The 55,322-nt window shown below is 57.1% G+C and carries 58 protein-coding genes, 1 tRNA gene and 1 riboswitch (1 of these 60 running past the window's edge); of the genes, 30 read left to right on the top strand and 29 right to left on the bottom strand.

Annotated features, from left to right (window positions below):
• On the top strand, positions 1-473 hold the 3' portion of the coding sequence (locus ACTYEO_RS05520; protein WP_449322718.1) for an LOG family protein. 370 nt of this gene lie to the left of the window's left edge; 473 of the gene's 843 nt are visible here — the last part of the coding sequence; its start codon lies beyond the left edge, outside the window; the stop codon is at positions 471-473.
• 81 nt (positions 474-554) lie between these two features.
• Here the strand turns inward: ACTYEO_RS05520 and mepA are convergent, their stop codons facing one another.
• Both mepA and ACTYEO_RS05510 read right to left on the bottom strand, forming a co-directional pair.
• On the bottom strand, positions 555-1,481 hold the full coding sequence (gene mepA / locus ACTYEO_RS05515) for a penicillin-insensitive murein endopeptidase (protein WP_449322717.1): 927 nt from the start codon (positions 1,479-1,481) through the stop codon (positions 555-557).
• Positions 1,471-2,823 carry an MFS transporter gene (locus tag ACTYEO_RS05510; protein ID WP_449322716.1) on the bottom strand — a complete coding sequence of 451 codons (1,353 nt, stop codon included), beginning with the start codon at positions 2,821-2,823 and terminating at the stop codon, positions 1,471-1,473. The genes mepA and ACTYEO_RS05510 overlap by 11 nt, the downstream gene beginning before the upstream one ends.
• Positions 2,824-3,022: 199 nt before the next feature.
• Between ACTYEO_RS05510 and ACTYEO_RS05505 the strand changes: the two genes are divergently transcribed.
• Positions 3,023-3,310: a YggT family protein gene (locus ACTYEO_RS05505; RefSeq protein WP_449322715.1), complete on the top strand. Its 288-nt coding sequence runs from the start codon at positions 3,023-3,025 to the stop codon at positions 3,308-3,310.
• 15 nt (positions 3,311-3,325) lie between these two features.
• Here the strand turns inward: ACTYEO_RS05505 and msrA are convergent, their stop codons facing one another.
• The gene (msrA, locus tag ACTYEO_RS05500) at positions 3,326-3,994 is read right to left on the bottom strand and encodes a peptide-methionine (S)-S-oxide reductase MsrA (protein WP_449322714.1); all 669 of its coding nucleotides are present in this window, start codon (positions 3,992-3,994) and stop codon (positions 3,326-3,328) included.
• A 102-nt stretch (positions 3,995-4,096) separates the two neighbouring features.
• Here msrA and ACTYEO_RS05495 point away from each other — a divergent pair, with 102 nt between their 5' ends.
• The 7 genes from ACTYEO_RS05495 to ACTYEO_RS05465 all read left to right on the top strand — a co-directional run bounded on the left by ACTYEO_RS05495 (position 4,097) and on the right by ACTYEO_RS05465 (position 9,857).
• Complete coding sequence (locus ACTYEO_RS05495; RefSeq protein WP_449322713.1) at positions 4,097-4,990, top strand: D-amino acid aminotransferase; 894 nt, start codon at positions 4,097-4,099, stop codon at positions 4,988-4,990.
• Entirely contained in the window at positions 4,987-5,694 is a 708-nt protein-coding gene (locus tag ACTYEO_RS05490) for a sulfotransferase-like domain-containing protein (RefSeq protein WP_449322712.1), read from the top strand. Before ACTYEO_RS05495 ends, ACTYEO_RS05490 begins: the two co-directional genes overlap by 4 nt.
• A 131-nt stretch (positions 5,695-5,825) precedes the next feature.
• Positions 5,826-7,310, top strand: coding sequence for an AMP nucleosidase (locus ACTYEO_RS05485; RefSeq protein WP_449322711.1), 1,485 nt, complete (start codon positions 5,826-5,828; stop codon positions 7,308-7,310).
• Between the two features lie 129 nt (positions 7,311-7,439).
• Positions 7,440-7,730, top strand: a complete 291-nt coding sequence (locus ACTYEO_RS05480; RefSeq protein WP_449322710.1) for an HU family DNA-binding protein — start codon at positions 7,440-7,442, stop codon at positions 7,728-7,730.
• 73 nt (positions 7,731-7,803) lie between these two features.
• Positions 7,804-8,673: a DMT family transporter gene (locus ACTYEO_RS05475; protein WP_449322709.1), complete on the top strand. Its 870-nt coding sequence runs from the start codon at positions 7,804-7,806 to the stop codon at positions 8,671-8,673.
• A 57-nt stretch (positions 8,674-8,730) separates the two neighbouring features.
• A complete protein-coding gene (locus ACTYEO_RS05470) occupies positions 8,731-9,447 on the top strand; it encodes a cytochrome c biogenesis CcdA family protein (protein WP_449322708.1) in 717 nt (238 codons plus the stop codon).
• 11 nt (positions 9,448-9,458) lie between these two features.
• Positions 9,459-9,857: a thioredoxin family protein gene (locus ACTYEO_RS05465; RefSeq protein ID WP_449322707.1), complete on the top strand. Its 399-nt coding sequence runs from the start codon at positions 9,459-9,461 to the stop codon at positions 9,855-9,857.
• Positions 9,858-9,862: 5 nt separating this feature from the next.
• On the opposite strand, the gene ACTYEO_RS05460 is transcribed toward ACTYEO_RS05465, so the two are convergent.
• Both ACTYEO_RS05460 and aroC read right to left on the bottom strand, forming a co-directional pair.
• A complete protein-coding gene (locus ACTYEO_RS05460; RefSeq protein ID WP_449322706.1) occupies positions 9,863-10,576 on the bottom strand; it encodes a hypothetical protein in 714 nt (237 codons plus the stop codon).
• 239 nt (positions 10,577-10,815) lie between these two features.
• Positions 10,816-11,916, bottom strand: a complete 1,101-nt coding sequence (gene aroC / locus ACTYEO_RS05455; RefSeq protein WP_449322705.1) for a chorismate synthase — start codon at positions 11,914-11,916, stop codon at positions 10,816-10,818.
• Positions 11,917-12,065: 149 nt separating this feature from the next.
• Positions 12,066-12,174: riboswitch (TPP riboswitch) on the top strand.
• 45 nt (positions 12,175-12,219) lie between these two features.
• Between aroC and thiB the strand changes: the two genes are divergently transcribed.
• From thiB to ACTYEO_RS05440, 3 genes are read left to right on the top strand one after another with little or no spacing between them, the layout of a single operon-like run.
• Positions 12,220-13,206 carry a thiamine ABC transporter substrate binding subunit gene (thiB, locus tag ACTYEO_RS05450; RefSeq protein ID WP_449322704.1) on the top strand — a complete coding sequence of 329 codons (987 nt, stop codon included), beginning with the start codon at positions 12,220-12,222 and terminating at the stop codon, positions 13,204-13,206.
• The gene (locus ACTYEO_RS05445) at positions 13,182-14,747 is read left to right on the top strand and encodes a thiamine/thiamine pyrophosphate ABC transporter permease ThiP (RefSeq protein ID WP_449322703.1); all 1,566 of its coding nucleotides are present in this window, start codon (positions 13,182-13,184) and stop codon (positions 14,745-14,747) included. Before thiB ends, ACTYEO_RS05445 begins: the two co-directional genes overlap by 25 nt.
• Positions 14,734-15,423, top strand: coding sequence for a thiamine ABC transporter ATP-binding protein (locus ACTYEO_RS05440; RefSeq protein ID WP_449322702.1), 690 nt, complete (start codon positions 14,734-14,736; stop codon positions 15,421-15,423). The genes ACTYEO_RS05445 and ACTYEO_RS05440 overlap by 14 nt, the downstream gene beginning before the upstream one ends.
• Before the next feature lie 60 nt (positions 15,424-15,483).
• Here ACTYEO_RS05440 and ACTYEO_RS05435 read toward each other — a convergent pair whose 3' ends face one another.
• From ACTYEO_RS05435 to petA, 3 genes are read right to left on the bottom strand one after another with little or no spacing between them, the layout of a single operon-like run.
• Entirely contained in the window at positions 15,484-16,281 is a 798-nt protein-coding gene (locus ACTYEO_RS05435; protein WP_449322701.1) for a cytochrome c1, read from the bottom strand.
• Between the two features lie 19 nt (positions 16,282-16,300).
• The gene (gene petB / locus ACTYEO_RS05430) at positions 16,301-17,653 is read right to left on the bottom strand and encodes a cytochrome b (RefSeq protein ID WP_449322700.1); all 1,353 of its coding nucleotides are present in this window, start codon (positions 17,651-17,653) and stop codon (positions 16,301-16,303) included.
• Positions 17,654-17,667: 14 nt separating this feature from the next.
• Positions 17,668-18,246, bottom strand: coding sequence for a ubiquinol-cytochrome c reductase iron-sulfur subunit (petA, locus tag ACTYEO_RS05425; RefSeq protein WP_449322699.1), 579 nt, complete (start codon positions 18,244-18,246; stop codon positions 17,668-17,670).
• Between the two features lie 238 nt (positions 18,247-18,484).
• On the opposite strand from petA, the gene ACTYEO_RS05420 reads away from it, so the two are divergent.
• The gene (locus ACTYEO_RS05420) at positions 18,485-20,002 is read left to right on the top strand and encodes a malonate--CoA ligase (RefSeq protein ID WP_449322698.1); all 1,518 of its coding nucleotides are present in this window, start codon (positions 18,485-18,487) and stop codon (positions 20,000-20,002) included.
• Here the strand turns inward: ACTYEO_RS05420 and ACTYEO_RS05415 are convergent.
• The 4 genes from ACTYEO_RS05415 to ACTYEO_RS05400 are packed head-to-tail and all read right to left on the bottom strand — an operon-like array spanning position 19,978 to position 21,988.
• On the bottom strand, positions 19,978-20,424 hold the full coding sequence (locus ACTYEO_RS05415) for a GNAT family N-acetyltransferase (protein ID WP_449322697.1): 447 nt from the start codon (positions 20,422-20,424) through the stop codon (positions 19,978-19,980). The genes ACTYEO_RS05420 and ACTYEO_RS05415 overlap by 25 nt on opposite strands.
• Entirely contained in the window at positions 20,421-21,026 is a 606-nt protein-coding gene (locus ACTYEO_RS05410; RefSeq protein ID WP_449322999.1) for a glutathione S-transferase, read from the bottom strand. Before ACTYEO_RS05410 ends, ACTYEO_RS05415 begins: the two co-directional genes overlap by 4 nt.
• Positions 21,026-21,307, bottom strand: a complete 282-nt coding sequence (locus tag ACTYEO_RS05405; protein WP_449322696.1) for a hypothetical protein — start codon at positions 21,305-21,307, stop codon at positions 21,026-21,028. The genes ACTYEO_RS05410 and ACTYEO_RS05405 overlap by 1 nt, the downstream gene beginning before the upstream one ends.
• A gap of 51 nt (positions 21,308-21,358) precedes the next feature.
• Complete coding sequence (locus ACTYEO_RS05400; protein WP_449322695.1) at positions 21,359-21,988, bottom strand: FMN-binding negative transcriptional regulator; 630 nt, start codon at positions 21,986-21,988, stop codon at positions 21,359-21,361.
• 348 nt (positions 21,989-22,336) lie between these two features.
• Here ACTYEO_RS05400 and ACTYEO_RS05395 point away from each other — a divergent pair, with 348 nt between their 5' ends.
• Positions 22,337-22,591: a hypothetical protein gene (locus ACTYEO_RS05395; RefSeq protein WP_449322694.1), complete on the top strand. Its 255-nt coding sequence runs from the start codon at positions 22,337-22,339 to the stop codon at positions 22,589-22,591.
• A gap of 41 nt (positions 22,592-22,632) precedes the next feature.
• On the opposite strand, the gene mtaB is transcribed toward ACTYEO_RS05395, so the two are convergent.
• The 3 genes from mtaB to ACTYEO_RS05380 all read right to left on the bottom strand — a co-directional run bounded on the left by mtaB (position 22,633) and on the right by ACTYEO_RS05380 (position 25,855).
• The gene (gene mtaB / locus ACTYEO_RS05390; protein WP_449322693.1) at positions 22,633-23,886 is read right to left on the bottom strand and encodes a tRNA (N(6)-L-threonylcarbamoyladenosine(37)-C(2))-methylthiotransferase MtaB; all 1,254 of its coding nucleotides are present in this window, start codon (positions 23,884-23,886) and stop codon (positions 22,633-22,635) included.
• On the bottom strand, positions 23,886-24,722 hold the full coding sequence (gene dapF / locus ACTYEO_RS05385) for a diaminopimelate epimerase (protein ID WP_449322692.1): 837 nt from the start codon (positions 24,720-24,722) through the stop codon (positions 23,886-23,888). The genes mtaB and dapF overlap by 1 nt, the downstream gene beginning before the upstream one ends.
• A gap of 278 nt (positions 24,723-25,000) precedes the next feature.
• Positions 25,001-25,855: a porin gene (locus ACTYEO_RS05380; protein ID WP_449322691.1), complete on the bottom strand. Its 855-nt coding sequence runs from the start codon at positions 25,853-25,855 to the stop codon at positions 25,001-25,003.
• A gap of 343 nt (positions 25,856-26,198) precedes the next feature.
• On the opposite strand from ACTYEO_RS05380, the gene ACTYEO_RS05375 reads away from it, so the two are divergent.
• The 3 genes from ACTYEO_RS05375 to holA all read left to right on the top strand — a co-directional run bounded on the left by ACTYEO_RS05375 (position 26,199) and on the right by holA (position 30,296).
• Entirely contained in the window at positions 26,199-26,600 is a 402-nt protein-coding gene (locus ACTYEO_RS05375; protein WP_449322998.1) for a DUF3576 domain-containing protein, read from the top strand.
• Positions 26,601-26,684: 84 nt separating this feature from the next.
• Positions 26,685-29,258, top strand: coding sequence for a leucine--tRNA ligase (gene leuS, locus ACTYEO_RS05370; RefSeq protein WP_449322690.1), 2,574 nt, complete (start codon positions 26,685-26,687; stop codon positions 29,256-29,258).
• Between the two features lie 12 nt (positions 29,259-29,270).
• A complete protein-coding gene (holA, locus tag ACTYEO_RS05365) occupies positions 29,271-30,296 on the top strand; it encodes a DNA polymerase III subunit delta (RefSeq protein WP_449322689.1) in 1,026 nt (341 codons plus the stop codon).
• A gap of 56 nt (positions 30,297-30,352) precedes the next feature.
• Here the strand turns inward: holA and ACTYEO_RS05360 are convergent, their stop codons facing one another.
• A complete protein-coding gene (locus ACTYEO_RS05360; protein WP_449322997.1) occupies positions 30,353-31,516 on the bottom strand; it encodes a TIGR03862 family flavoprotein in 1,164 nt (387 codons plus the stop codon).
• 86 nt (positions 31,517-31,602) lie between these two features.
• Here ACTYEO_RS05360 and ACTYEO_RS05355 point away from each other — a divergent pair, with 86 nt between their 5' ends.
• Positions 31,603-31,914: an HNH endonuclease gene (locus tag ACTYEO_RS05355; protein WP_449322688.1), complete on the top strand. Its 312-nt coding sequence runs from the start codon at positions 31,603-31,605 to the stop codon at positions 31,912-31,914.
• Here ACTYEO_RS05355 and ACTYEO_RS05350 read toward each other — a convergent pair.
• Positions 31,911-32,531, bottom strand: a complete 621-nt coding sequence (locus tag ACTYEO_RS05350) for an enoyl-CoA hydratase/isomerase family protein (RefSeq protein WP_449322687.1) — start codon at positions 32,529-32,531, stop codon at positions 31,911-31,913. The genes ACTYEO_RS05355 and ACTYEO_RS05350 overlap by 4 nt on opposite strands.
• Entirely contained in the window at positions 32,528-33,280 is a 753-nt protein-coding gene (locus tag ACTYEO_RS05345; protein ID WP_449322996.1) for an SDR family oxidoreductase, read from the bottom strand. The genes ACTYEO_RS05350 and ACTYEO_RS05345 overlap by 4 nt, the downstream gene beginning before the upstream one ends.
• A gap of 138 nt (positions 33,281-33,418) precedes the next feature.
• Here ACTYEO_RS05345 and ACTYEO_RS05340 point away from each other — a divergent pair, with 138 nt between their 5' ends.
• From ACTYEO_RS05340 to lpxK, 6 genes are all read left to right on the top strand, one after another.
• The gene (locus tag ACTYEO_RS05340; RefSeq protein WP_449322686.1) at positions 33,419-34,966 is read left to right on the top strand and encodes a DUF2125 domain-containing protein; all 1,548 of its coding nucleotides are present in this window, start codon (positions 33,419-33,421) and stop codon (positions 34,964-34,966) included.
• Between the two features lie 78 nt (positions 34,967-35,044).
• Entirely contained in the window at positions 35,045-36,391 is a 1,347-nt protein-coding gene (locus ACTYEO_RS05335; RefSeq protein ID WP_449322685.1) for a TldD/PmbA family protein, read from the top strand.
• The gene (locus tag ACTYEO_RS05330; protein ID WP_449322684.1) at positions 36,378-37,166 is read left to right on the top strand and encodes an inositol monophosphatase family protein; all 789 of its coding nucleotides are present in this window, start codon (positions 36,378-36,380) and stop codon (positions 37,164-37,166) included. Before ACTYEO_RS05335 ends, ACTYEO_RS05330 begins: the two co-directional genes overlap by 14 nt.
• 57 nt (positions 37,167-37,223) lie before the next feature.
• On the top strand, positions 37,224-37,466 hold the full coding sequence (locus tag ACTYEO_RS05325; RefSeq protein WP_449322683.1) for a DUF4170 domain-containing protein: 243 nt from the start codon (positions 37,224-37,226) through the stop codon (positions 37,464-37,466).
• Between the two features lie 9 nt (positions 37,467-37,475).
• Positions 37,476-38,765 (top strand): 3-deoxy-D-manno-octulosonic acid transferase, encoded by a 1,290-nt coding sequence (locus ACTYEO_RS05320; RefSeq protein ID WP_449322682.1) that lies wholly within the window; start codon positions 37,476-37,478, stop codon positions 38,763-38,765.
• Positions 38,765-39,751 (top strand): tetraacyldisaccharide 4'-kinase, encoded by a 987-nt coding sequence (gene lpxK, locus ACTYEO_RS05315; protein ID WP_449322995.1) that lies wholly within the window; start codon positions 38,765-38,767, stop codon positions 39,749-39,751. The genes ACTYEO_RS05320 and lpxK overlap by 1 nt, the downstream gene beginning before the upstream one ends.
• Before the next feature lie 41 nt (positions 39,752-39,792).
• Here lpxK and ACTYEO_RS05310 read toward each other — a convergent pair whose 3' ends face one another.
• From ACTYEO_RS05310 to ACTYEO_RS05300, 3 genes are read right to left on the bottom strand one after another with little or no spacing between them, the layout of a single operon-like run.
• Positions 39,793-40,929: a CaiB/BaiF CoA transferase family protein gene (locus tag ACTYEO_RS05310; RefSeq protein ID WP_449322681.1), complete on the bottom strand. Its 1,137-nt coding sequence runs from the start codon at positions 40,927-40,929 to the stop codon at positions 39,793-39,795.
• Positions 40,926-41,582: a DsbA family protein gene (locus tag ACTYEO_RS05305; RefSeq protein ID WP_449322680.1), complete on the bottom strand. Its 657-nt coding sequence runs from the start codon at positions 41,580-41,582 to the stop codon at positions 40,926-40,928. Before ACTYEO_RS05305 ends, ACTYEO_RS05310 begins: the two co-directional genes overlap by 4 nt.
• Positions 41,583-41,592: 10 nt before the next feature.
• Positions 41,593-42,120 carry a DUF721 domain-containing protein gene (locus ACTYEO_RS05300; protein ID WP_449322679.1) on the bottom strand — a complete coding sequence of 176 codons (528 nt, stop codon included), beginning with the start codon at positions 42,118-42,120 and terminating at the stop codon, positions 41,593-41,595.
• Between the two features lie 76 nt (positions 42,121-42,196).
• On the opposite strand from ACTYEO_RS05300, the gene mutY reads away from it, so the two are divergent.
• Both mutY and ACTYEO_RS05290 read left to right on the top strand, forming a co-directional pair.
• Positions 42,197-43,249 (top strand): A/G-specific adenine glycosylase, encoded by a 1,053-nt coding sequence (gene mutY, locus ACTYEO_RS05295; protein WP_449322678.1) that lies wholly within the window; start codon positions 42,197-42,199, stop codon positions 43,247-43,249.
• Between the two features lie 50 nt (positions 43,250-43,299).
• Entirely contained in the window at positions 43,300-44,433 is a 1,134-nt protein-coding gene (locus ACTYEO_RS05290) for an alkane 1-monooxygenase (protein WP_449322677.1), read from the top strand.
• Between the two features lie 123 nt (positions 44,434-44,556).
• Here the strand turns inward: ACTYEO_RS05290 and ACTYEO_RS05285 are convergent, their stop codons facing one another.
• From ACTYEO_RS05285 to ACTYEO_RS05275, 3 genes are all read right to left on the bottom strand, one after another.
• Positions 44,557-45,663, bottom strand: a complete 1,107-nt coding sequence (locus tag ACTYEO_RS05285) for a DNA methyltransferase (protein WP_449322676.1) — start codon at positions 45,661-45,663, stop codon at positions 44,557-44,559.
• A gap of 99 nt (positions 45,664-45,762) precedes the next feature.
• Positions 45,763-46,374: a ribonuclease HII gene (locus ACTYEO_RS05280; RefSeq protein ID WP_449322675.1), complete on the bottom strand. Its 612-nt coding sequence runs from the start codon at positions 46,372-46,374 to the stop codon at positions 45,763-45,765.
• 102 nt (positions 46,375-46,476) lie between these two features.
• The gene (locus tag ACTYEO_RS05275) at positions 46,477-46,974 is read right to left on the bottom strand and encodes a hypothetical protein (RefSeq protein WP_449322674.1); all 498 of its coding nucleotides are present in this window, start codon (positions 46,972-46,974) and stop codon (positions 46,477-46,479) included.
• Positions 46,975-47,158: 184 nt separating this feature from the next.
• Here ACTYEO_RS05275 and ACTYEO_RS05270 point away from each other — a divergent pair, with 184 nt between their 5' ends.
• Together ACTYEO_RS05270 and ACTYEO_RS05265 are read left to right on the top strand one after the other, a co-directional pair.
• Entirely contained in the window at positions 47,159-47,452 is a 294-nt protein-coding gene (locus tag ACTYEO_RS05270; RefSeq protein WP_449322673.1) for a hypothetical protein, read from the top strand.
• Positions 47,424-48,128, top strand: a complete 705-nt coding sequence (locus ACTYEO_RS05265; RefSeq protein WP_449322672.1) for a winged helix-turn-helix domain-containing protein — start codon at positions 47,424-47,426, stop codon at positions 48,126-48,128. Before ACTYEO_RS05270 ends, ACTYEO_RS05265 begins: the two co-directional genes overlap by 29 nt.
• 84 nt (positions 48,129-48,212) lie before the next feature.
• Here ACTYEO_RS05265 and ACTYEO_RS05260 read toward each other — a convergent pair whose 3' ends face one another.
• Positions 48,213-48,521, bottom strand: coding sequence for a hypothetical protein (locus ACTYEO_RS05260; protein WP_449322671.1), 309 nt, complete (start codon positions 48,519-48,521; stop codon positions 48,213-48,215).
• Positions 48,522-48,691: 170 nt separating this feature from the next.
• Between ACTYEO_RS05260 and ACTYEO_RS05255 the strand changes: the two genes are divergently transcribed.
• Positions 48,692-49,891, top strand: a complete 1,200-nt coding sequence (locus ACTYEO_RS05255; RefSeq protein ID WP_449322670.1) for a cupin domain-containing protein — start codon at positions 48,692-48,694, stop codon at positions 49,889-49,891.
• On the opposite strand, the gene ACTYEO_RS05250 is transcribed toward ACTYEO_RS05255, so the two are convergent.
• Both ACTYEO_RS05250 and ACTYEO_RS05245 read right to left on the bottom strand, forming a co-directional pair.
• A complete protein-coding gene (locus ACTYEO_RS05250) occupies positions 49,892-51,154 on the bottom strand; it encodes a Coenzyme F420 hydrogenase/dehydrogenase, beta subunit C-terminal domain (RefSeq protein ID WP_449322669.1) in 1,263 nt (420 codons plus the stop codon).
• A 117-nt stretch (positions 51,155-51,271) separates the two neighbouring features.
• A tRNA-Arg gene (locus tag ACTYEO_RS05245) sits at positions 51,272-51,348 on the bottom strand.
• Positions 51,349-51,466: 118 nt separating this feature from the next.
• Here ACTYEO_RS05245 and ACTYEO_RS05240 point away from each other — a divergent pair.
• Entirely contained in the window at positions 51,467-52,489 is a 1,023-nt protein-coding gene (locus ACTYEO_RS05240; protein WP_449322668.1) for a LacI family DNA-binding transcriptional regulator, read from the top strand.
• Here the strand turns inward: ACTYEO_RS05240 and ACTYEO_RS05235 are convergent.
• Positions 52,486-53,898, bottom strand: a complete 1,413-nt coding sequence (locus tag ACTYEO_RS05235) for an L-serine ammonia-lyase (protein WP_449322667.1) — start codon at positions 53,896-53,898, stop codon at positions 52,486-52,488. The two genes, ACTYEO_RS05240 and ACTYEO_RS05235, sit on opposite strands and share 4 nt — an antisense overlap.
• 138 nt (positions 53,899-54,036) lie before the next feature.
• Complete coding sequence (locus ACTYEO_RS05230; RefSeq protein WP_449322666.1) at positions 54,037-55,179, bottom strand: hypothetical protein; 1,143 nt, start codon at positions 55,177-55,179, stop codon at positions 54,037-54,039.
• Positions 55,180-55,322: the final 143 nt, after the last annotated feature.

Genomic DNA, 55,322 nt, shown 5'->3' with positions numbered 1-55,322 from the left:
TCGTCACCACGGGCGGTGGTCCGGGTGTGATGGAAGCCGGCAATCGTGGTGCTGCCGAGGCGGGGGGCCGTTCAATCGGGTTGTCGATAGTGCTGCCGCATGAGCAAGCGCCGAATTCCTATGTGACGCCCGAGCTTTGTTTCAATTTTCACTATTTCGCCATTCGCAAAATGCATTTCCTGATGCGCGCCCGCGCTATCGCGGTATTTCCGGGCGGGTTCGGCACATTTGATGAGACTTTTGAGGCGCTGACCCTGATCCAGACAGGACGTATGGAGCAGGTGCCCTTCCTTCTGTTCGGCGAAAGCTTCTGGCGCAAGATCATAAATTTCGAGGCATTGGTCGAGGCAGGCACAATTGCGCAGGATGACCTCAAACTGTTCAAATTCGTGGAGACCGCCGAGGAGGCCTTGGCCGCAATGGATGCTTGGGAAGGCGCGGGTTCAAAGCGCGGGAAAATTCCGGGCAGATAGGTCTCCACCAGTGCTTGAACTATAAGCGGCTGAAGTCTTGAACTTCAAAAGGCCGCCCTCATGCAACCTATATCCTGAAAATCAGCCTTCCACCAGAGCGGCGCATTGGCGGGGCAAATCTCCCAAGGTCAATTCGCGGCGCGGTGTGGGGGGCGGTGCGTTTGGATCAGGGGGGGGCGGATTGAGGATGTTGGATACCCATTGCCGCGCCTCGTCACAGCCATCGCCTGCAGGCGGTCTATCCTGATTTTCACAACCCGGTGATCCCGCAGGGCAGCTTAGGCGCACATGGAAATGGTAGTGATGCCCGTACCAAGGGCGGATATTGCGCAGATAGGAGCGGTCGCCCGTTTCATTATCGCACATCCAGACCTTCGCGCCTGGAAAGATGAAAATCCGCGCAACACGTGGGTCGCGGGCGGCAGCGCGGACAACGCGCCAATGATCTTCCGTCCACTCGCTATTCACATAAGCGCCACTTGCGCGGCGCATGGAGATGGAGGAGATATTCTCGCGCTCTGTCTCGCTCAGTGTCAGGTCACGGGCGGGACGCAGCCAGATATCGGCATCAAGACCCGATTGATGGCTTCTATGGCCCGTCAACATCGGGCCGCCCCGAGGCTGGCTCATATCGCCGACATAGATGCCAGACCATGAGGTGCTGCGCGCAACCTCGCGCGAGAGGTCTTGCACGAAATCAATCGTTTCGGGATGGGCCCAGTTGCGGTTGCGCGACAGTCGCATGGCCTGCCATGTCGGGCCCGTTTCAGGCAGCTCAGTGGCCCCTGCAACACAGCCACGGGCATATCCGCCATAGGCGGCGGGGGCATCTTGGCTTGGGCCGTCAATATAGCCAAAGACTTGGCGGGCTTGCTGGCTGGATTGGGTTACCGTGAGCGGTGGCAGGTTGGCGCTGCTGGATGAACCTGAAGTCCCAGACGGGGTTCCGCATGCAGCAAGTGTTACCACTGCCAAAGAGGTTAAGATTGTCCGCAGGTTAAACCGCATGGTCAGCTTGTCCCTTTTGCGTGCCTTGAGGGTCTGGATGCACAAAGAGTAGCAGAACAAGGCCAATAAGGAAGAGGGCGATCAGAGGGCTGACGCCAAGCTGCTGACTGCCAGTGATTTGCGTTGTCACCCCGATCAGCAGTGGCGCCACAAAAGAGGTGGCTTTGCCTGCCAATGCATAAAGGCCAAAGCTTTCGGTCATTTTGGCAGGGTCGGCCTGCCGCACCAACATATGCCGAGAGGAGCTTTGCAGCATTCCGCCGCCCGCACCGATCAATGCTCCCAAGACATAGAAGGTGAGATCGGGAATATTGGAGCCTTCTGCCACGGCAATTCCAAAAACGCTCTCGCGGGAGGTGAAGACGATCCCGATGGCGACACATGTCAGGAGAAGGACATTGAAGGTGATCATTGGCTTGGGGCCGAAGCGGTCATCGGCCTTGCCACCGAGCCACGCAAAAACGGCCCCCGTCAAAACGGCGAGGATGGCGAAGGTGCCAACATCCACAACGCTCCACCCCAGAACGCCCGCGGCGTAAATGCCGCCAAAGGTATACATGCCGTTCAAAGCGTCACGGTAAAACATCGAGGAGCCCAGATAGGCAAAAAGGCTGCGGTTCTTGGGCAGGGCTTTGAGAGAGACGCTGAGATTCGGCAATGCGGTTTTGATCGCGCGGCTGATCGGCATGGCATCTGGCTTGCGTGGCTCCTTCACCCAGAGGAAAAAGGGGATGATGAAGATGATGAACCAGATCGCGGTCAGCGGCCCTACGGCGCGCGTGCCTTCACGAGCGCTCGGGTCCAGCCCGAAAATTGGGTCTATTCCAATCAGCGTCAGGCCCGTCTCAGCGTTCTCGGCAAAGAACGCGAGCATCAAAAGCAGGGACACCAAACCACCCAAATAGCCGACCGCCCATCCTGACCCTGAGATGCGTCCGATCTGGATCGCGGGGCCGAGGCTTGGCAGTAGTGCATTGGTGAAGATCGTGGCAAATTCCATCCCGATCAAACCGATCGCAAAGAGGCAGAGCACCAGCACGATGTTGAAACTGTCGGGCGCTGCCAGCCAAAGACCTGCCGAGCCGATCACATACATGGCCGAGAATACCCAGATGAACGGCATGCGTCGGCCTGAATGATCGGCGATGGCCCCAAGGATCGGCGCGCATAGCGCGATCAGCAATCCCGCTCCGCCTACGCCATAGCCCCATGCCGTTTGCGCGGCCGAACCATCCGCCAGTATTTCTGTGACATAGGGTGCAAAGATGAAGGTCAGGAGGAGTGTGTTATAGGGTTGGCTGGCACAATCAAATGCCCACCAGCCCCAAATGCGTTTGCGCATATTGCGTTCCAAGATATCACGTCCCCCTTAGGCCCGCCTTGAGGCCTTTGAGCGCTACACTCCTCAGTTCAGCGACATTTTGCAATCATTTCTCGGGGTTAAAGCGCGCGTCACGTCATCACGGTGCTTGCAGCTTGGCCTTTGCGCCCTTACCTCTGCGCTGAACAAAGATAGAATTGAACAAAGGACTGCACATAAGATGACTTCGATTTTCATGATCCTCATGCTGCTGATCGACGTGGCGTTCTTCATTATTCTTGCCCATATCATCATGAGCTGGCTGATCAATTTCGGTGTTTTGAATATGGGGCAGCCTATTGTGGCCCAGATCTGGAACGGCCTGTCGCAATTGCTTGAGCCGATCTATGGCCCGATCCGCCGCCGCCTGCCTGCAATGGGTGGGCTGGATCTGGCACCGCTGATCGTGATCCTCGGCCTCTATGTGATCGAGATTGTTCTGCGCAACAATGCTGGCGCGTTTCTCTAAAACAGGGCGCTGCCCCTAGTTAAGGAAGGCGGCGTCATTTCCCCAAAGCTCGGCCACGCGCTGGTCGCGCCCGCAGGCATCGCGGTAGAGTTCATAGGCCACAGATTTGCGGCGCGGACCAAAGCGGGTCAGGATCAGCTCATTGCCACGGTAATAATTCTGATGGGCATCCTCGGCCGGATAAAAGGGCGCGGCATCGCGGATGGGCGTAACGATTCTTTGGCCAAGATCGGCCTGTGCCTGCGCAATCGCGCGCTCGGCGCTGGCCCGCTCCTGCGGCGTTTGTGCGAAGATTGCCGTGGTATAGCTAAAGCCGCGATCGCAGAACTGGCCGCCCGAATCCGTTGGATCGACCGAGCGCAGGAACAAAGATAAGAGAGTTTCATAACTGACTTGATCGGCATCATAGGTAATCTCGACCACTTCCAGATGACCTGTGTCACCGCCAACCACCTCGCGGTAGCTGGGATTGGGCACCGTGCCGCCTGCGAAGCCCGAGACAACCTCGATCACCCCATCGACCTTTTCGAAATCGGCCTCGATACACCAGAAACAGCCACCCGCCAGAACGGTTGTCTGAATATCACGCGCATGGGCCGCGCCGTGTTGAAGCATGGCTCCAACTGCGATTGCCATTGCCAAGGCAATGGTCTTGAATTTCGGTTGTCCAGGCAGACGGGTCATCGGATGTCTCCTCATAACGGAATATGCACATGACATGCGGAAGGGCATTGAAATACAAGCCACGTCCGTGTGAGGTCACGATTGAGTGAAGAGGAGTTTACGATGGTGACCACCCATCAGGCCGAAGATGATGCCCGAAACGAGACTATTCTGATCTGGGTCAATGGCGCGCTTAAACCCAAAGCCGAGGCTTTGGTCAGCGTCTATGATAGCGGCTTCATGCTTGGCGATGGTGTCTGGGAAGGGATGCGCCTTTACGATGGCAAATGGGCCTTTCTGGACGAGCATATCGACCGCCTGTTCGAAGCCGCCAAAGCCATCGATCTGGATATCGGGATGGATAGGGCAGGCATCAAAGAGGCGCTGGAGCAGACCCGTGCCGCCAATGAGATGCACTCGGATGCCCATGCCCGTTTGATGGTGACCCGCGGTGTGAAGATGCGGCCTTTCCAGCATCCGTCGCTATCGCGTTCAGGGCCCACTGTGGTGATCATCATGGAGCATTCCTGCCCCTCGATCCCGCGCCCGATCCGATTGGCCACTGTTCCGCATCTGCGCGGCCTGCCAATGACGCAGGACCCGAAATTGAACTCGCATTCCAAGCTGAATTGCATCCTTGCCTGTATCGCGGCGGAAAAGGCGGGCGCGGATGAGGCCTTGATGCTGGATATCCATGGCTTTGTGAACACAACCAATGCCTGCAATTTTTTCATTATTCGCAAAGGTGAGGTTTGGACCAGCACAGGAGATTACTGCATGAACGGGATCACCCGCCAAAAGGTGATTGATGTCTGCCGCGCTGATGGCATTCCTGTGTTTGAAAAGAATTTCAGCCTTGTTGAAACCTATTCCGCTGAAGAGGCTTTTTTGACAGGCACATTTGGTGCCCAGACCCCTGTCAGCGAGATCGACGGGCGTATGATCGGTGAGGGGGAGATGGGCCCGATGACCAAACGCATTCGCGATTTGTACAAAGCATTGGTGGCCCGATCATGACAAAGATCGCCATGTGGTCAGGCCCGCGAAACCTGTCGACTGCGATGATGTATAGTTTTGCGGCCCGTGGGGATTGCGCGGTCTGGGATGAGCCGTTTTATGCCCCCTATCTGGCGGCAACAGGCCAAGATCACCCGATGACGTCCGAGATTTTGGCGGCCCATGAAACCGACCCCGATAAAATTGCCAAGCGTTGCGCAGGCCCCGTGCCTGATCAGAAAACGCATTGGTATATGAAGCATATGCCCCATCACATGATCGACGGGTTCGCGCTGGATTGGGCGAGTGAGTGCGTGAATGTGCATCTGCTGCGCCATCCTGCCCGTGTCATCGCAAGCTATGCCGCAAAGCGCGATCTGGTCACCATGGAAGATATCGGTTTTGCGCAGCAACATGCGCTATGGAAACAGCTGCCGGGCCCTGTGATCGACAGCTTCGATATTCGTCAAAACCCCGAAAAGATGCTCCGCTCGCTTTGCGGTGAGATCGGCATTTCCTTCGAGCCTCAGATGCTGCACTGGCCCTCGGGTGGTTTGGCGGAGGATGGTGTTTGGGCAGCGCATTGGTATGGGGCGGTGCATCGCTCATCGGGGTTTGCGGGGCCTGAAGGGCCAACGCCGGAATTGCCCGAAGCCTACCGCCCTTTACTGGATCAAGCGCTCCCCTTCTATGAGGAGATGCGCAAGGCAGCGCTGCACGGATAGCGCATTTGAATTCTGTCTTGCGGAGGGGCGTGGCCAGTGAAAGACTTGGGTAAAGCGCAAATCTCACCACGGTCTTGATACACAAACCTGATAATTGCGACTTTGTGCATGTCATAAAACGGGCAGGATGAATGACAGTCTTTTCGAAATACAACGCCGTAGAAATGCCGCCTGAGCAATCTGTGCGCAGTTTCACAGATGCAAAAGAGGCCGTGCTCTATCTTCAGGATTTGTATCAAGACGCGACAGGCTTTCTGCGCCAGAAATTCAGTGAGGTCGTCCAAGGCGACGCCCCAGAGAAAAGGTTCCGCGCCTTTTATCCTGAAATCCGCATCACCACGACAAGCTATGGCCAGATCGATTCACGCCTGTCCTTCGGACATGTGGCTGAACCCGGAACCTATGCCACGACAGTCACGCGGCCTGATTTGTTCAAATATTATTTGCGCCAGCAGATCGCGCTTTTGATCGAAAACCACGGCGTTGCCGTTCAGATCGGCCCATCAATGACGCCGATCCCCGTGCATTTTGCCGTGCTCAATGATGATGCGGTGCAAATCCCGCAGGATGGGGCGATGTCCTTTCCCTTGCGCGATGCTTTTGATGTTCCCGATCTCGGGACGACGAATGATGACATCGTCAATGGCATGAGTATTTCGCATGAGGATGGCTCGGGCGCGCTGGCACCGTTCACGGCGCAAAGGATCGACTATTCGCTTGCGCGGCTGTCCCATTACACCGCGACCCAGCCCGAGCATTTCCAGAACCATGTCCTCTTCACCAATTACCAATTCTATGTGGAAGAATTCATCGCCTTCGCGCGTGAAGCTTTGAAAGATAAGTCGAGCGGGTATGTCTCGCTGGTGGGGCCTGGAAACCACGAGATCACCGAGACGGATCAGGAGCTTCCTACACCGCTGAAAATGCCCCAGATGCCGACCTATCACCTGACGCGGGAGGGCGGTGCTGGCATTACTTTGGTCAATATCGGCGTGGGTCCGTCAAACGCGAAAACCGCGACTGATCATATTGCGGTGCTGCGCCCTCATGTCTGGCTGATGGTCGGGCATTGCGCAGGCCTTCGCAACACGCAGCGGCTTGGGGATTATGTTCTGGCACATGCCTATCTGCGGGAAGATCACGTGCTGGATGCCGATCTTCCGGTTTGGGTGCCGATCCCTGCATTGGCCGAGGTTCAAATTGCCTTGGAAGAGGCCGTGGCCGATGTCAGTGATGTTTCGGGCTACGAGTTGAAGCGGATTATGCGCACAGGCACTGTTGCCACGATCGATAATCGCAACTGGGAATTGCGCGATCATTCGGGGCCAGTGCAACGGCTCAGCCAAAGCCGCGCGATTGCGCTTGATATGGAAAGTGCGACCATCGCCGCGAACGGGTTCAGGTTCCGCGTGCCCTATGGAACGCTGTTATGCGTCTCGGATAAGCCGCTCCATGGGGAATTGAAGCTGCCTGGCATGGCGTCGGCCTTCTACAAGGACCAAGTTGCGCGGCATCTTTCGATAGGTATTCGGGCTATGGAAAAGTTGCGCGAGATGCCTTTAGAGCGGTTGCACAGCCGAAAACTCCGTAGTTTTGAGGAAACGGCCTTTCTTTGAGCGGAAAAATTCGCAAAAAGACATAGATTTGCATAATATTAACACACTAATCGTTGTGTTGATCCACAATATGAGGCTATTTTCTTGCCAACGAACCCTAGGGTTCGGGCAGAACAGAGGAATAAGTAAATGGCACAGAAACCAATGACAAAGACCCAACTCGTTGCAGCTTTGGCTGACAAGATGGGTAGCGACAAGAAAACAGCAACCGCAGCACTCGACGCAGTGACCGCCGTGATCAGCGACGAAGTTTCGGGCGGCGGCGCCGTTACCATTCCAGGTGTTGGCAAAATCTACTGCCGTGAGCGTCCTGAGCGCATGGTACGTAACCCTGCGACTGGCGAGCAGATCAAGAAGGACGCTGACAAAGTGGTCAAAATGACCATTGCGAAGGCTCTCAAGGACAGCGTGAACGGCTAATTGCCTTTCCGTATGCTATTGCGAAGGGTCGCCACGGGCGGCCCTTTTGCTTTTGGAACAAAAGGACGCTGACATGGATCTTCGCGCAATCGGTATCGGGCTGCTTTTCGCGCTGATCTGGTCATCAGCCTTTACATCCGCGCGGGTCATCGTTGAGGCCGCTCCTCCGCTGATGGCGCTTGCGCTGCGCTTTGCAATCTCAGGCGGTCTTGCGCTGGCAGTGGGTGCAATGCTGGGGCAGAGCTTTCGCCTCACACGCTCGCAATGGATCTCTGTCATCGTTTTCGGGATTTGCCAGAACTCGCTCTATCTGGGGCTGAACTTCGTGGCGATGCAAACGGTCGAGGCCTCGCTTGCTGCGATCATCGCCTCGACCATGCCGCTTATTGTGGGCGCTGCAAACTGGCTGATCTTTCGTGAAAAGCTGCCCTTGCTTGGGCTGGTGGGGCTTGTGGCAGGTTTTGCAGGGGTAGCTGTTATTATGGCACAGCGCTTTGGTGGCGGCACGGACCCTGTTGGCATCATGCTTTGTATGATTGCCGCTGTCGCCTTGGCTGTTGCGACCCTGACCATGCGCGGCGCGTCTTCGAATGGTGGCAATCTGTGGGTCGTTATCGGATTGCAGATGCTGGTGGGCAGTGTTGCCTTGATCCCGCCTGCCGCTGTTTTTGAGACATGGGTTGTTACATGGTCATGGCCGCTGGTGATCGCGTTTATTTATACCACCCTCGCACCGGGCTTGTTTGCCACTTGGATATGGTTTGTCCTTGTCGGGCAGATCGGGGCGACCCGTGCTGCGACCTTCCACTTTCTGAACCCGTTTTTCGGTGTTGTGATTGCAGCGGTGCTTTTGAGCGAGGCATTGACCTTCGCGGATATCATCGGGGTGATCATCATCGCGGGTGGTATTCTGGCCGTGCAGCTTTCGCGGGTGCGGTCGTAACATTTTCTCACGCAAAGGTTTGATGACTTTTATGCGCTGTCGCTGCAGATGGGTTTCATGGAATTTATTCTTGCATATGGCGCTGGACTGCTAACGCTGATCAACCCTTGTGTATTGCCGATCTTGCCGATTGTTCTGGCCTCGGCATTGCAGGCCAGCCGTTGGGGACCGATTGCGCTGGCCGCAGGGCTTGGCCTGTCCTTTGTGACGCTTGGCGTTTCCGTCACTGCCTTCGGGCATCTGGTTGGGATTACCGAAGAAACGATATCCAAGGCGGGCGCGATCTTGATGATCGGCTTTGGCTTTGTGCTGCTGGTGCCGCAATTCTCTGAGCGGTTCGCCTATGCGACGGCGGGTCTTGCTGAAGGGGCTGATCGGCAGATCGGGACGCTTGCGGGGAATTCGGGTTGGCAGGGGCAGTTCATCGGCGGGCTTCTCCTTGGCGCAGTTTGGACCCCTTGTGTCGGCCCGACCCTTGGCGGTGCGATATCGCTTGCCAGCCAAAGGCAGGATTTGCTGTCGGTAAGCTTTACGATGCTGGCCTTCGCTTTGGGGATCGGCACGGTGATGATGGGCCTTGCCTATGGCGCGCGGACTGCGCTGCAGCGCCGCCAAGCCGCCCTGCGTCGCATCGCCGAAAAGGCAAAACCGATCCTTGGTGTGAGTTTCATTTTGGTGGGCGTCGCGATCCTGACGCGCTTTGTCTATGTCATTGAAGCTTGGTTATTGGATGTATTGCCCATCTGGCTTCAGGACCTATCCGTTATTCTTTGAGGAGGCTTGTTATGAACAGACGACATATGATGCTTTTGGCTGGTTCAGCTCTGGTTCTGCCGCGCATGGGGCTTGCCAGCATGATCGATTACACCCCCGGTCTGGTGGATGAACATCTTGCCCGTGGTGAGACCGTTTTCGTAGATTTCTTTGCGCCATGGTGTTCGACCTGCCGCGCGCAGGATCGTGTTGTCGAAGAATTGCGCGGAGCCAATTCAGCCTATGACAGCGCCATGACCTTTATTCGTGTTGATTGGGATACTTACGGGACGGGTGAGCTTGCCCAAAGGCTGCAAATCCCGCGCAGATCGACCTTGGTGGTCTTGCGCGGCGACGAGGAATTGGGCCGCATTGTTGCAGGCACTTCGCAGGGCGATATTCAGGCCTTGATGGATTTGGGCCTTAGCTGACGCGGTCAATCAGCCTCTTGGTCGGTGACGGTGATACGCAAGTTATCGACCGCCCAAAAGGCATTGGCATTGTCAGGAAGAAGATTTGACCCGAAGCCAACTGTCAGAGTTGGGCTTGGGTCTCTGACCATAATCCGAACGGCCATGGTCTGGTCCTGCGCATCGCCAAACCCGCGATTACGTGGTGGGGGATTGCGCGGTGTTATTGTGGTGATGAAGCGCGGATCCTCGCTCAGATGCGTGGATTGGCGCATTGCCAGATCAGGGGCCGTTGCAAAGCTTTGCGTGGCGACGGGCTCTCCATCGATGAAGACATTCAATTCTTCCAACTGCCAATCATCAATGGCGTGCAGATCGAACTCGACGATTGCAAAGGCGTGATCTTGCGGCAGTTCGAAGGTTTTTGTGATCGCTTCAAGGCCCCCTGTGCCACCAAAGCGCCCCAACACACCGCCAAACCCATGGGCGGAGTTGTCAACCTGCCCGCCTTCCCAACCTGTGGAGGCCAGCTCGAATGTCTCGAAAGCAACCAGTTCATCCCCGTCATGCAATGCGAGGACACCTTTTGAGGCCAGCGGCGAATTTTCGGGAGAGGTTGAAACATCTGTCCTGATGAAAACACCCGCCAAAAGAAACGCAGCCAAAAGCGCCGCCCCGATGACCGACCAATCGATCGTCAGCGCGCCGTGCTTCCGCTTAAAAGCTGCCGTGATACTCATTTAACAACCTCAACTTTAATCGAGTTTGAGCAATCGACGGGAAATATGCGCAAAAAAAGGCGGGATAGGGGTGGTTTGATATCACTGTCGCGCTGACGGAAACCAATTGGTTTGCATCGCGCAAACTGTATCCTGACCCTGATCAAACCTGACCATCATGCTATCGCGCCCAGTGAAGATTTTCACGGGTTCAATCCAGCAAGACACAAATTGATTATGCCGAAACGACCCTAGGCGTTTCAGCCGATATGGCCGCGGTTTTCACCAATCTGGCCACGGTGCAGCAACAGGTGGTCAAGGATCACGCAGGCGGCCATCGCTTCGCCGACGGGGACTGCACGGATGCCCACGCAAGGGTCATGGCGACCTTTGGTGATGATCTCGGTATTCTCACCAGATTTCGTGATCGTTTTGCGTGTGCTCAGGATCGAAGAGGTCGGCTTGACCGAGAAGCGCAGCACAATGTCCTGACCTGTCGAGATACCACCCAAGATGCCACCTGCATGGTTTGAGGAATAGATCGGTCCATCAGGACCCATGGTGATCTCATCGGCATTCTCGGTGCCTGTCAGCATCGCAGCCGCCATACCATCGCCAATCTCGACGCCTTTGACCGCATTGATCGACATCATCGCAGCCGCAAGATCGGTATCAAGCTTGCCATAGATCGGCGCGCCAAGGCCCGCTGGAACACCACGAACCGTAACCTCGATCACTGCGCCCACGCTTTCGCCCGATTTGCGCAAACCGTCGAGGTAGCCTGCCCATTCCTCAGCGGCTTTGGGGTCGGGCGTCCAGAAGGGGTTTTGATCGATTTCTGCCCAATCCATATTCGCAGGAACGATCCGATGCGGACCCATCTGGACCATATAGCCTTTGATCTCGATCTGCGGGGCAAGTGTGGCCAAAGCCGCGCGCGCCAGACCGCCTGCGGCCACACGTGCCGCCGTTTCGCGCGCCGAAGACCGCCCGCCGCCGCGATAGTCGCGGATGCCGTATTTCTGGAAATAGGTAATATCAGCATGCCCGGGGCGAAACTTTTCGGAAATCTCGCTGTAATCCTTCGAGCGCTGATCGGTATTGCGGATCATCAACTGAACAGGCGTGCCTGTTGTCTGGCCCTCAAACACCCCTGAGAGGATTTCAACCTCATCGGCTTCACGGCGCTGCGTGGTGTATTTGTTTTGCCCGGGCTTGCGCTTATCCAGCCAAGTCTGGATCGCCGCTTCATCGATTTGCACACCGGGAGGGCAGCCATCAACAGTTGCTCCCAAAGCGGGTCCGTGGCTTTCACCCCATGTGGTGACGCGGAACAAATGGCCAAAACTGTTCATAGACATGCGCAAGCGCCTTTCATTTCTTAGGCGATGGGTTAGCCCTAGCCGCGCCAAAAGCCAAGCAGGATTGCAGGTTTAGCCCGTAGTTTGCTGCGTCGCGGGCTTGGCGCTGCGGTCAGCCCTTGTGCATATCCAAAGCCTTCACTAACTATAGCCGCACCTCGGGGGGGCTCTGATGAGCCTGAGATGCATGATCTGACATGCGGACCCGTTGAACCTGAACCGGTTAAGACCGGCGGAGGGAAGGGACCATCTGCAAGGTGCAGACTCCAGCTTCACTTCGCCCGTCGCAATGGAGGAGTGAATATGAAACACACCATCATAGCTGCGGGGTTGATTTGTCTTTCGGGGGCCGCCTTTGCGCAGCAACCCGTATTGACGGTCTATACCTATGACAGCTTTGCATCTGATTGGGGCCCTGGCCCTCAAATTGAAACAGCATTCGAGGCTGAATGTGCCTGCGATTTGCAATTCGTGACAGCAGGGGATGGCGCGGCGCTTTTGGCGCGTATCCGTTTGGAAGGCGAACGCAGCGATGCGGATATCGTCTTGGGGCTGGATACAAACCTGACCCATGCCGCAGCCGAGACGGGCCTTTTCGCGCCACATGGTGTTGAGCCTGAGGGCCTGACCCTTCCCATCGATTGGGATGATCAGACCTTCCTTCCCTTTGATTGGGGCTATTTCGCCTTTGTCCATAGCGCGGATCTTGCGGGCGTTCCCGCCAATTTCACCGATCTGGCCGAAAGCGATCTTCGCATTGTCATTCAGGACCCGCGCAGCTCAACCCCCGGTCTGGGTTTGTTGATGTGGGTGGAGGCAGCCTATGGCGCGGATGCCGCGACCATCTGGGACGGGCTTGCCGATAATATCGTCACCGTGACGCCCGGTTGGTCCGAGGCCTATGGCCTGTTCCTTGAGGGTGAAGCGGATATGGTTTTGTCCTACACGACTTCGCCCGCCTATCACCTGATCGCCGAGGAAGACGCCAGCAAAGCCGCTGCCGCCTTTGATGAGGGGCATTATATACAGGTCGAGGTTGCAGGTGTTCTTGCAGGCTCTGATCAGCCTGATCTGGCCGCCAGCTTCATGGAGTTCATGATCAGCGATGCCTTCCAGTCGGTTATTCCGACAACCAACTGGATGTATCCTGCGGCATTGTCAGCTGAAGCCCTGCCTGAGGGGTTTGAGACCCTGATCCAGCCTCAGGAGGCTTTGTTGCTTTCGCCTCAGGATGCGGCTGCGCGCCGTGATGCGGCATTGGAGACATGGCAAACCGCCCTCAGCCAATAAGTGCTCTTGCAGGGATCGGCGCGGCGGTTGCCGCGTTGGTCCTTGCAGCGATGCTTGTGCCGCTTGGCACGGTTTTCCTGCATGCTGAGGGGGCGTCGAGCCTCCGCGCGGCTGACTGGGCGGCTCTGCGCTTTACGCTGCTACAGGCGCTGCTTTCGGCGCTGGTGAGTGTCCTGTTGGCCATCCCCGTTGCACGCGCTTTGGCGCGGCGCAGTTTCATGGGCCGCCGCGCTGTGATTACGCTGATGGGTGCCCCTTTTGTGCTGCCTGTGATCGTGGCGGTGATGGGCTTGCTGGCCGTTTTCGGGCGTAGTGGCTGGGTCAGCCAAGGGTTGGAGATATTCGACCTGCCACAGATCGAAATCTATGGATTGCATGGCGTGGTTCTGGCCCATGTCTTCTTTAATCTGCCGCTGGCCGTGCGCCTTGTGTTGCATGGTTGGCTTGCCATCCCGTCCGAGCGGTTTCGCTTGGCCCGTTCACTCGGCTTTTCCGCCTCTGACATGCAACGCCATTTCGAATGGCCGATGCTGCGCGCCACCCTTCCCGGGGCTTTTCTGGTGATCTTCCTGCTTTGCACCACCAGTTTTGCGGTTGCCCTGATCCTTGGCGGGGGGCCGCGTGCCACAACTGTTGAACTGGCGATCTATCAGGCCTTCCGATTCGAGTTTGACCTGACCCGTGCCGCCCTTCTGGCCATGATTCAGGTTTGTATCTGTGCGGGCGCAGGCCTGTTCCTTCTATGGAGAGCTGCGCCGCAAAGGCTTGGGGTGGGGCTGGACCGCCCGTTGGAGTTCAAAGCCCCCCAAGGCGCGGTTTTGCGGGTGCAAGATACGCTTGCGATAGGGGCGGCGGGGTTGTTTCTTGTGATGCCCTTGGCGGCGCTTTTGCTTGGCGGGATCGGCGATGTCTTGTCTTTGCCCCAAAGCGTTTGGCAGGCGGCGATCCGATCTGTGATCATGGCTGTCCTTTCAGCGGGGCTGGCCGTTGGTTTTGCCTTGCCCATGGCGGCACTGATGGCCCGCCAAGGCTGGCGGCTTGGGGTTGATGTGGTGGGGGCCTTGTCAATCGCGGTCTCGCCTTTGGTGATCGGAACGGGGGTGTTCCTTCTGGTCTTTCCATTCACCAACCCAACGCAATTGGCCCTTCCCGTGACGGTTTTTGTGAATGCATTGATGAGCCTTCCTTTTCTGCTGCGTGCCTTGGCCCCTGCCTATCTTCAGGCCGAGCGCGCCCAAGGCCGATTGGCCGATACTTTGGGGCTGCGCGGTTGGAACCGTTTGCGCCACGCGATCCTGCCGCGACTGATGCGCCCGCTTGGGTTTGGCGCGGGCCTTGCGGCGGCTTTGTCGATGGGTGATTTGGGCGTGATCGCCTTGTTTTCGTCCCCCTCGCAATCAACTCTGCCCTTGGAGATGTATCGCCTCATGGGGTCCTACCGTACCAATGATGCGCAAGGGGCGGCCGTTTTGCTTTTGTTTTTAAGCCTTGGCCTGTTCTGGCTGTTTGACCGTGGAGGACGTGTGAATGCTAAAGCTTGACGCGGTGGAGATCAGCCAAGGCAGTTTTACCCTGCGCGCTGATCTGGAGCTGGCCAAGGGCGGGCGATTGGCCGTCATGGGGGCATCTGGCAGCGGGAAGTCGACCTTGCTCAACCTGATTGCGGGCTTTTTGATCCCCGATCAAGGCCGTATTTTGCTTGATGGTCAGGAGGCAACTCAAAGGGATGTCGCGGAGCGTCCGCTGTCTATTCTGTTCCAAGACGGCAATGTCTTTCCGCATCTGAATGTCTTCGACAATGTGGCGCTTGGTGTCTCCCCCTCGCTGAAGCTGGATGCGGCTGCGCGGGCGCGTATCCCCATGGCGCTTGCGCAAACGGGTTTGGAGGGGATGGAGGAGCGCATGCCAGCGGATTTGTCAGGCGGGCAGCAATCGCGCATCGCGCTTGCGCGAGTCTTGGTGCGCGACAGGCCTTTGGTGCTGCTGGACGAGCCGTTTGCAGCGCTTGATCCGGGTTTGAAACGCGAGATGGCCGTGCTGCTGGATGCGCTTTGCAAGAAGGCGGGCCTGACCCTTGTGATGGTGACCCATGACCTGCGCGATGCCGAGATGCTCTGCGAGGATGTCATTGTGCTGGAGAAGGGCGAGATCGCTTTGAACCGCCCCTTGGCAGGGATCAGGGAAAATACGCCCGCTGCCCTTCGCCCTTGGCTTTGAGCCCCCAATAAAAAACGCGCCCCAAATTGGAGCGCGTTCTTTTTTGTCTATGTCGCTGGCTTACTCAGCAGGCTGCTGACCTTTGGCGCGGGCCTTAACAGGGGCCCAAAGCCGCTTATTGGTCAGATAGAGGAGTGCCGCCAGAAGGCCGAGCAGGATAAAGGCGGTGAAGCCCATCCGCTTGCGGTCCATCAGGTTTGGCTCAGCCGCCCACATCAGGAAGGCCGATACGTCCAGAGCCATGCTCTCGATGTCATTTGGCGACCCATCCGCATATTCAACCTGACCGTCCCAAAGCGGTGGGGCCATCGCGATCAAACCATAGGTGTCATTCTCGTAGAAATAGCTGCCGAACTGCTCGACTTCTTCACCTGTGTAATGGGTGAGAAGCGATGCAATATATTCGGGGCCGCCCATTCCGCGAAGGAATTGGTTGATCCCGAGGCCATAGGGGCCGCTGAAGCCCGCACGTGCCTTTGCCATCAGGCTCAGGTCAGGTGCGTTTTCCAAGTTCGAGCCACCGAAATGGTCATTCGGTGTAGCTGTGCGCCAATCGTCGATCGTTGGATCGAAGACTTCGAACTGTGCGGCATAGGCACGAACCTGATCCTCGGAATAGCCAAGGCCATCCTCGTCGGTCATCGCGCGGTAAGGCACATATTGGAGACCGTGACAGGCCGAGCAGACCTCGGTGAAGACCTGAAGGCCGCGCTGCAGCTGCGCCTGATCATAGGCACCAAACGGACCTTGGAAGGAGAAGCTGTAGTCTTCTACATAACCTTCTGCGCCCGCCGCCATTACAGCACCCGAGGAAAGGGTCAGAGCAGCCAGCGTGCTGATTGCAAGTTTCCTGAACATGTCAGTTACGTCCTTTCTCTCACTCTGCCGGAACTTTGGCACCCGATGGCGCGGAGCCAGCTTCGGATTTGCCAGAGTAATGGGCATTGAAGTCTTCTTCGATGGTCGCGGGTGGTGTGTTCGGCTTCTCGAGAACGCCAAGCAGTGGCAGGATCACGAGGAAGTAAGCGAACCAGTAGGTCGACCCGATCAATGCGATATAGGGGTAGATACCTTCGGCTGGCATCGCGCCTGCCCACATCAACACGAAGAAGTTGATAACGAAGACCCAGAACCATGCTTTGAACATCGGACGGTAGCGGCCCGAACGTACGCTGGATGTATCCAGCCATGGCACCAGAGCCATCACGATGATCGCGCCGAACATTGCAAGCACGCCAAAGAACTTCGCGTCGACAATGCCGCCTGTCAGGAAGTCAGCCGCGATAACGACCCATACTTCCGTGTCGAAGGCCCGCAGGATCGCGTAGAATGGCAAGAAGTACCATTCAGGAACGATATGCGCGGGCGTGACCAGCGGGTCGGCCTCGATATAGTTATCGGGGTGGCCCAGATAGTTCGGCATGAAGCCGACAAGGGCGAAGAACACCGCAAGGATCACCGCCAGAGCGAAGAGATCCTTGATCACGAAGTAAGGCCAGAATGGCAGGGTGTCTGCCTCGGCGTCTTTCTTCGATGTGCGACGCACCTCAACACCTGTCGGGTTGTTATTACCCGTAGTGTGGAAGGCCCAAACATGCACGATCACGAGGCCCAGAATGACGAAGGGCAGCAGATAGTGCAGCGACAAGAAGCGGTTCAGCGTGGCGTTATCCACGGCAGGTCCGCCCAGAAGCCATGTCTGCAGGGCTTCACCAACAAAGGGGATCGCGCCGAACAGGCCGGTGATCACGGTCGCACCCCAGAAGGACATCTGCCCCCAAGGAAGAACGTAGCCCATGAAGGCCGTGCCCATCATCAGCAGATAGATCAGCATGCCGATGATCCATGTGACTTCGCGGGGCGCTTTATACGAGCCGTAATAAAGGCCACGGAAGATATGCGCATAAACCGCGATAAAGAAGAGCGACGCGCCGTTCTGGTGGATATAGCGGATCGCCCATCCTCCGTTCACGTTGCGCATGATATGCTCAACCGATGCGAATGCGAGATCGACATGCGGGGTGTAATGCATCACCAGAATGATGCCCGTGATGATCTGCATCACGAGGCAGAAAACCAGAACGATGCCCCAGATCCACATCCAATTGAGGTTTTTGGGCGTGGGGATCATCAATGTGTCGTACATCAGCGAAACGATTGGAAGGCGCTTGTGGAGCCACTTTTCGCCATCCGTTTTCGGTTCGTAATGGTCGTGGGGAATACCTGACATCTGTCTTTTCCTCCTTAACCGAGAACTAGGGTTGCATCATCCACGAACTCAGCCGCGGGGATGTGAAGATTTTCGGGTGCGGGACCACGGCGGATACGTCCTGCCGTGTCGTAATGCGAACCGTGACAAGGGCAGAACCAGCCACCGAAATCACCAGCACCATCACCGAGCGGAACACAGCCCAAATGGGTGCAGACGCCCTGCATGACCAACCACTCGCCCGAGTTTTCACCATCGGGTGTGGTCAGGGTGCGGTTTTCATCCGTTGCTGGCACGTCGCCATCAAGGTTGGGGTTGCGGGCGATCTGGTCGACCAGCTCGCTGACTTCAACCGAACGGCCTGCCTCGATTTCATCGGCGGTACGACGACGAATAAAGACGGGCTTGCCAAGGAACAGCACAGTCAACTGTGTGCCCTCGGATACGCCGGATACGTCAACGCGCAAGCGTGACGCGGCCTGCACATCGGCCGATGGGTTCATTTGGTTTACCAGCGGCCAAACGGCTGCGCCGGCCACTACTGCACCTGTACCACCCGTCGCATAGTATAGAAAGTCGCGCCGCGTGCTGGACTGGTCTTCTGCGTGTGACACTAATGCGTCTCCCTTTCTCAGTGATCCAAACCCTTGGATCAGAAAAACCTGCAGGGCCACGGGAATCCCCCATAGCCAATCTCCCGCGTATTTATGGAATGCAACGATAGGCGTCCAGCGGACAAACGCGCGCAGCGAGGCCGAAATGTCGCAGGCAAAACCGAAGAAAGAGGCTCTCGCTTCGGGCTTTGCGGCCAGATACACTAAATTGTGACCTCAATAGACGGGAGAATTCCTTGTGACCAACACCTTGATTGACGCCCTGCAAAAGGGCGCAAAGGCCAATCCAGACAGGGTTTTCGCGCGTTTTCCAGATGGCGCCACACGGTCACGGGGGGATCTGTTCAAGGGGGCCGCGCGTATGGCGCAGGCCCTGATCACGCTTGGCCTGGCACCAGGGGATCGGGTTGCTGTTCAGGTCGAAAAAACTTTGGCGGCATTGGAGCTTTACCTCGGAACCGTGATGGCAGGCGGCGTTTTTCTGCCGCTGAACACGGCCTATACCCCGACAGAGGTTGAATATTTCCTCTCAAACGCCACCCCGACAGTGTTTGTATGTGACCCCAAAAAGCGCACAGCCCTAATGCCTGTTGCGGGTGGGGCGGGTTGCCGCCATGTCGAGACGCTGGATGCGGATGGGGCAGGTTCGCTTGCGGATAAAGCTGCGACTGCTGCGCCTTTGGCCGAAGCGGTTGCGCGCGGTGACAATCAGCTTGCTGCAATTCTTTACACATCTGGCACGACGGGGCGTTCGAAAGGGGCGATGCTCAGCCATCTTGCGCTTTTGTCCAATAGCCGCGCCTTGGTGGATCACTGGCGCTTCACCGAAGAGGACATGCTGATCCATGCCTTGCCAATTTATCATACGCACGGGCTCTTTGTGGCCTCGAATGTCGCGCTTTTATCGGGTGCATCCGTGCATTTCCTGCCCGGATTCAATGCCGATGCGATTCTGGATGCCATGCCTGAAGCAACCGCGCTGATGGGTGTGCCCACCTTTTATACGCGCCTCTTGGCTGATCCGCGCCTGACCAAAAGCCATGCTGCCAATATGCGCCTGTTTATTTCGGGCTCCGCCCCTTTGCTGGCTGAAACCCATAAGGAATGGGAGGCCCGAACAGGCCACCGTATTCTGGAACGCTATGGCATGACGGAAACCAATATGAACACCTCCAACCCCTATGAGGGCGAGCGCCGAGCAGGCACTGTGGGCTTTCCCCTACCGGGTGTCGAATTGCGGATCATGGGCGAAAATGGCGAGGAAGTGCCAAAGGGCGAGATCGGTATTCTGGAAGTGCGCGGCCCGAATGTGTTTTCAGGCTACTGGCAAATGCCCGAGAAAACCCGCGAAGAGCTTCGCGAGGATGGTTGGTTCATCACAGGTGATTTGGGGCGTTTGGATGAAGATGGCTATGTCATCATCGTCGGGCGCGGCAAGGATTTGGTGATTTCGGGCGGCTTCAATGTCTACCCCAAGGAGGTCGAAGAGGTGATCGATGATCTTGGCGGTGTTCTGGAAAGCGCCGTGATCGGCGTGCCGCACCCTGATTTTGGCGAAGCCGTTGTCGCGGTGGTTGTGCCTGACGGGGGTCAGCCTCTCTCGGAGGAGGCGATCATCGCTGATATCTCTGTAAAGCTTGCCAAGTTCAAACAGCCCAAAAAGGTCATTTTTCTGGAGGCTTTGCCACGAAATACGATGGGCAAGGTTCAGAAAGCCGCGCTTAGAGAAAGCTATGCAGGGCTTTTTGCGGGGTGAAAGGACAGGGTCATGCGGCGATGCAGGATGCCGCTTCCGTCATCGAATTCGGGGCCATCGGCAACAAAGCCAAGCCCTTCGTAAAAGGGCAATGCATAGGTTTGCGCATCCAGCACAGCCCCCTCAAATCCGTTTTCTTTGGCATGGCGAAGGACAAAATGCATGATTTTGCGGCCCAACCCCGTGCCACGGTGATCAATGACAACCGCTACACGGCCGATTCTTGCAGCCTTTCCATCACGGTAAAGCCGCGCTGTCGCGCAAGGGCCTGTATCGCCCCACGCTAGAAAATGCGTTGCGTCATCATCGATGCTGTCCCATTCCTCAGCCTCGGGAATGCCTTGTTCATCAATGAAAACCGCACGGCGGATCGAAAAGCATTCCTGCAGGGCGTTTTGGGTCAGCGCGGGGCCAATTTTCATGCGCTTGCAGGGTCAGTTGCAGCCATTGAGGCGCGTGCGGAAAACCCTTCAAACCAAGCCGCCAATGCGGGGCGGTTGCTGCGCCAACCCCTGTCATCATGACGAAAGTCGAGATAGCCAAGCGCGGAGGCAATGGCGATCTGGCTCATATCAAGCGGGCCGTGAAGATGGCTCATCCAGCGGGCTTCAATCACATCCAATGTGCGGGCGATCTTTGTCCATTGCCCGTCCAGCCAAGGTTGAAACACCATTTCCTCGGGGCGAAAACGTTTCTCATAGGTGATCCCGACCGAGGCCTCCATGATGCCATCTGCGGTGGCCTCCAGCGTCAGCACCTCCCAGAGGCGATCCTCGGGGTAAAGCCCTGCCTTGGCATGGTCATTCAGGAAGCGCGTGATGACCCGACTGTCATAAAGGGTAGTCCCTTCATCGCGCACCAGAGCGGGAATTTTCCCCAAAGGATTGGCCGCATTTAGCGCGTCTTCACCCCCTAGGGGCGAGGCCGTGACCTGAACAAATTCTACATCCTCAATCGCTGCTTCATGCAGCAGAATAACGGTTTTGCGCACGAAAGGCGAAGCGGGAGAGCCGAGAAGTTTCATCATGGAACGCGTGTTACCTTTATACGGGCAAGCCCTGTTGCATCTATCTTGATGGCCTTGCCGCTTTGTCCGAACCGATAAACCCGTGTCCAACGCGCAGCGCCGTTCACCTGACCATCGGATTTGCGAAAGCTGGCCCCCTCAGGCAGATCATCCATCGCATCTTCGACATTCTGATCCAGCCTTCCAGAGGATAGGCTCCGCGTTGCGGCATAAGTGGCCAAAGCCACAGCGCCATAGCGCAAGGCGAGGCCTGCAATCGGGGCGAATTGGATAGCCATGCGTCCCTCCTTCAAGGTTGGGTATTATCTAGGGGCTCGGCAGGGCTTTGTCTATTGGCCGCCTTTTATGGCCCCTCGCATCAGGGCCGAGATCAAACCCGTTTCCTGCCCGATTGGAGAGCTGGCAACATGCTGCGCCGCGCTTTCGCGCGCATTGTCGGTTTTGTTCTGGTTCAGCTTCCATGTACCATCGACCTGCTGCACCTCAAAGCGAAAAGGCAGGATGGCGCGCATCAACTTATCCAATGCATCTTCGGGCATCTTGTCGGCGGTCCAAGCAGGTTTTGGGCTTAGCATCGCCTCGAAATGGGCGGATAATCGATCAAGCTGGTCGCGCATCAACCCGTGATCCAGCGGGTGCAGCACACCGCGCAGATGAACCGCGACATAGTTCCATGTCGGCACTTGCGCGGGGTCTCCGTACCAATCTGGTGAGATATAGGCATCAGGCCCGCTGACCGCGATGACTGCGGGGGTGGGCGAGGTGACGGCCCGCGCAATGGGGTTAGTGCGGACAAGATGTAATTCGGCACTGTCACCTAATTCATTCAAAACAAATGGAATATGCGAGATGAGCGGGGAAGGCTCAGCATTTATCGAGAGCATACCAAAGCCACGCTCACGCGCATAATCAAGGTTCCGATTATCGGGTTCGTTGCGAAAGGCGGGATTTGGATGCATCGCTTATTGGACCTTTGGAAATGGAACCAAGTTCTATAGTTAAAGGCTTAGTCATCGCCCGTCATGTCCAACATCAGATGCTTCTAGTGGAGCGGCCCAATTTGGACAAACATGCGCGCTGTTTTAAGGATAGGTATAACAGGTGCACTTTGTTTGGCGCTGACTTCTAGGCGTCGTTCTTATCCTTTTTGGACATCACTCCCTGTTTTGGGATTACCTAAAAGACATAGAAGCAGGAAAGGACGTTTTGCTACTGGTTTCCTTGACATGATGGGAAGGTTTAGCAACGCTTGATCGTAATTTTAATAAAAAGATCCGCGGCTTATTGGCGGGTATATTGGAATAGGTATGAGAATAAGAAACGCAGCAATTAAGGCCGCCATCGTTCTGGTGCCGTCTTACATTATGGCCTTTTTGACTGAGCAGATGGTGTATGTTGTTCCAATGCTTGCTGCCTCAAGCTTCTTTGCTGGCGCGGTAGACTTCAGCGAAAAAACAAACCGCCGAAGAGTCGACGAAGATGAAGCGGACCAAGGCGACCAATACGATGAATACGAAGTGACCTCGACAAACGAAGTGTCTGATACAGTAGATGTAGACTGAACCCATCGTAGAAATGATGAAGTATCTATCCGCTTGGCGACCTATACGCTTAGTCTTTGCCCGTCATGTCCCGCGATTGTACTTGTGATGATCTGCCCCTCGGGCTGGTCACTGTCAAAGCTGACCTCGGTGAATTGCTCGGTCCGACCGATGCGCGGGGTCTCGATCAGAACTTTATGCCTGCGTCCGATCTGTGCATCCAGATGCATAGCAACGCGTTTTTCGCCTGCCGCCCGCAGTTTCGCAGCGCGGGCCTTGATGATCGGGCCAGACACGGCAGGCATCTTGGCAGCAGGCGTGCCTTGCCGCGCGGAATAGGGGAAGACGTGAAGCCAAGTCAGCCCGCATTCCTCGACCAGTTTCAGAGAGTTTTCAAAATGCGCATCGGTTTCCGTTGGAAAACCCGCGATAATATCCGCGCCAAAGGTCATCTCGGGGCGCAATTTGCGCGCCTCCTCGGAAAAGCGGATCGCGTCATCGCGCAGATGGCGGCGTTTCATGCGCTTGAGGATCAGATCATCGCCATGCTGCAGGCTTAAATGGAGATGCGGCATAAGGCGTGGCTCGGTCGCGATGGCCTGCATCAGGTTGTCATCCACTTCGATCGAGTCGATGGATGAAATCCGCAAGCGCGGCAAATCAGGCACTAGTTTCAGGATGCGCATGACAAGATCGCCAAGTTTCGGCTCGGCTGGCAGATCAGCGCCCCATGAGGTCAGATCAACGCCTGTCAGCACCACTTCATTGAAACCGCGCCCGACCAGTCTTTTGATTTGCTCGACCACGACACCTGCAGGGACCGAGCGTGAATTGCCGCGGCCATAGGGAATAATGCAGAAGGTGCAGCGATGGTCACAGCCGTTTTGCACCTGCACATAGGCCCGATGCCGCCCGAACCCGTCGATCAGATGGCCTGCGGTTTCGGTGACAGACATGATATCATCGACCATCACCTTTTCGGTTTCGCCAATGAAATCGGGGCTGGAGAGGCTCTTCCATGTCTCGGCTTGCATCTTCTCGGTATTGCCGATGACCAGATCAACCTCCCCCATCGCGCTGAAGGTTTCAGGCTCGGTCTGGGCGGCGCAGCCTGTGACAATCAGCTTGGCGTCTGGGTTTTCACGGCGGAGTTTTCGGATTTCCTGACGCGCTTTGCGCACGGCCTCGGCGGTGACGGCGCAGGTGTTCACAACCACGGCATTATCCACGCCTGCGGCGGCGGATAGCTCCTTCATCGCCTCAGTTTCATAGGCGTTCAATCTACAACCGAGCGTATGGAACACGGGCGCTGACATCACAGCGCCTCCAGAAAGGCCTGCGTCAGGGTGCCAGTGAAGACATGCGCCGTTGGCCCTGTCATCCAGACGCCATCCTGGCGCCAATCAATGAAAATATCGCCGCCATCCAGAGTGAGCTTGACCTTGCGCCCCGTCAAACCGCGCCGCGCGGCAGCCACGGCAACAGCGCAAGAGGACGACCCAGAGGCCAAAGTGATGCCAGTGCCCCGCTCCCAAACCCGCATGCGCAGATGATCTGGGCCGATGAGGCTGGCAAATTGCACATTGGTGCGCTCGGGGAAAAGCGGGTGATGTTCGATCTCGGGGCCGCGCGTGGCCAGCTCGATGGCCTCGGCGTCCTCCACGAAAAAACTGCAATGCGGGTTGCCCATGCTGGTTCCAACAGGGTCGCCCTCAAGGGGCAAATGCAGGCTATCCACCGCCTCAGCCAGTGGAATATCCTGCCACTCCAACTGCGGTGCGCCCATATTGACCGATGTCAGGCCATTGCCTGCATCTAACGCTTGAAGCAGCCCGCGCTCGGTACGCAGGGTCAGTGCGGATTTCCCGCTTTGGACCATTTCATGGCGGGCGATACAGCGGGTGGCATTGCCGCATGTGGCTGAATGCGAGCCATCGGCATTGAAGAAGGTGAGCTTCAGATCGGCTTCGGTGTCGGCTTCAATGATTGCCAATTGGTCAAACCCGACGCCGCGATGACGATCCGCCAAAGCGCAGGCCAACGCCGCCGTCATCTTGAGAGGCGTGCGCCGCGCGTCGAGGACCACGAAGTCATTGCCAAGCCCGTGCATCTTCATGAAAGGCAGGCCGTTATATGCGTCAGAATGGGACATGGGCAGGCCTATACAGGTTTGCTGAGCCAAGGGAAATCCTGCTTGGAAACCGCGCACCGCTAAGAAACCGCCTGTCTGAGCCGTTCGAAATACATTGACTTAGACATTCTTCATCGGCCAGAGCTGGCGCGGTGTTCTGTGATTAGTCCGATATTTTGACCTGACTAACCGGAGGACTGGCTTTCAAGCATATATATTCAGGGCGAAACGCCCCCTCGTGCAAAAGAAAAGAGCGGGCACAAGGCCCGCTCTCTCGTATTCTCTATGATCCGTTAGGATTAGAAAGAGAAGTTGATGCCGAGATCCATTACAGTGTTGTCAGCAGCATTCTCGCCAACACCACCTGCAACGGAAACACCGCCACCGAGGCCGTAGCTGAAGCCAACGCCAAACGCGTCAGTTTCTACTGTGCCTGTCTCGGAGCTTGCGTAAGCAGCGGAGAGAGTCAGCGCATCGTTTACAGCGTAAGCAGCGTGCAGACCGTAGGAGTCTGTGTCGTTGCCAGTTGCTACCGAAACCTGCTGGATGAAGAGCTGCAGGGATACGTCGGAGATGCCGTACTTAACCAACAACTGTGTGGTCTCGTCGCCAGTTGCATCTTCTTTGCCGTAGCCGAGAGTGATGTCTGCACCAGCAACTGCGTAGTTGAACGCTACTGCCATGTCATCGTTTACGGAGTTGCCCGAAATGGTCACACCGAAATCGCCGAACGAGTATGCGTAGGACATGTCTGCGGAAGAGTTCAGGTCAACCTCTGCAACATTATCGATGCCGATGCCGTCAAAACCGATGTCGGACATGCCGAAGTCGTTTGCTGGGTCGAGGTTACCGAAGGATACGGTGCCGAAAGTGCCAGACACGCTTACTTCTGCATCGCCGATCGAGTTGGTGTCAGCGGCGGCTGGGCCGGACTGCTCCGAGTCGAGGTCGATGGATGCGCTAACTGTTACGCCACCGTCAGTGGTTGTTGTACCAACAACGTTGAAGTCCAGCTCGGTGTGAACGAATGGGTCTTGACCAGCAACACCAGTGTCACGAACACCTGCGTTACCGCCACCAGTGATGGTGATATCTGCCTGGGCTACGCCAGCAGTGGCTACCAGAGCAGTAGTAGCGAAGAGAACCTTTTTCATGGTTTTTCCCTCGAATTGATTAAATTTGTTACCTCAACACGGGGAAGTCCGAATTGAGTATGCCTTTCTCTCTTACTTCCACGGTTTGATTGCAAGAAAGCTGAACAACCCGTCCTGATGTTCCAGCCAGGATGGTGCAGACATGTCACAGTCGATTTTTCGGCCTCTATATCTAGGGCCTTGCCGCTTTTCGGGGGCTAGGCTACCAAGGCTGCGTGAATGCTGAGAATAAGAGGGGCAGCACGATATGAAGATTTCAGGGCTCGTATTGGTCTGCGCTTTGGGTGTGACGAGCTTTACACTTGGTGCATGTGGGAGGTTTGGCGACTCGTTCGGTGGTGAAATGACGGCCGAGACAGAGGAGCAGATGATCGCGAACGGTGTCTTGCCAGACCCCAATCGTGAAACGCTGTTCGACTTGTTCACCAATGCCGATGATCCCAATGTCACCGTGGAGGTAAACCGCTACCTGTGGAACGCCTCGCTCGAGATTCTGGACTTCATGCCCATTGAGGCGGCTGATCCGTTTTCTGGTGTGATTGTATATGGATACGGCACACCGCCTGGCGGCGGGCGCGCATACCGCGCCACTGTTTATGTGCAGGACCCTGCGCTTGATGCACGATCGCTTCGCGTTGCGTTGGCAACACGTGGCGGTGCCGTGAACCGCGAGACATCGCGCCAAGTCGAAGATGCCATCCTGACGCGTGCGCGCCAGCTCCGTATCCGCGACGCTGGCCTCTAGACCCCGCGCGAGAGCAGGCTTAAACACACGCCGGGCAAATGCCCGGCGTTTTTCGTTCTACCAGACGACCCGAGAGGAATTGATATGTCCCGCTATGAGCCAAGCACCATCGAGCCGAAATGGCAAAAAGCATGGGATGATGCTGAAGTCTTCCTCGCCAAACGCGATGAAAGCCGCCCGAAATACTACGTGCTGGAGATGTTCCCCTATCCATCGGGCCGTATCCATATCGGGCATGTCCGCAACTACACCATGGGCGACGTGATTGCCCGCTATAAGGCAAGCACGGGCCATAATGTGTTGCACCCGATGGGCTGGGACGCGTTCGGTATGCCTGCCGAGAATGCCGCCATGGAAAATGGCGGACATCCGGGTGATTGGACCTATCAGAATATCGATATCATGCGCGGCCAAATGAAGCCTTTGGGCTTATCCATCGATTGGAGCCGCGAGTTTGCCACCTGCGATCCCGAATATTACGGCCAGCAACAGGCGCTTTTCCTTGATATGTTGGAAACGGGCCTCGTCTATCGCAAGAACGCCGTGGTCAATTGGGACCCCGAGGATATGACCGTTCTCGCCAATGAACAGGTGATTGACGGGAAGGGTTGGCGCTCGGGCGCTGAGGTGGAGCGGCGCGAGTTGACCCAATGGTTCTTCAAAATCTCAGATATGGCGGATGAGCTGCTAACAGCGCTGGACGGTCTGGATGACTGGCCCGAAAAAGTGCGCCTGATGCAGGCCAATTGGATCGGCAAGTCGCGCGGTCTGCAATTCGGCTTTGGCCTGACCGAAGCCGTGGGCGGCCATGATCGGATCGAAGTCTATACAACGCGGCCCGATACGCTGATGGGTGCAAGTTTTGTGGGCATCTCGCCCGATCATCCTTTGGCCAAGGAGCTGGAAGCAGAACGCCCTGAGATCGCGGAATTCTGTGCCGAGTGTCGCAAGGGTGGCACAACGGCAGAGGCGCTGGAGAAAGCCGAAAAAATGGGGTTCGATACAGGCCTGACGGTACGCCACCCCTTTGACACGGCTTGGGAATTACCCGTCTATATCGCCAATTTCATCCTGATGGATTACGGCACAGGCGCGATTTTTGGCTGCCCCGCGCATGACCAGCGCGACCTCGATTTCGCGCGGAAGTATGAGCTGCCCGTCGCCTCCACCTATGCGCCCGCAAAACCTGATGAAGGCTTCACCGCGCCCGAGGAGGGTGGCGAGGCCTATGTGCCGCCAAAGACCGAAAAGGTACATTACGTCAAAGGCTTCGCAGGCGAGGACATGCAGACGGGGGCCGATGGTATCGACGCGGCCATCGCCTTTTGTGAAGCCAATGGTGTTGGCCAAGGCGTCACGAAATTCCGCCTGCGCGATTGGGGGTTGAGCCGCCAACGTTACTGGGGCTGTCCGATTCCCGTTGTTCATTGTGATGCTTGTGGTGTGGTTCCCGAGAAAAAGGAAAACCTGCCGATTGAATTGCCCAAGGATGTCACCCTCGACATTCCGGGCAATCCGCTTGATCGCCATCCGACATGGCGCAATTGCATTTGCCCTGCCTGCGGTGCCGATGCGCTGCGCGAGACGGACACGATGGACACCTTCGTGGATAGCTCTTGGTATTATGCGCGCTTCACCTCGCCGCGCGCCTCGACGCCGACTGTGGCTGAGGACGCGGAGTATTGGATGAATGTGGACCAATACATCGGCGGTATCGAGCATGCGATCTTGCACCTGCTTTACTCGCGCTTCTTTGCGCGCGCGATGCAGGTCACAGGCCATTTGCCCGAAACCGCGAAGGAGCCGTTCAATGCCCTGTTCACACAAGGCATGGTGACCCACGCGATTTTCCAAACCCGCGATGCCAAGGACCGCCCCGTTTATCACTTCCCCGAGGATGTGGAGCTGCGCGACGGCAAGGGCTTTACCAAGGACGGCACAGAAGTGGAGATCATCCCTTCGGCCAAAATGTCGAAATCCAAGAAAAATGTGGTCGATCCCGTCAATATCATTGCGCAATACGGCGCTGATACCGCGCGTTGGTTCGTGTTGTCCGACAGCCCTCCCGAGCGGGATGTGGAATGGACGGCCTCAGGCGCTGAGGCTGCGTTCAAGCATCTGGGCCGTGTCTGGATGCTGTGTGACCGCATTTCCCAAATGGATAAAGCCGCTGCGGGCGAGGGGGATGACGAGCTGCTGCGCGCCATGCATCGTGCGATCGTGGATGTCACGAACGGGATCGAAAGCTTTGGCTTTAATGCAGCGATTGCAAAGCTTTACGGCTTCACCAATGTCTTGAGCAAATCCAAGGCCAGCCATGCCGTCCAGCGTGAGGCCTTGATGGTCTTGGCGCAATTGATGTCGCCGATGACGCCGCATCTGGCTGAAGATATCTGGGCGCATCAAGGCGGCGAGGGGTTGGTTGCAAAAGCCCCTTGGCCCGTGGCGGATGAGGCCATGCTGGTTGAGGATACGGTGACCCTGCCGATCCAGATCAATGGCAAACGCCGTTCCGAAGTGACCGTCTCCAAGGAGGCGTCAAAGGAAGAGGTTGAAAAAATCGCGCTTGCGGATGAGGCTGTTCAAAAGGCGCTGGAAGGCCGTGCGCCCAAGAAGCTCATCGTTGTGCCGGGGCGTATCATCAATGTCGTCATCTGATCGAAGCCAGATATGAAGCTCTCTACCCGCGACGCAAATGTGTATTTTAAGCGTCCTGATCAATCTGCCACGGGCTGTTTGATCTATGGCGCGGATGCGATGCGGGTGGCGATCAAGCGGCAGGATCTTTTGCAGAACCTGCTGGGAGAGAATGCAGATAGCGAGATGCGTCTTGCCCGTATTCCTGCGGGGGATCTGCGCTCGGACCCTGCTGGATTGATTGATGCGATCAAGGCGACAGGCTTTTTTCCCGGCGCGCGCGCTGTTTTTGTCGAAGACGCCGCTGACGGTCTGGCCCCTGTGATCAAGGCAGCGCTTGAAGAATGGTCCGAAGGGGATGCGCAGATCATCGTGACTGCCAAGCAATTAACCGCGAAATCTGCGCTTCGGAAATTGTTCGAGACTCATAAGCGCGCATATGCCGTTGGCATTTATGATGATCCGCCAAGCCGTGACGAAATCGAGGCCGATCTGAAAAACGCAGGCGTGGCCGAGATTGACCGCACGGCAATGGCCGATCTGACATCGCTGGCGCAAGCCCTTGATCCAGGTGATTTTCGCCAGACGGTCGAGAAGCTGGCGCTGTTCAAGTTGGACGACACCACGCCTGTGACCTCTGAGGATGTTGCGGCCTGCGCGCCTGCAACCATTGAGGCCGAGATTGATGATATCCTGCATGCCGCCGCCGAAGCGCAGGCGGGCGCAATCGGGCCTTTGGTGGCGAAACTGGGTGGCCAAGGCACCCAGCCCGTGGGGCTTTGCATTGCGGCATTGCGCCATTTTCGGGCTTTGCACGCTGCCGCTGCCCATCCAAATGGCCCTGTCGCGGGTTTGATGGCGATGCGCCCACCCGTTTTCGGCCCCCGCCGAGATCGCATGTCGCGGCAGGCGCAGGCTTGGGGGCTGTATCGGCTGGAAGATGCTTTGCGTCTTTTGGTAGATACCGATTTGCAGCTTCGCTCCAGCCAGCAGGCACCACAAATGGCCTTGATGGAACGTGCGCTGATCCGTTTGGCGATGATGCCGCGCGGACGATAAGGGAAGTTTTGCGGCCTGTATTGGGCCTGCTCCAGCCCTGTTTTCCGCCCCTTTGCTTAAGCCTTGAACTGTGCGGCCGCGCGCCCTGCCCAAGCGCCAGTGGCAAAACAGGCAGATAGAAGATAGCCACCTGTCGGCGCTTCCCAATCCAGCATCTCGCCTGCACAAAAGACATTGGGCAAGGCGCGCAGCATTAGGTGTTCATCCAGCGCATCCCATGTGACACCGCCGGCGGTCGAGATCGCCTCATCCATCGGGCGGGGGCCTTGGTGCGCAATAGGCAGTGCTTTGAGGCGTTCGGCCAAGGTGCGATCATCAGCAGGCAAGGGCCGCCCGAATTCCATGACAAGAGCGAGTTTCGCCCCTGAAAGCCCAAGTCGTTTGCGCAGGCGGTTTGACAGGGTTTCCTTGGCTTTGGCACCGCCAAGCTTTGCAACAATCTGCGCGACTTCCAATTGCGGTAAAAGATCAAGCGCCAGATCAGCCCCCTCGCGCAGCGCTTTGGAAACGGCATAGATGCCGCCGCCCTCAATCCCTCGCGATGACAGGACAAATTCGCCACTGACCCTGTGCTCACCCGCGATCAGGGTGACGGATTTTATGGGCTGGCCGAGATGCGCTGCCATATGATTAGACCACGCAACTTGAAAACCCATATTCGCAGGCTTGAACGGGGCAACCGGCACTCCTTTTTGCGCCAGCCATTCCACCCAAGCGCCATCCGAGCCAAGCCTTGCCCAACTGCCGCCACCCAAGGCCAGCACGGTGACTTTTGGCTGGATCAGGCGGGTGCCATCTGGTGTGTCAAAGCGGAAAGCATCGGCATGCCATCCAGTCCAGCGCCAGCGGGTGCGGGTTTCGACATTGAGGTCTTGCATCCAAGCCCGCAGCAAGGGCGAGGCTTTCATCGCCTTGGGAAAGACGCGCTTGGACGTTCCAGTGAACACTTCTTGGCCAAGGGCACGCGCCCAATCTTGCACGGCCTCTGGAGGGAAGGCCTCCAGCATCGGGCGAAGAGGTTCGGCGGCCTCCATATAGCTGGCGAGAAAGACCTCGAAACCCTCATCCTTGGTCAGGTTCAGTCCCGATTTGCCAGCCATCAGGAATTTGCGCCCAACCGATGGTTTTGCTTCGGTGATCACAACCCGCCGCCCTGCGCGCGCCAATTCGCTTGCAGCCATCAAGCCCGCAGGGCCTGCGCCGATCACCAATGCATCAATGAGCTCTGCTGTTTCGCTCAACGGCCCTTGCCTTTTGTTCAATTCCCACCACCCTCTTGGCCTGAGCGCAGCCAAAGACGCAAGCCATGAGCCCTGACACAGACCCGATTTGCCCCTTTTGCCACCGCCCCATCCCCCCCGAGGCGAAGCAAAGCCTGCATCACCTGATCCCCAAGCTGCGCGGCGGCAAAGGGGGGCCTACAGTCTTGTTGCATCAGATCTGTCATAATGAAATCCATGCAACACTGTCTGAGGCCGAGCTTGCGCGCAGCTATAACAACGTCGATGCGCTGCGTGCCCATCCAAGGCTTGCGACATTCATCAAATGGATCAGCAAGCGCCCGCCCGAGTTTCATTCCAAAACATCCGGTGGCAGGCGGGCATGGAAGAACCGCTAGCTACAAAGCGTTTTGATCCCGCGGAGCACCTTGGATTTGCCTGCCAGCGCATCCGCCGCGAGTGATTTGGCATGCTCCAACAGGTCATCAGGCTCAAGAATACATTCGATCAACCCGAAAGACAGCGCGTCTTCAGCCGTAATCTTCTGACCGCCAAGCAGGATCAATTTCGTGCGCGCAGGACCGATCAGGGCGGACATGCGGCCGGGATCAGAGGGTTGTGGCAAAAAGCCGAGCTTGGCCACGGGGTAGAAAAACCGCGCCTGTGGCACAGCAATCCGCAGGTCGCAGGCCAGTGCCATGCCAAAGGCCCCGCCCGCCAAAGTGCCGTTGAGCGCGGCAATCGTGAGGCAAGGCAGGCTTGCAATCGCGCCCGAGAGCCTTTCCCACAAGGGTGAGGTCGCAAGCCCCGCATGCGCTTCTTCCAGATCGGCCCCTGCACTGAATACGCGCGCGCCTGATCCCGTCAGAATCATGGCGCGGATCGCGTGATCTGTCTGGGCATCTTCGGCAATCTGGGACAGCTCTTCCAGCATCGCGGTAGTTAGGGAATTCGCCTTATCAGGCCGATCCAGCGTGACAATCCAAAGCCCATCTTCACGGTCCAGACGGATCATTCGATCAACCCAATACGGCGGCGGAGGTTTTCATCGCGCAACGAGAGTTCGGTTCCAACGAGGCCATCCGCATCCGCGCTGCACATCCAGAGCAAGCATTCCGCAGGCCATTCGGCGGGAATATGCACCTCCCAATCCAATTGGCTGACAGGGTTGATGCCCGAGGCCTTGATGTCGCGCTGCATATCCGTGGCAACGGTTCCAGGCGACAGACCCATCGCACGGATGCCTTTCGAAGCATATTCCTTATGAAGACAATCTGTCAGCATCGCCGCTCCCGCCTTGGAGGTGCAATAGGCGCTCCATGCTTCTAGCGGGTTATGGGCTGCGCCCGAACTGATCGTGATAATGGTGCCGCCACCTTGGTCGAGCATGCTCGGAAGGGCGGCATGGATGCCGTTAAAAACGCCTTTGATATTGATATCGATCACCTGCCCCCAAGCTTCGGGATCGGCATCGCCGATATGCGTAATCGGATCAATCACGCCTGCATTATTGATCACGATATCGATGCTGCCGAAGGCCTCTTTCGTGGCGTTCATCGCGGCCTCGACCTCCCAATAGCGGCTGACATCGCAAGGAATGGCGAGCGCTTTTTCGCCAATTTCGCCCGCCAGATCGGCAATCGCCTCGCGTGACCGCGCAAGCAGCGCAATATTGGCACCAGCGCGTGCAAATATGCGTGCAGCGGCCTCTCCGATACCTCGGCTTGCGCCCGTGATGACCACAGTTTTTCCGGTGAGATCTATCTTGCCAGCCATATCGCCGTTCCTTTTTGATCAATGTGAAGCAAAGAGTTCACAATTGCGCTTCAGCCAAAGCTTCCCTTGACCCGCAGCGCCTTGGCGTCAAACATTGCCTTAAATTTCTTCGATGGAAAGTCAGTTATGCCCCAGCCCAAGTTATTCGTTTTGTATATGTCGACCGCAACGCTTTTCATGGGCGCGCCCGCGCTGGCTGAACTTACCGCGCAGGAGCTTTGGGCGGAATGGCAGAGCTTTAATGAAACCATCGGTCAGCAGGTTGAGGCGGCATCCGTTCAGGAAACAGGAAGCGGGTTGACCATTTCGGGCGTCACCTCGACTGCAATCCAGCAAGGTGTCACCTCGACCTCCAGCATTGATGAAATCACCATGACGGAAAACGGCGATGGCACTGTGTCGGTGGCCTTCTCTGACACCTATACCATCATTACATCGGCCGAAGTCTCCTCCAGTGGTGGTCTTCCTCCGAAGGCGGGCGATGCACCTTTGCCTTTGCCCAATGCAGCGGCTGCTGATTTGGAGATGACGATCAGCGGCATGTCCAGCGCCACAATGACTGTCTCGCAAGACGGTGATGACAGGCTTTACGATTATGACGCGCCCTTGCTGGTTTTGACCATGGCACCGCTTGATGGCCCGCAAGGCATTGAGGAGGATATTACCCTCTCGATGAATATGACCAATTCCACCGCGCAATATCGTTTATCGGATGCGCAGAGCGAGACCGCCGAGCTTGGCTTTTCTGGCACAACGCAAGCGCTGTCGGGGGCTCTTTCGGTGATTGGGGGCGGCACAAACATCTCGTTTAATTTTGCGGTCCAAGACCTCTCGAATGAGGGGGGAATCGATATGGAGTCTTACGCCAGATTTGCCCAATTCGACCCGAATGCTGTGCCCGAAAACCTGATGATGCGGCTGGATGGCAGCTATGCCTCGGGCAGTTACCAGATGCTGGTGCTTGATGGCGGCACGACCCTGACCTCGAACGGGTCGAACGAGGGTGGTGATGTGACGATGGCCTTTGCCGATGGCGGGATGCAGTTGGGCATGTCGACCCAAAGCCCGAGCATCCAGATGTCTGGCTCTGATCTGCCCGCTCCGATCAGCGTATCGGCGGCATCATCCGAGTTCAGCCTGACCCTTCCAATCGAGGCCCTGCCCGAACCCAATGAAATGGCGCTCCGCATTGATTATCAGGATCTGATCCTTGGGGATGATCTGTGGGATGCCTTTGATCCTGGTCGCAATATCCCGCGTGATCCCGCCACCCTGACGGTCGATCTGACGGGTGAGGTGCAGATGTTCCAAAGCCTTCTCGCGGTTGACCCTGAGACAATGCAAGGCCCTCCAGGCGAGTTGCGCTCGGCCCAATTGAACGAATTGACACTATCGGCGGCTGGCGCAAGCCTTGCTGGTGCGGGGCAGGTTATGTTCACGCCCGGACAGCTTGTTCCCATGCCGATTGGTCAGATCGATCTGACGGCATCAGGCCTGTTCGGTTTGTTGGACCGTCTGACAGCGGCGGGTTTTCTGCCTGCAGAACAGGCGGCCATGGCGCGCGGTGTCTCGGCCATGTTCGCCAGTCCCGGTGCGGGGCCAGATACATTGGAATCGACAATCGAGTTCACCCAAGATGGGGGCATCACAGCGAATGGTTTTCCCCTGCGATAGGAAGGGTTTGGTGTAGGGCATCTTGCACCAAGGGCCATGGCGGACTAGGTCAGGTTCAGTTCCTTAAAGGATTGGCCGATGACTGTTCCCCTCGACACGCTTACCCATGCCCTGATTGACGCGGCCAAACGCGCAGGCGCGGATGATGCCGATGCGATTGCGGTGACGGGCACGTCGCTCTCTATTGATGTGCGGGCGGGCAGCTTGGAACAGGCCGAGCGTTCCGAGGGCACCGAGATTGGCCTGCGTGTTCTCATCGGGAAGCGGCAGGCCTGTGTCTCGGCCTCTGATACGCGGCCCGAGACGATTGCCGAAATGGCCGAACGCGCTGTGACTATGGCCCGCCTTGCGCCTGAAGACCCGTCCATCGGATTGGCAGACCCCGCCCAATTGGCAAGCGACCGTGATGCAAGCCCGCTGGATATGGCCGACCCCAACCCTGAGCCCAACCCAAGCGAGTTGGAAGAGGTCGCACGGCGTGCGGAGGCTGCCGCTTTGGCGGTTCAGGGCATCTCGCAGGTGCAATCGGCCGCAGCGGGTTATGGCCGCCGTCAGGTTCATCTGGCGGCCAGCAACGGGTTTTCAGGTGGCTATGCCCGCACCGATCACGGGGTCTCTTGCGTGGCCATTACGGGCGAAGGCACCCAGATGGAGCGGGATTATTTCGGCGATGGCCGAAATCACCGCGCTGATCTGATAAGCCCCGAGGAAATCGGGCGCATCGCCGCTGAACGCACCATTGCGCGCTCAGGTGCCCGCAAACCAAAAACAGGTGCCTATCCTGTTCTGTTTGACGAGCGGATTTCATCCTCGATGGTTGGTCATTTGCTGGCCGCGATCAATGGTGCCTCGATCATGCGCGGCTCCTCTTGGTTGCGCGATGCGATGGGTGAGCAGGTTCTACCAAAAGGCCTGCACCTGATCGAAGACCCACGCCGCCCGCGTGTATCGGGCTCCAAGCCATTTGATGCTGAGGGCCTTCAGACCGAACGGCGTTTGCTGGTCGAGGATGGCGTGTTGCAAAGCTGGACGCTTGATCTGGCCACGGGGCGCAAACTGGGCATGGCCTCAACGGCGAATGCTGCGCGCGGCACATCCTCACCGCCCTCGCCAGCCTCTGGCAATATGGAACTCACCCAAGGCAATGCATCGCGCGAGGCATTGATCAGGGAGATGGGCACAGGGCTGTTGATCACCTCGATGATCGGCTCCTCTATCAATCCGACGACGGGCGATTATTCACGCGGGGCGTCGGGTTTCTGGGTCGAGAATGGCGAGATCGCCTATGCCGTGAATGAATGCACTGTGGCAGGCAATCTGCGCGAAATGCTTATGTCGATGACGCCCGCAAATGACGCGCGCAGTCATCTGTCGCGCGTGGTGCCGTCGCTTTTGATTGAAGGTATGACACTTGCCGGAGAATGAGGCCGATCTTCGGCTCCTGATTGATGCGGCCCATGCCGCAGGTGAGATCGCCGCGCGCCATTGGAAGCGTGACCCCGAGGTTTGGCATAAACCCGATGAGGCGGGGCCTGTGACCGAGGCCGATCTTGCCATCGACAAAATGCTTGCCGCCGAGTTGGGGGGCGCTCGCCCCGATTATGGCTGGTTGTCGGAGGAGACAACCGACACCGATGCGCGACAATCGCGGGAGAAAACCTTCATCATTGATCCGATTGATGGCACCCGTGCTTTCATCGAAGGCTCCAAGGATTTTTCCCATTCTCTGGCGATTGCGGAACAGGGTCAGGTGACGGCAGCAGTGGTGTTCCTGCCGATGTCCGACAAGCTTTATTGCGCGACATTGGGCGGGGGAGCATGGCTAAATGAGCAGCCTTTGACCGCGTCTTCCCGAGAGGAAGATGAAGAGGCCATGATCCTCACATCCAAACCCAATCTTGCCGCTGAATGGTGGCCAGGCGGGGTGCCTGCGATTGATCGCCAGTTCCGCTCGTCATTGGCCTATCGCCTTGCGCTTGTGGGCGAGGGGCGTTTTGACGGCATGGTAACTTTCCGCGACAGTTGGGAATGGGATATCGCCGCTGGGGCCTTGATCGCCTCCGAGGCGGGGGCGGCTGTGACCGACCGATTGGGCGCGCCGCTTGCCTTTAACAACCCGCATCCCCAGACCGCAGGCATATTGGCTGCCGCGCCTAAATTGCACGCGCGCCTGATGGCGCGGATCGCGCCAGCCGCTTGACCCTTTCCACCATATCCTTAGGTTGCACCCAACGCTCCTTAAAGCAGTAGGTTTCTTATGCCCCAACGCCTCCATCTCGTCTTCGGCGGTGAGCTTGTCGATCCGACGCGCACCGAATTCAAGGATGTGAACGACATCCATATCGTGGGGATTTTCCCGAATTATCAGGCGGCCTATGACGCTTGGAAAAGCGAAGCACAGCGCACCGTCGATAATGCGCATATGCGCTATTTCATTGCCCATCTTCACCGCCTGCGCGACGAAGAAGCTGCGGCCTCCTCGACCGAAGAGATCGGCTGAGCACGCGCGATGGCTTGGTCCCCCGCACTTTGGGCCTATCTGGCCTTTTCCCGACATGCGGAAGGGTTTGCCGAGCGTAAACTCGCCAAGCGGCTTGCGGCTGGCAAGGAAGATACAAACCGTCTTGATGAGCGTCGCGGCATTGCCTCACGCGCGCGGCCCGATGGCCCATTAATGTGGTTTCATGCGGCCTCGGTGGGGGAATCCCTGTCGCTGCTGGAATTGCTGCGGCGCATCTCGGAAGAGCGGCCCGATCTGCATTTTCTGGTCACCACTGGAACCGTGACCTCGGCCGAGATCATGGCCAGCCGTCTGCCACCAGCCGCTTTCCATCAATTCATTCCCTTGGATGCCACGGTTTTTGTGAAACGCTTTCTGGACCATTGGCGCCCTGATGTTGCGGTCTGGACCGAATCCGAATTTTGGCCCTCCCTGCTGGTTGAAACCGCCAAGCGCGACATCCCAATGTTGCTGATCAATGCGCGTATCTCCAAGCAGAGTGTTGATCGTTGGCGCTTCCTGAAGGGTGCTGCGCGGGCTTTGTTGGGTTTGTTTCAGCACGCACAGGTGCAAGATGAGGTCTCGGCCATGTATCTGCGCCGCCTCGGCTTGCCAGTGGAGCGGACCGAAATTACGGGTACCCTCAAGGAAGGGGCGGCCGCGTTGCCCTGTGATGAAAATGTTCGCGCCAGTTTCGTGGTGCGTTTGGGAAACCGCCCGACATGGCTTGCGGCCTCGACCCATGAGGGTGAGGAGGAGCAGGTTTTGGCCGCGCATCGTTTGGCGCTGAAATCAAACCCGCGTCTTTTGCTTATCCTTGCACCGCGCCATCCTGACCGTGGCGATAGCTTGGCCGAGATGCTGCAAGCCGATGGCTGGAGCTATGCACGCCGCGGGGCGGGGGAATTGCCCGACAAAGAAACCCAAGTCTATCTGGCCGATACGATGGGTGAATTGGGCCTGTGGTACAGGATCGCGCCTGTTAGTTTTGTTGGGGGCTCACTGATGCCGATTGGCGGGCATAACCCGTTTGAACCCGCGGCGCTGGGCTCGGCCATTTTGCATGGGCCCTATATCACCAATTTCGTCGATATTTACCAAAGGCTCACCGATGTGCGCGCGGCGCGGCTGGTCTCGCGGGGGGAAACTCTGGCGCAGGCGGTGGATGATCTGATGAACCCCGACAAAGCAGCGGCCATGGCCAATGCGGCATGGGAGGTCTCATCCGTGGGTGCAGTGGTGACGGACCAAGCCTTGGACCTGCTGTTGGAAACGATTGATAAGACGGGTGCGTCGTGATGCAGGCCCCGCGGTTCTGGTACCAAGAAAAGGGCCTTCGATCGGCGATGCTGTCGCCTTTGGGGGCGCTTTATGCGGCAGGAACGGCGCGCAAACTGTCGCAAGGCGCGCGCGCCGAGATCGGCGTTCCAGTGATTTGTGTAGGCAACCTGACAGCGGGCGGCACGGGCAAGACACCGACAGTGATCGCATTATTGATGATGTTGATAGCGCGCGGGGTGAACGCGCATGTTGTCAGCCGTGGCTATGGCGGATCGTTGGAAGGCCCCGTGCAGGTCTCAGAGCGCGCGCATAAGGCAGATGAAGTCGGGGATGAGCCGCTCTTGCTGGCAGCCTTTGCGCCGACATGGGTTGCCAAGGACCGTGCCGCTGGTGCGCGGGCCGCCGTGGATGCGGGTGCCGAAGTGATCGTGCTGGATGACGGATTTCAAAATGCCAGTCTGGCCTATGATCTCTCGATTGTTGTGGTTGATGCGGCGCGTGGTTTTGGCAATGGCGCAGTGATCCCCGCAGGTCCATTGCGTGAACCTGTTGCGTGTGGCCTGAAGCGGGCTGATCTGCTGGTATCGATCGGGCCAGCCCCTGCGCAGCGCGCCTTTCAGGATAAATGGGGTGCAATGTTGGATTTGCCTCAAGTGACGGGCCGCCTTGCGCCGCTGGAAACCGGAATCCCCTTCACGGGACTGCGTGTTTTGGCGTTTGCGGGCATTGGCCATCCTGAAAAATTCTTTGCGACCCTGCGCGGGCTTGGTGCCGAGCTGGTGCGCGGTGAAGCCTTGTCAGATCATCAACCACTGACCGACGCCTTGATGGCGCGATTGATGCGAGAGGCCAAACTTCTCGGCGCGCAACTGGTCACCACCGAGAAAGACGCCGTGCGCTTGCCTGATGCTTTGCGGCGGGAGGTTCTGACAGTTCCCGTCAGGTTGGAAATTGCCGAGGCGGCCCCGCTTGAAGCGGCTTTGGACAAGGCTTTGAACGGCTAGGGCATTCCGCCATCCAATGACACAGCCCTAGCGGCGGTCACTTATTCCTTTGAAAACCCCGTGATGTAGTCGTCTTCGCCCAGTTTAGGGGCGGGCCGATCAAGGGAAATCTCGGCATCCGAGAAGCGAAAAGGTGGCCGCACGCCAGGCACGCCATCCAGATCAAGCTGCATGTCGCGGGCTTGAACCTGCGGGTCGTCAAACACCTCCGCAAGATCATTGATTGGCCCTGCAGGCACGCCTTCAGCCTCGCAAGCCGCCAGCATATCCGCCTTGCTGCGTTGCTGTGTGGCCTCGGTCAGGCGGCGGGTGAGTTCCGCTCGGTTTTCGATCCGATTGGCATTGGTAAGGTACTCGGGCGCTAAGGCCAGATCTTCCAGCCCCAATAATTTGCACAAGCGTTGGTATTGCCCGTCATTGCCCGTTGCGATGATGATCCAGCCATCGGAGCAATCAAACACCTGATAGGGGGTGAGGTTCTGATGGGCATTGCCGATCCGTTCAGGCGCTTTGCCTGTGGTCAGGAAATTCATCGCCTGATTGGCCATAAAGGCAGTGGCCACATCCAGCAGGCTCATATCGATATGCTGGCCTTGCCCGGTGCTATGGCGCAGATGAAGCGCTGCCAAAATCGCGTTTACGGAATAAAGCCCCGTCAGGATATCGGTGACGGCAACCCCCACTTTTTGCGGCTGCCCCTCGGGCGCGCCTGTCACTGACATGATGCCGCTCATGCCTTGGATGATGTAGTCATAGCCCGCGCGATGCGCATAGGGGCCGGTTTGGCCGAACCCCGTGATCGAGCAATAAATCAAACCGGGATTGATGCGCTTGAGGCTGTCGTAATCCAGACCATATTTCTTCAACCCACCGAGCTTGAAATTCTCGATCACGATATCGGCCTCGGCCACCAGTTTCAAAACACGGGCGCGGTCTTGTTCATTGCGGAAATCGGCCGTGATCGATTTCTTGCCGCGATTGCAGGAATGGAAATAGGCGGCTGTTTTATCTTCGCCGCGCTCAATAAAAGGTGGCCCCCATTTGCGAGTATCATCGCCCTCTGGCGCTTCGACCTTGATGACCTCTGCGCCCAAATCTGCCAAGGACTGACCCGCCCAAGGGCCGGCGAGAACTCTCGCCAGCTCAAGGACTTTTATACCTGCAAGAGGCGCTGTCACTGGGCGGCCAGCCGCGCATCCAGTATTTCGGCGAAGCTGTCGTAATTCATGTTCGAATACAGCTCGCCATCCACGATGAAGGACGGGGTGCCCTGAACGGGGTATTCCTCCATATTGGCCTCGTAATGGGTGATCATGGCTTGCGCCATATCGGCATCACTAAAGCAGGCATCCAGTTCTTCATTGGTCAGACCAACACTCAAGCCAATGCGGCGCAGATTGCCAGCGATGGTGGCGGGATCGCCCTGAACCCATTCGCGCTGGTTTTCATAGAGCATATCAACCACACCGAAATAGCGCATATCGCCTGCACAGCGCGCGACCAAGCCCGCCCATAGGCCGGGACGGTCGAAATAAACCTCGCGATAGACCAGACGCACCTGACCTGTTTCGATGTAATTTTCCTTGAGCTGCGGCATCACGCTGGCATGGAAGCTGGCGCAATGGGGGCAGGTGAAAGAGGCGTATTCGATCAGCTCGACGGGCGCATTCGGATCACCAAGCACCATATCCGTCACGACAGGCCCCGCCTCGGAGTCCTGTGCCTGCGCCGCGCCATATGGCAACAGCCGAGGGAAAGACCCCGTTACAGCAACTCCGCCAAGGGTCAGGGCAGTGGCCCCCATTCCCGTCAATATCAATCTACGATCCATAGTCTGCTCCTTAAGCTTTCTGTTTGGTTAGAATGTTCTGTGCCAGACGTTCAAGAGCGTCTTTCAACTCAACATTCTGAATAGGGGCCGCGGCCTCGGCGGCGCGGGCGCGGGTTTCATCATCAGGTTCGGGTTTTGCTTTGGTTTTGGCCGCAAAGGCCACCTGACCTTGTGCAAAACCCGTTGGCGCGGTTTGCGTGATCTGGATGCGGCTGACGGCGCGGTAGCCGTAGCAGGCATTCACCTTGTCCCGTATCTGGTCTTTCTGCATCTCGAGAATGGGGGCATTGCTGCCCGTGGTCAGCAAAACGAGGGTGCCGCCAAAGCCTGCGCCATGGCTGATCTTCACGGGAAGCGCTACATCAGCCACATCCTGACCCACAATCTGCGCCCAATGGGTGATCAGCTTAGCCTCGGCAAAGCCACGTTTCTCCAAAGGGCCGCGCATTTGACCCGCTACCAATTTGGCTGCGGTTTCAAACCCGCGACGACGGCGGGTTGCATCTTTGGGGGGATTCTGTTGGCTTGCTTTTTTCATCTTGTGGTCAATCTATGCGGCAAGACGATGTTAACCAATAACAAGCGACCAAATGAGGCGATAAACCTTGCGTGACATGGAAGTGAGCAACAGCTTGCTGGATTGGTATGACCGAAGTGCCCGTGTTTTGCCGTGGCGCACCAGCCCTGCTGATCGGGAGGCGGGTTTGGTGAATGACCCCTATCGGGTCTGGCTGTCGGAGGTGATGCTCCAACAAACCACCGTTGCCGCTGTGCGCGCCTATTTCCTGCGCTTCACGACGCTTTGGCCGAATGTCACGGCGCTCGCCGAGGCCGAAGATGCCGAAGTAATGGGCGAATGGGCGGGGCTTGGTTATTATGCGCGGGCGCGCAATCTTCTCAAATGTGCACGCGTGGTGGCTTTTGAACGGGGCGGTGTGTTCCCCGATACCGAAGACGAGCTTCTGACCTTGCCAGGGGTTGGGCCTTATACTGCCGCTGCAATCGCCTCGATTGCGTTTGATCACCCTGCCGTGGTCATGGATGGCAATGTGGAGCGTGTCATGGCGCGGCTCTTCGCGGTGGAGGAGCCACTGCCGGCCTCCAAACCTGTGCTCAAGGATTTCGCCGCGCGGCTTACACCCGAAGAGCGGCCAGGAGATCACGCGCAAGCCGTGATGGATTTGGGGGCCACGATTTGCACCCCGAAAAACCCCGCCTGTGGCATCTGCCCCGTGCAGGCCGCCTGCCTTGCCCGCCCGCGCGGCATCGCGGCCGAACTTCCCCGCAAAACACCTAAAAAGCCCAAGCCAACACGGCTTGGTATCGCCTATCTGGCACGGCGGGAGGATGGCGCATATCTGCTGGAAACGCGCCCTGATCGTGGGCTTCTAGGGGGCATGCTTGGCTGGCCATGCACCGATTGGGCCGAGGCCGAGCCTGACGATACCCCCCCATTCAGCGCTGAGTGGCACGACCCCGATCTGGAGGTGCGCCATACCTTCACCCATTTCCATCTGCGCATGGCGCTGCGTTTGGCCATCGTGCCTGAGGGGACCGAGTCCAATCGCGGTGCGTTCCATCCTTTGGCCAGTTTCCAGCCATCCTCGCTTCCCACTGTGATGCGAAAGGCCTTTGACCTTGCGCAAGGGGCGTGGCCAGAGCATTGACTTGAAGGGTCTTTGGGCCAAGTCTTGCGTGAAACTAGGCGGAGTGCGGGATGACCCCTGCGGCAAAAATATCAGGCTTTTGGCGGGTGGCGCCTTTTTGGGTGTCTTTGGGCCTGTTCCCGCTGATCCTCTTTGTGGCGATGCAAGGGGGCTGGTGGCTTGTGCTGGTGCCATTGTCGACTTGGTATCTGTTTTCCATTCTTGATCTGCTGGGAGGGCTCAACCTTGATGACGCCGACCCTGAGACGGATGACGCGCAACTTTTCTGGTATCGCGCGGTCACGCTGATCTGGTTTCCGCTGCAATTCTGCACGATTTTCGGATTGCTCTGGTATGTCCAGAATAGCGACCATCTTGGGACGACGGAAAAGCTGGGGCTCTTCTTCGCAGTTGGTATTTTGTCGGGCACGATCGGCATTACCTATAGCCATGAATTGATGCACCAGAAATCCAAGCTCGAGCGTTGGATGGGCGACCTTTTGTTGGCCTCGGTGTTGTACTCGCATTTCCGTTCCGAGCATTTGCTGGTGCATCACCGCTATGTCGGCACGGCGCGTGACCCAGTGACGGCGCGATATAATGAAGGGTTTCACCGCTTCTTTCCTAGGGTTCTGCGCCAAAGCCTCCTGTCCTCTTTCAAGGCCGAGGCCGCCATGTTGGCGCGCAAGGGGCTGGCTTGGCATGACCGAGCCAACCCGTTCTGGCGCTTTGGCGCTTTGCAACTTGGCTTCTTGGCGCTTGCCTTTGTGATCGGAGGTTGGGGCGGTGTTGGCCTATTCGTGTTTCAGGCTTTCATTGCTGTCTGGCAATTGGAGCTGACCAATTATGTCGAGCATTACGGCCTGACCCGAAAACATCTGAGCGAGGGCAAATACGAGCATGTGCGCCCGCATCATTCGTGGAATGCGGCGCATCGCACATCGAATTGGTTGCTAATCAATTTGCAGCGCCATTCCGACCATCACTACAAGCCCGACCGCCGCTATCCTTTGCTTCAGAATTACTCCGAGGCTGAGGCACCGCAATTGCCCTTCGGCTATCCCGTGATGACGGCAGTTGCGATGGTTCCACCGCTTTGGCGGCGCATGATGAACCCGAGAATTCGCCGTTGGCGACAGATGTATTACCCCGAGATCACGGATTGGACGCCCTATAACAAAGCGCTCAACCCGCTACCCAAATAAAAAGCCCCGCCCTTCATTGCTGAAAGGCGGGGAAGGTCGTGCGCTGGTGCCACTAGGGCACCAGACACGGGCGGTATGTTTCGTCTTGGGTAAGACTTGGGGTTATTAGAGCGTTTCCACGCTTTATTCGGAAAGCTCGGACCTGATCTGCTGACGCAACAGGTCAATCGGAACCGTTTTCCCGTCACGGCGGAAATGCCAATAGGTCCAGCCATTGCAGGAGGGCGCGCCTTCAAGCTTTGCGCCCACCTGATGGATCGAGCCTTTGGTATCCAGCGCAACAAGGGTTCCATCCGCGCGAATTTTGGCGCGGTGGCGACCATTGATGCTGGTCAGTTCTTCTCCGGGGTTCAGCAAGCCACGCTCGACCACTTGGCCGAAAGGCACGCGCGGCTCAGCCCGTTTGCTGGTTGAAACCTCAAGCGAGGCGCTGTCGAATTTGCGCGTATTGGCGATGCGTTTCTCGGCAACTTCACGATATTCGGCTTCACGCTCGATACCGATGAAATCACGGCCCAATTTCTTGGCCACAGCCCCCGTGGTGCCCGTGCCAAAGAAGGGATCAAGCACAACATCACCCGGATTGGTGGAGGAAACGATGATGCGGTGAAGTAGTGCTTCTGGCTTTTGAGTGGGGTGGGCCTTCTCGCCACGGGAATTCTTAAGCCGCTCACCGCCATTGCAGATCGGCAAAACCCAATCCGAGCGCATCTGAACGCCATCATTAAGCGATTTCAGCGCTTCGTAATTGAAGGTGTATTTGGCAGCATCCGATTTAGAGGCCCAGATCATGGTTTCATGGGCATTGGTCAGGCGCTTGCCACGGAAATTCGGCATGGGGTTGGTCTTGCGCCAAACCACATCATTCAAAATCCAATAGCCTTGGTTCTGAAGCTCGGCACCAACACGAAAGATGTTGTGATAGCTGCCGATAACCCAGATCGCCCCATTGGGCTTGAGCAGGCGACGCGCAGCCTTGAGCCAAGCCTTGGTGAACTCGTCATAGGCGCGGAAGCTGTCGAATTGATCCCAGTGATCATCGCAGGCATCCACAAGGCTGTTATTGGGCCGATGCAGAGAGCCTTTGAGTTGCAGGTTATAGGGAGGGTCCGCAAAGATCAGATCAACAGAGCCTTCAGGAAGGCTGTTCATCGCTTCGATGCAATCACCAGACATAATCGTATTCAGCGGAAGCTCGCGAGCCTCCGGCGTTTTGATCTTTGAACTCATACTGCCTCATCCTGGCGCCATTTGCGGCGCTCATCTATTGGCACCAACATGAGTCAAAGCTGATTCGCAGTCAATTTCTTTTTTGAATCAATGGGTTGGCTATTTTTCTTGATACAAGATGTTGTGTACGGGCTTGAAGGAATGTCTATGGTGCGGGGTCACCCCAATATCTTGGAGGGCCTGAATATGGGCTTTGCTGGGGTATCCCGCGTTCTTCTCCCAGCCATAGCCGGGGTGCTGTTGCGCCAGCGCCACCATCAACCTGTCCCGCGTGACTTTGGCGATAATCGAAGCGGCTGCGATGGAAACCGAACGGCCATCTCCCTTGATCAGCGCTGTCGCGGGGCAGGCCAAACCCGTTGGGATGACATTACCATCAATCAAGGCATGGCTGGGGGCTTGGGGCAGGCCCTCGACAGCGCGTGTCATGGCAAGCAGCGATGCATTTCGGATGTTGATCTTGTCGATCTCCTCGACACTTGCCCATCCTAGGCTGACTTGGGCGACTTCATTCAAGATATCGAACAAAGCTTCGCGCTTTTTGGCCGATAGCTTTTTGGAATCGTTCAGGCCATCTGGAATATTGTCAGGGTCAAGAATGACCGCCGCGGCAGTCACAGGGCCTGCCAAAGGGCCGCGGCCCACTTCATCAACGCCGGCCACAAGGCCACCAAGCGCCAGTTCCGCCGAAAAATCTGGTCCATCACTCATGCTGCCAAAAACCATGGAGGCCTGCGTGATACAAGTGAAGACGGCGGAGCCTGTCGCCCGCCGCCTTCTTTCGCTCTGCTCGATATCCCTAGGGATGGGGGCTTAGGGACGAAAGCCCGCCTCACGCTGCCATCCATTCTGGGCGAGGCAGCGACCTGCATAAATGTTGCGCGGACCGCGATCAGTTGTGACCCGTGTTACACATTGCGGTGGTAGGCTTCCCGGACGGGCCACATTGTTCTGCATGCAGCGCGCGCGGTATCCGCGATAGTATTGGCGCGTGACCCTGTCATTGCCCTCAACAAAGCAATGCGCAGGCGCAATCAAAGCCTGATTGCGATGCCCATTGCCGCGCTGACCGCTATTTTGCGGCGGAGCAACAGGCGCGGCGGGAGCGGGTGCGGCGGCGGCGGTGCTGCGGCGGTCATCGCGGCGTTCCTGAATGGCGCGGCCAACAACATAAAGCGCGCCAAGGCCAATCAGGATGCCCGCCACATTCTGGTTGTCAGCGCGGGCGGGTGTGGCTGTGACGCTCAGGGAGGTTACGGCCATCAGCGACGAGATCGCAGCGGCGCTGAGTATCTTTGTGAAAGGTTTCATTATCTGTCTCCGTTTGCATGGGGCAATCAGGGGTGCGTTACAAAACGCGGGATGCCCCAAGCCTCGGCTGAACGGTGAAAGACAGACAATAACAGCCCGATGTTATCCAAGAACATTCACAAAGCAGGGCCAGCCTATGCATGTGTTATTGAATAGCGCCCAAGCACTGGGCATGCTCGCCCTCATGAAAAAGCATCTCACATATCTCGGCCTTGCTGCCGCTTTGTCACTGGCAACCAGCCCGCTTCATGCCGCCTGCTATGCAGATTACAAGGCCAAGATGGACGACCCTTTGCGTCTTCACTACGGTGTGGTGGAGCTGCCCGATGAGGGCTGCGACCCTAGCTTGGCGTTTGACATCATCGCACCGCGGGTGGCGGAGCAAGGGTGGCAATTGCTCGAAGTCATGTCGCTATTTGATGAAACCGGACTTGAGACACGGAGAGCCGATGCAGGGCAATATTTCCTCAGCTTCTGATAACCGGACGCGCGGAACGCGCGTTCTCCAGTTTGGTATTCTCACAATCGTCGCAATTCTTTCGCTTGCGGCTTTGTTGCTGTTCATGAACCTGCCCGATGCCAATGCCTTCAATGACAGCGTTGAGCGGATATTCATCGAGAATGATGCCATCACCACCGGTGAATCGATCCGCCTGTTGGAGGTTCTGGCACAATCAGGCACCGCCTTTTCCAAGGTGTTGGCCAGCTACCGCGCGATTATTTTCGTGTTGTTGATTTTTGCGACCGCTCTTTTGATCGCGTGTCTCGTGTTTCTGGTGACGATTGTCACGCTCAACCGCAAGATGGGCGAGATTGAACGCTCGGGCATTCAGGTCTCATCCCTGATCCTGAGCCGTGAGGAACGCGTGGTCTTGCTCAATAACATGGAGTTCAAGCTGACCGATGCCGCGATGGAGACGTTGTCGGTATTGGCCGAGGCGCGTATGGATGATGACGTGTTAAGCGGTGCCGAGATTGAGGGAATGGTATCGGGGCGCGATGCTTCCGATTGCGACGAAGCCGCTGGGGCCACCCGTATCAAACGGTTGCGCGATACGCTTGGCAACCAGATGGTGTCGGAGTTGTTGGTCAAGAATATCGCGCGTCGCGGCTATGTTCTGGCGATCGAAAAAGATGTCATCAGAATGGTTTGACGCGCGGGGTCATCAACTGGCGTTTTCTCAAATAAAAAGGGCACCCCAATTGGAGTGCCCTAAGCTTAAATAGCCTTAAATATATCAGCAGTAAGGCGCGCCACGGCCATAGCCGCCTGCATCAGTGATCGCGCCATTGTCGGAATCTGTCATGCCAGTATAGGCGCCGCCATAGCCACGCGGGCAGCTACCCGAATCTGTCCATTGGCCATTGTCTACATCAGCGGCTTGCGCTTGTGCGGCATCTGTCGTCATGACATTTGCGCCAGCTGCAACAGCGCCGCCTGCGGCCAGAAGACCCAAAACACTGCGGCGACCTGTGCGGCGCTCGGATGTCATTTCGTCATCGCGAAGGCTCATCGTGCCCTCTGTGGTTTTTTTGGTATCGGTCATTGATATCTCCAAGGGCGACTGATGTTCGAAAAGATGATTTCGTCATCAACATACCCGCTCTTGGGTGCTTCGGTCAATCTTTCGATACCTCAAAGGAGCGCGCGATATTGCTTCTTCTTGCGGCGCATGTTTTCAATTTGAAAAGCAATGGCCAGCCGAAAGAGAATTTCATGCAAGACCAGACCTATAGCTTCGATTGGGCCATCGCACCCGTTAGTCGTGACGATTTCCTCAATAACAGCTTTGAGAAAAAGCATCTTGTCGTGCGGCGCAATGACCCTGACTACTACCGCGACCTGCTGTCATCGGCTGATATTGACCATGTCGTCTCGACCATGGGGCTCTATTCCCCCGAAATCAATGTAACCAAAGCGGGCGGCAATATTACCGCCGCAGATTTTACATATGAATCGGGCTATATTGATCCTGTCAGGGTCAATCAGCTCTTTGCGGATGGGGCGACGGTGATTCTCTCGGGCCTTCAGGAGCGTCTTCCGAAGCTGGCGCGGTTCTGTCGGGCCTTGGAAAGCGTGATGTCTTCGCGGGTGCAGACCAATATCTACATGACACCCGCTGACTCGCAGGGGTTTCGTGCGCATTACGACCAACATGATGTGCTTGTCCTGCAAGTTGAGGGCACCAAGGAATGGCGCATCTATGACACGCCGGTTGAATTGCCCCTGAACACCCAAGGCTTTGACCCCCATGATGTGCCGATCGGCGAAGAAACCGACCGCTTCATCCTTGAACCTGGCGATATGGTTTATGTGCCGCGCGGCCTGACCCATGACGCGGTGGCCACGGACCAGACCTCGCTACATATCACGACAGGGTTTTTGGTGCGCACATGGGCTGATCTTTTGGCCGAAGCGGTGAGTGTAGTCGCGCATTCCGACCCTGCATTCCGCAAGGCCCTTCCTGCGGGGCATGCCAATATCGATTTTGATGCCTCTGGCTATCAGTCCCAATTCGAGGACCTGATGAAGCGCCTTGCCGAACAGGCACCGCTCGAAAAGCTGATGTCGGGCTTCAAGCAAGACTTCCTGACCAATCGCGTGCCACGCGTCGAAGGGCAAATGGCGCAGATTTACAAACTCAATGATCTTGATGGCAACTCAACCATCCGCCCGCGCCCGCATCTGATCTATGATCTGGGACGTTTTGAGGGGGATGATGAGAAGGAGGCCAGCATTGGCCTGTCTTGTTATGGCGGGGATATTTCCTTCCCACCCCATGTCGAGGAGCCGCTACGCTACGCGCTGACAACGCCTGAATTCAAGGTGGCTGATCTTGCAGGACCGCTTGATCTGGAGGGCAAATTGGTGCTGGTGCGCCGATTGGTCAAAGAAGGCATCCTCGAGATCGCCTGATCACGGGTTCATATCGGTGGAGCGGGTTTCGTCGCTCCGCCGTTCACCTTCTGCAGGGGTCAGGCCATAGCGTTTGACGATCTGCCATATGTAGTCGGGCACCATATTCTTCATTTTGGCACCATGGGACCTTCGCAAATGCAAGACGGTCTCGATCGCTTTCATCTCAACGCGCGCCCGCGCAAATTCCAGACCGCGCGGCCCGATACGTGGTTGAAGAAAGGCCACAATGGGCCGCGCCCAATCTGGCATCGAGCGCAAAGGCAAACCGCCCGCCGCGCGCTCGGTATTGGCAAGAAAGCCTTTCACCGCGCCATCGCGTTTGCCCTTGTCAGTCAGGGGCCGTGTTTCCAGTTTCGACCCGAGCGCAGCCAGCATCTCTGCCCCCCGATCATTGCGCAGGATCAGCCATTGATCGCCATCGCCGCCCATATAGCCGACCGTGATATCGGCCAGCCGATTGGTGTAATCGACACAGGTTTTGCAGGTCATTGGAAAGAAATCCGAGGGCAGCTTGGAGATCGGGAGTTTGAGAAAGGGCACCACCCGCGTTGCGCGCCCATCATCAAAGCGCAGCTCCACACGGTAATCGGCGCGAAACTCCAGATAGCTTATCGTCTCGGGGGCAGGATCAAGCAATGACAGGAAATGGTGGAAATTCTCGGTGGTGGTATTGTCGGAGCATGGCGTGCCAATCACGTAAATCCGCTCAAAACCAAGCTCTTCTTCCAGAGCGCGCAACGCATAGACTTGGCAGGGAATACCAATAAACGCGATGCGTTTGTGCCCTGCGCGTGCGGCAGGCTCCAGCAGGGCTACCGACGGTCCATAGCCCATGCGCATCCCGCGGCATTGCGCGAGATCTTCTGGTTCGGTCACGATCACGGGCAGCGGTTTCCATTTGTCATCAGGGTGGGGTGCGACCGTCAGCACCGCATCGACTGCGCCACTGCGCAGCAATTCTTCGGCCAAAGCGGTGGTGATCCCTGTCCATTGCGCGCCTTGCGCCTTTGGAACCAGCTTGGCCCGCATCATCCTCTGGGTCACGCCGAAGAAGCTTTCCTCGCCCTTATCCCGTTGCGCTGTGCGGCCATGAATGCGCGCTTCGGCTTTCGAGTAATCGGGCTGAATAAACTGGCAGGCTTTCCCGCAAGCGCGCCCGTCCCCCATTCGGCTGACGCCGCAATCCGTGCACAACCCGTCACGCGCAGCGCCCCCGATTTCCGGTGCGAAAAGCTTGGGCAGATGGGCATCTTTGGGCATGTCTTCATCCTGAGGCAGAGCGCCTTGTCAGACAGCATCTTGCGAAGGTCCGGCGGTGTCAACAAAACTAGACAGATCACCATGATTAATCATAGCGGTCGACCGAAACAGGTGAGTTGGTGACCCCGGCAGGATTCGAACCTGCAACCTGCCCCTTAGGAGGGGGCTGCTCTATCCAGTTGAGCCACGGGGCCATATTTTTATAATGATTGAAAATCCGCGAGGCTGCAAGCGCGAGGGTCATTCTCTTGGACAAGCCGGAAAGCAGCGCGTATCAATCGGATGTAGCTGGTAAAAAAAGCAGATAAGAACGTGCGTGGACGCAACCCTTTTGACGGAAAACCCCAACTGACCCTCCGAGATGTCGCGGAGCAAGCTGGCGTGTCCGAGATGACCGTGAGCCGTGTGTTGCGCAATCGCGGGGATGTATCGGAGCGCACGCGGGCACGCGTTTTCGAAGCGGCGCGTTCGCTTGGATATGTGCCGAACAAGATCGCGGGCGCCCTAGCGTCAAACCGCGTGAACCTTGTTGGAGTGGTTATCCCGTCATTGTCCAATATGGTTTTTCCCGAAGTGCTTACGGGCATTGGTCAGGTCCTGGATGAGACCGAGCTGCAACCAGTGATCGGCACATCACAATATGGTCTCGAGCGCGAAGAAACCGTGATCTACGAGATGTTGAGCTGGCGGCCTGCGGGCCTCATCGTGGCGGGGCTGGAGCATACCGATGCGGCGCGTGCCATGATGGCGGCGGCGGGCGTTCCTGTTGTTGAGGTCATGGATCTTGATGGAGATCCCGTTGCAGCCGCGGTTGGTATCTCGCATTTCGAGGCAGGCCGCGCGATGGCTAAGGAAATCGTGGCCCGCGGCTATCGGCGGATCGGGTATTTAGGGTCCTCCTCCATGTCCGATCACCGCGCCCAGAAACGGCAGGCAGGGTTTGAGAAAGGCCTGTCCGAGGCGGGGGTGGCGCTGGCTGATACCTGTTTTTATGCAGGCGTTTCTGGGTTCGGCACAGGGCGCGGCATGACCAAGGAAATTCTGGAACGCACGCCCGATCTGGATTTCCTTTATTACAATACCGATATGAATGCGGCGGGCGGGTTGCTCTATTGTCTTGAGCAAGGCTTCGATATTCCAAACCAGATTGGGTTGGCAGGCTTTAACTCCTTTGAGGTGTTGGATGGTCTTCCCATGCGCATAGCAACTATGGACAGCCGCCGGACCGATATTGGCCGCCGCGCCGCCGAGATCATCGCGGCCAATGCCTTGTCAGACGAAAAGATCGAGTTGATCCCTGAATTCCTTGAGGGCAATACGGTCCGCAGTCTTTAGCATTCGGGCAGGTTTACAGCCAACCCGCCCTGGCTGGTTTCCTTGTATTTCGTGCTCATATCGAGGCCTGTTTGGCGCATGGTCTCGATGCAGTTATCCAGTGGCATGAAATGTGTGCCATCGCCCCGTAAAGCCAGCGATGCGGCACTGACAGCTTTGATCGCGCCAAGACCGTTGCGTTCGATACACGGCACCTGAACCAAACCGCCAACAGGGTCGCAAGTCATGCCTAGATGATGTTCAAGGGCGATTTCGGCGGCATTCTCAATCTGTTCATTCGTGCCGCCAAGGGCCGCGCAAAGCCCTGCCGCTGCCATGGCTGCGGCACTGCCAACCTCACCCTGACACCCAACCTCGGCCCCCGAGATTGAGGCGTTATGTTTGATCAAACCGCCAATCGCGGCGGCCGCCATCAGGAAATCAAGCGCGCCTACCTCAGTGGCACCGACGCAATGCTTGCGGTAATAATGAAGCACCGAGGGCACGACACCCGCCGCGCCATTGGTGGGGGCCGTAACAACCTTGCCGCCTGCTGCGTTCTCTTCATTCACGGCCATTGCATAGACGCTGAGCCAGTCATTGATCGTATGAGGTTGCGAAATATTGCGCCCTGCCTCGGCCTGAAGCTGGTCATGGATGTGTTTTGCGCGGCGTTTGACATGCAATCCACCGGGCAGTTCACCCTCCATTTTCAAGCCGCGTTCGATGCAATTTTCCATCGTATCGCGCAACATGCCTAGCCGCTGTGTTACATCTGATTTCGAGGCCACAGCGCATTCATTGGCCCATTTCATCTGGACAATGCTTTTGCCAGACACCTGCCCCATAGACAGCATCTCGGCGGCTGAGCCGAAGGGGAATGGAAAGCCTGCGTCCTTCTTTTCCGACGCAAGACCCTCGGCGCTGGCTTTTTGTTGGGCGTTCAATTCACGTTCGGTCAGAACAAACCCGCCACCGATGGAATAAAAAACCTCCTCCATATAGAGCAGGCCGCTGGCATCAAAGGCGCGCAGGATCATGCCATTGGCATGGCCCTGCAAGGGTTGTCCGTAATCAAACTGCAGATCAGTTGCGGGGTTGAAGCGCAAAGGTGGCAATCCATCTGGAGTGACATGACCTGAGGCGGTGACCTCTTCAAGGGTGGTTTGTGCTTGGTCAGGGTCGAGTGTGTCCGCGCGAAACCCCGCAAAGCCAAGTATAACGGCGCGGTCGGTTGCATGGCCTTTGCCCGTGAAAGCGAGCGATCCATGCAGCGAACAGGCAAGGGCTGCAACCTCGCCCGCGCCAGGTTCACGCTCCCCACTACGGAGTGCATCCAGAAAACGAGCGCAGGCATTCATTGGGCCAATCGTATGGGAGGATGAAGGGCCTATCCCGATCTTGAAGATGTCGAAAACGCTAAGGAACATTTGGTCTGGCCTGATGCTGCTGTTCTAACAAGTATAGCCCTTGCAATGCTGCCTTTCTCTTCGAAACCGACCAGCATCCCAAATTCCACGACACGAAAGCCTGCCACGTCAAAACTGGACCGCTCAACGCGAAGCGCTTTAAAAATCAATTCCAGCCAATTCGGTCTTCGCAAGGTGTGTTGAAAATCGTGTGGCACCTTCGGTGAAAGAGCTCCAGTGGCTGCCAAGTAAATGCCGCGCGCGGGCGAGTAGAAGCATATCCGCCAACGCGAATTGTTGCTGGCGGGCCGAGCGGTCAAAGCAATCTCTGGGAAGGGAGGTGACTTGGTCGCCATAAGCGTCACGAAATGCCTCATAGGTTGTGGCCATGTCCGCGGCGAGGAAAACACGGGCTGTTTTTTGCTTGGCCAGAAGGGGCTCAAGCCGGTGTGCAAACCGTGTGAAATGGCTTTGCCCGCGCCAATGATTGATCTCTTTATGAGCGTCTGCTGTCCAATTCTCGGGACTGTCATAACTGTTTTGATCCGTCTCCGCGCACCCCTCCATCCTGATATGCAGGGCGATATCAAACGCATCATGAAACGGGGCAAGCAGGCGGCGCACGGGCTCTGACGGGGTGAGGCTGGCGAGAAACCTGTTCTCCTCCTCCCAAGTGCTTGCTGGGTGGGCCGCGACATAGGCGGAGCGAAGGTAAAAATCACGCTGGCCAGTCAGCTGGATCGGCGCGCCTTTTTCGGCGCCGAATTCGGTTTCCATGTAGGTCGTGACATCAAGGCCCATGCTTGATGCAGCCTCTGGAAAACTCGCCTCGATCACGGGGCCATTATAGTCGAACAGATCACAAAACCGCGCCTCGCAATGGTGATCGGGTTGCCAGATGATGACCAATTGGCGACCCTCGGCTTGTGCGATCGCGGCGGCGGATGCGATGGCCCTGAGGCGATTGCCCAGACCATGTTGCGCATCAATGAAAAACCGGTGCGTGAGGTGCAGATCAGGGGCATCTTTCAAGGGTTCGAGGTGATCTTCAGCGATCGATTCTTTGGTGATATCGCTTAACCTTTTGCGATCAAGAAGCGCATCAAGCCTGTTTTGAGGAAGGTGAAAAACCTCGCGCCCGACCTGCCATGACAGGCGCTCATATGCGGCAAGCGTGCCTGCCAATTCAACGATTGGTGCAGGGGGGGGATGCGGCCCCATTCCCTTGCGGCGCAGCGATGTTGGACTGTCAGGATCAGGGCTGAAAGGTTGCATCGTCCAGCCTTCTGTCCAGTCAGGCAAGATCAGGCTTAGAAACTGAGCAGCCCCACATGAGTGGTCCAATTTGAAAGTTAGTGCATGATCGGCCTTTGGTCCATCGGGATGATGGCTTCGGGCGCTGGTGGGCGGTAGCCCAATGCACTGTGTGGTCGCTTGGTGTTGTA

This window comes from Rhodophyticola sp. SM2404, from assembly GCF_053570515.1.
The sequence above is the reverse complement of the archived record's forward strand: the minus strand, read 5'-3'. Positions and strand labels throughout refer to the sequence as shown.

Bases quoted from the DNA above. Each gene is read 5' to 3' on its own strand.
- mepA (WP_449322717.1), bottom strand. From the start codon at position 1,481: ATGCGGTTTAACCTGCGGACAATCTTAACCTCTTTGGCAGTGGTAACA.
- ACTYEO_RS05510 (WP_449322716.1), bottom strand. From the start codon at position 2,823: ATGCGCAAACGCATTTGGGGCTGGTGGGCATTTGATTGTGCCAGCCAA.
- ACTYEO_RS05505 (WP_449322715.1), top strand. From the start codon at position 3,023: ATGACTTCGATTTTCATGATCCTCATGCTGCTGATCGACGTGGCGTTC.
- msrA (WP_449322714.1), bottom strand. From the start codon at position 3,994: ATGACCCGTCTGCCTGGACAACCGAAATTCAAGACCATTGCCTTGGCA.
- ACTYEO_RS05495 (WP_449322713.1), top strand. From the start codon at position 4,097: ATGGTGACCACCCATCAGGCCGAAGATGATGCCCGAAACGAGACTATT.
- ACTYEO_RS05490 (WP_449322712.1), top strand. From the start codon at position 4,987: ATGACAAAGATCGCCATGTGGTCAGGCCCGCGAAACCTGTCGACTGCG.
- ACTYEO_RS05485 (WP_449322711.1), top strand. From the start codon at position 5,826: ATGACAGTCTTTTCGAAATACAACGCCGTAGAAATGCCGCCTGAGCAA.
- ACTYEO_RS05480 (WP_449322710.1), top strand. From the start codon at position 7,440: ATGGCACAGAAACCAATGACAAAGACCCAACTCGTTGCAGCTTTGGCT.
- ACTYEO_RS05475 (WP_449322709.1), top strand. From the start codon at position 7,804: ATGGATCTTCGCGCAATCGGTATCGGGCTGCTTTTCGCGCTGATCTGG.
- ACTYEO_RS05470 (WP_449322708.1), top strand. From the start codon at position 8,731: ATGGAATTTATTCTTGCATATGGCGCTGGACTGCTAACGCTGATCAAC.
- ACTYEO_RS05465 (WP_449322707.1), top strand. From the start codon at position 9,459: ATGAACAGACGACATATGATGCTTTTGGCTGGTTCAGCTCTGGTTCTG.
- ACTYEO_RS05460 (WP_449322706.1), bottom strand. From the start codon at position 10,576: ATGAGTATCACGGCAGCTTTTAAGCGGAAGCACGGCGCGCTGACGATC.
- aroC (WP_449322705.1), bottom strand. From the start codon at position 11,916: ATGTCTATGAACAGTTTTGGCCATTTGTTCCGCGTCACCACATGGGGT.
- thiB (WP_449322704.1), top strand. From the start codon at position 12,220: ATGAAACACACCATCATAGCTGCGGGGTTGATTTGTCTTTCGGGGGCC.
- ACTYEO_RS05445 (WP_449322703.1), top strand. From the start codon at position 13,182: ATGGCAAACCGCCCTCAGCCAATAAGTGCTCTTGCAGGGATCGGCGCG.
- ACTYEO_RS05440 (WP_449322702.1), top strand. From the start codon at position 14,734: ATGCTAAAGCTTGACGCGGTGGAGATCAGCCAAGGCAGTTTTACCCTG.
- ACTYEO_RS05435 (WP_449322701.1), bottom strand. From the start codon at position 16,281: ATGTTCAGGAAACTTGCAATCAGCACGCTGGCTGCTCTGACCCTTTCC.
- petB (WP_449322700.1), bottom strand. From the start codon at position 17,653: ATGTCAGGTATTCCCCACGACCATTACGAACCGAAAACGGATGGCGAA.
- ACTYEO_RS05415 (WP_449322697.1), bottom strand. From the start codon at position 20,424: ATGAAAATTGGCCCCGCGCTGACCCAAAACGCCCTGCAGGAATGCTTT.
- ACTYEO_RS05410 (WP_449322999.1), bottom strand. From the start codon at position 21,026: ATGAAACTTCTCGGCTCTCCCGCTTCGCCTTTCGTGCGCAAAACCGTT.
- ACTYEO_RS05405 (WP_449322696.1), bottom strand. From the start codon at position 21,307: ATGGCTATCCAATTCGCCCCGATTGCAGGCCTCGCCTTGCGCTATGGC.
- ACTYEO_RS05400 (WP_449322695.1), bottom strand. From the start codon at position 21,988: ATGCATCCAAATCCCGCCTTTCGCAACGAACCCGATAATCGGAACCTT.
- ACTYEO_RS05395 (WP_449322694.1), top strand. From the start codon at position 22,337: ATGAGAATAAGAAACGCAGCAATTAAGGCCGCCATCGTTCTGGTGCCG.
- mtaB (WP_449322693.1), bottom strand. From the start codon at position 23,886: ATGTCAGCGCCCGTGTTCCATACGCTCGGTTGTAGATTGAACGCCTAT.
- dapF (WP_449322692.1), bottom strand. From the start codon at position 24,722: ATGTCCCATTCTGACGCATATAACGGCCTGCCTTTCATGAAGATGCAC.
- ACTYEO_RS05380 (WP_449322691.1), bottom strand. From the start codon at position 25,855: ATGAAAAAGGTTCTCTTCGCTACTACTGCTCTGGTAGCCACTGCTGGC.
- ACTYEO_RS05375 (WP_449322998.1), top strand. From the start codon at position 26,199: ATGACGGCCGAGACAGAGGAGCAGATGATCGCGAACGGTGTCTTGCCA.
- leuS (WP_449322690.1), top strand. From the start codon at position 26,685: ATGTCCCGCTATGAGCCAAGCACCATCGAGCCGAAATGGCAAAAAGCA.
- holA (WP_449322689.1), top strand. From the start codon at position 29,271: ATGAAGCTCTCTACCCGCGACGCAAATGTGTATTTTAAGCGTCCTGAT.
- ACTYEO_RS05355 (WP_449322688.1), top strand. From the start codon at position 31,603: ATGAGCCCTGACACAGACCCGATTTGCCCCTTTTGCCACCGCCCCATC.
- ACTYEO_RS05350 (WP_449322687.1), bottom strand. From the start codon at position 32,531: ATGATCCGTCTGGACCGTGAAGATGGGCTTTGGATTGTCACGCTGGAT.
- ACTYEO_RS05340 (WP_449322686.1), top strand. From the start codon at position 33,419: ATGCCCCAGCCCAAGTTATTCGTTTTGTATATGTCGACCGCAACGCTT.
- ACTYEO_RS05335 (WP_449322685.1), top strand. From the start codon at position 35,045: ATGACTGTTCCCCTCGACACGCTTACCCATGCCCTGATTGACGCGGCC.
- ACTYEO_RS05325 (WP_449322683.1), top strand. From the start codon at position 37,224: ATGCCCCAACGCCTCCATCTCGTCTTCGGCGGTGAGCTTGTCGATCCG.
- ACTYEO_RS05320 (WP_449322682.1), top strand. From the start codon at position 37,476: ATGGCTTGGTCCCCCGCACTTTGGGCCTATCTGGCCTTTTCCCGACAT.
- lpxK (WP_449322995.1), top strand. From the start codon at position 38,765: ATGCAGGCCCCGCGGTTCTGGTACCAAGAAAAGGGCCTTCGATCGGCG.
- ACTYEO_RS05305 (WP_449322680.1), bottom strand. From the start codon at position 41,582: ATGGATCGTAGATTGATATTGACGGGAATGGGGGCCACTGCCCTGACC.
- ACTYEO_RS05300 (WP_449322679.1), bottom strand. From the start codon at position 42,120: ATGAAAAAAGCAAGCCAACAGAATCCCCCCAAAGATGCAACCCGCCGT.
- mutY (WP_449322678.1), top strand. From the start codon at position 42,197: ATGGAAGTGAGCAACAGCTTGCTGGATTGGTATGACCGAAGTGCCCGT.
- ACTYEO_RS05290 (WP_449322677.1), top strand. From the start codon at position 43,300: ATGACCCCTGCGGCAAAAATATCAGGCTTTTGGCGGGTGGCGCCTTTT.
- ACTYEO_RS05285 (WP_449322676.1), bottom strand. From the start codon at position 45,663: ATGAGTTCAAAGATCAAAACGCCGGAGGCTCGCGAGCTTCCGCTGAAT.
- ACTYEO_RS05280 (WP_449322675.1), bottom strand. From the start codon at position 46,374: ATGAGTGATGGACCAGATTTTTCGGCGGAACTGGCGCTTGGTGGCCTT.
- ACTYEO_RS05275 (WP_449322674.1), bottom strand. From the start codon at position 46,974: ATGAAACCTTTCACAAAGATACTCAGCGCCGCTGCGATCTCGTCGCTG.
- ACTYEO_RS05270 (WP_449322673.1), top strand. From the start codon at position 47,159: ATGAAAAAGCATCTCACATATCTCGGCCTTGCTGCCGCTTTGTCACTG.
- ACTYEO_RS05265 (WP_449322672.1), top strand. From the start codon at position 47,424: ATGCAGGGCAATATTTCCTCAGCTTCTGATAACCGGACGCGCGGAACG.
- ACTYEO_RS05260 (WP_449322671.1), bottom strand. From the start codon at position 48,521: ATGACCGATACCAAAAAAACCACAGAGGGCACGATGAGCCTTCGCGAT.
- ACTYEO_RS05255 (WP_449322670.1), top strand. From the start codon at position 48,692: ATGCAAGACCAGACCTATAGCTTCGATTGGGCCATCGCACCCGTTAGT.
- ACTYEO_RS05250 (WP_449322669.1), bottom strand. From the start codon at position 51,154: ATGCCCAAAGATGCCCATCTGCCCAAGCTTTTCGCACCGGAAATCGGG.
- ACTYEO_RS05235 (WP_449322667.1), bottom strand. From the start codon at position 53,898: ATGTTCCTTAGCGTTTTCGACATCTTCAAGATCGGGATAGGCCCTTCA.